This is a genomic window from Virgisporangium ochraceum (assembly GCF_016863655.1).
In the GTDB taxonomy this organism is placed as follows: Bacteria; Actinomycetota; Actinomycetes; order Mycobacteriales; family Micromonosporaceae; genus Virgisporangium; species Virgisporangium ochraceum.
This window is the reverse complement of the sequence record NZ_BOPH01000049.1, coordinates 1-56,317: the sequence shown is the minus strand read 5'-3', so window position 1 is coordinate 56,317 and position 56,317 is coordinate 1. Positions and strand designations below refer to the sequence as shown.

The following is a 56,317-nucleotide window of genomic DNA, read 5'->3' as shown; positions in this document are numbered from 1 at the left end:
GAAGACCGGAACGCCGGCCCGCACGAGGCGCCAGTTCTCCACGGAGAACTGCGCCGGGTCGATCACGCCCCGCGCCTGGGCCCAGTCGATCAACAGTTGGCGAATCTCCTGTTGCGCGTTGTAGATCTGGTTCTTCACGATGCCGGGGAAGTTGCCGCCGCCGCTGCGCCGGTAGTTGTTCACCGCCACCACGAACTGCGCGGCCGGGTCGACCGGCGCGCCGTTCAGGTCGAGGCGGGTGATCCGGTCGCCAATGGGACGACTGATGTCGATGTCGTAGTCGACACCGGACAGCGTGTCGTAGTTGTAGTCCGGCACGGCCGGGTCGCTGATCGTGGCGGGGTCGACCGGCGCGCCGGGCGCGTGCGTCACGAAGTACTTCGCCGAGAACTCCAGGTACGCCTTCACCTCCGCGCCCGTGAGAACCACGGCCTCGAGCGTGTTGTCGTAGATGTAGAGCCCGGCGACGTCCTTGATCTTCACCTGACCGGCGGGGAAGCGCGCCGTGCGGCTGAACGGCGCGGCGATCGACAGCACCGGCAGGCCGGCGTACGGGCCGCCGGCGAGTGCCGCGGCGACCGTGTCGGTCTGCACCTTGTTGATGTAGTCGAGGATCGGGGTGTCCCGGTACCGGCTCTCGACCGCCGACAGTTCCACCACCGACGTCGCGACGACCTGGTTGACGTAGGCGACCGTCTTCGCGTGCTGCGCCCGCACCGCGGCGACGACCGCCGGGTCCTCGGCCACGGTGTTGGTGTTGAGCATCGTCGCGCGCCTGCTGTCGACGTGCCACCGCCCGCGCCGGCGGCTCAGCGTGAAGTCCATCCGCGACAGTCGTTGACCCCACCGCGACGGCTCGGTGAGCAGCACCTGCTCGCCGGTCTCCCGGTTGGTGACGAACCGCTCGACCACCTCGCGGTGCGCGTGCCCGAACAGGATCGCGTCGATGTGCGGCACCTGCTCGGCGATGAGCGCGGTCGGGTTCTCGTTCGGAAGTTCGGGGCCGTAGCTCGACTCGCCGCTGTCGCCGCCGTGCGCCGAGACCAGCACGACGTCGGCGCCGAACAGCCGCATCACCGGCACCCACTTGCGGGCCGTCTTCACCATGTCCTCGAACCGCAGGATGCCCTCGACGTTGGCCCGGTCCCAGATCGCCGACCCGGGGTTGGTGAGGCCGAGGATGCCGACCCGCAGCGTCGGCGCGCCCCGGCCGAGATCGACCTTCTTCACCACGAACGGCAGGAACGCCGGTAGCCCGGTGCGCGCGTCGACGGCGTTCGCGGCGAGTGCCGGGAACCCGAGCTGGCGGATCCACAGGCGCAGCAACGGGATCCCGTAGTTGAACTCGTGGTTGCCGAGGGTCACCGCGTCGTAGTCGAGCACGTTCATGGCGTTGGCCATCGGGTGCGTCTCGCCGGTGCTCGTGATCGGCTCCTGCTTCGCGTAGTACGTCGCGAGCGGCGTGCCCTGGATCGTGTCGCCGGCGTCGAGCACGAGCGTCGCCTTCCCGCGCCGTTCGGCGCGGATCTGCGCGACCAGCGCCGCCAGCTTCGCCACACCGACGTCGTTGCGGGCGCTGTCGTCGTACTCCGCGTCGCGGTAGTAGTCCCAGTTGTAGACGTTGCCGTGGGTGTCGGAGGTGCCGAGCACGGTCAGGTCCCACGTCCGGTCGCTGTTCGCGCCGGCCGGGGCCGCGTTCACGAGGGGACCGGCGGCCGCCGCCGCTGTCGCACCGGCGATCACGCCGCGCCGCGAGAGTCGAGGTGTCACCCGTCGCACGCTAACCGCCCCGATGTGACCGCGACAGGGCTCGATCCCTCGCGGGTACCCTCGGACGGGTGGAACTCCTGGCCAGCGGCTCCGACGCCGACGTCTACGCCGTCAGCGACACGGAGGTAGTCCGCACCTACCGCGCGCAGGTCGACGCGCGTCCGGAGACGGTGGTGATGCGCCACGTGGCGCGGCACGGGTACCCGGTGCCGGCGGTCCACCGCGTCGACGGGCGCGACCTGTGGCTCGAACGCCTGCACGGGCCGATGATGCTCACCGCGGTGGTCGACGGCACCCTCGGCCCGGGGGAGGCCGGCGCGACGCTCGCCGACCTGCACCACCGGCTGCACGCCCTGCCGCCACCGCAGGGAACCCCGGCCGGCGAGCGCCTGCTGCACCTCGACCTGCACCCGGCGAACGTGATGATGACCGGACGCGGTCCGGTGGTCATCGACTGGCGCAACGCCCGCACCGGCCCGCCGGACCTAGACGTGGCGCTCTCGGCTCTGATTCTGGCCCAGGTCGCGCTCGACCCCGACCTGTCCGCCGACCTATCTGCCGCCGCCCGCGAGGCGCTCGCGTCGTTCCTGGCGGCGGTCGGTGGCGACCCACTGTCCGAACTGGACGGTGCGGTGGCCCGCCGCCGGGCCGACCGCAACCAGACCCCCGCCGAGACCGGACGGCTCGCTGCCGCCGCCGGCCTCGTCAGAGCGTCACTGCCGTAGCGGTGCACCCACCTCGTGCAGGTGGCGCAGCGCCTCGCCGTACGAGGCGACCAGCCCGGTCTCGCAGTAGGGCACCCCGAGCTCGGCGCAGAACCCGCGCACGATCGGCTGCGCCCGGCGCAGGTTCGGGGTCGGCATGCTCGGGAACAGGTGGTGCTCGATCTGGTAGTTCAGCCCACCGAGCGCGACGTCGACGAACGGCCCGCCGCTGACGTTGCGCGACGTGAGCACCTGCTTGCGGAGGAAGTCATCCGTGCCGTCCGGGGTCGGCATGCCCTTGTGGTTCGGCGCGAACGTGCACCCGAGGTAGACCCCGAACAGCGCCTGGTGCACGACGAGGAACGCGACCGCCTGCAGCGGGCTCAACACGAACACCAGCGCGGCGACATACCCCAGGATGTGCGTCCCGAGGAGGACGGACTCCAGGCCGCGCCGCCGGATGCCGCCCCGCGCGAGGGCCCTGACGCTGCTCCGCCGCAGGCTCAGGCCGAGCAGCGTCAACAGCGGGAAGAACAGGTACGCCTGGTAGGCGTTGACGAACCGGACCAGCCCGCGCCGCCCGACCGTCGCCTCCCGCGACCAGATGAGGATCTCGGGTGCCACGTCGGGGTCGAGGTCCTCGTGGTTGGGGTTGGCGTGGTGGCGGGTGTGCTTGTCCATCCACCAGCCGTAGCTCATGCCGATCGCCAGGTTGCCGGCGATCAGCCCGGCCACCTCGCTCGGTCGGCGGCGCCGGAACACCTGCCGGTGCGCCAGGTCGTGGGCCACCAGCGCCACCTGCGCGTAGACCACCGCCAGGAAGACGGCCACCGGCAGCTGCCACCAGGAGGCGCCGATGGCGAGGAACGCGGCCCAGCCGCCGACGAGCGCCAGCGCCACGGTCGACAGCCGGAACGCGTAGTAGCCGGGTCTGGGCCGGAGCAGGCCGGCCGCGGTGATCCGTCGGGACAGCGCCGCGAAGTCACTGCCGGCGCGCGGAGGAAGGGTCGTCGTCACGTATCGATCAAACGTGCGCGGGCGCCGGAAAACATTGGGGACATGTCCCCACGGTCCGGTAGGGCCAGCACTACCGTCACCGGCCGCCGACGCGGCGAGAATGGACGGCGTGGAGAGACTGTGGTGGTTCGAGCTTCCGGCACACGTGTTCCGGCGCGGGGAGCTGTGGCGGGCGCTGCGGGCCGCGCTGATCGCGCTGCCGGTCGCGGTGCTGAGCCTCGCCGGCAACCTCGTGCTGTTCGTGCTCACGGTCGTGTCGCTCGTGCTGATCCCGCTGCCGTTCATCGGGTTCACGCTGTTCCCGGTGGTCACCACGGTCACCAGGGGTGTGATGGGCGTGCACCGCCGGATGGCGTCGTGGGTGGGCGTCGACATTCCCCGCCCGTACCGGCCGGTGCCGCCGAACACGCCGTTCGGCACGCTGCGCCGGTTCCGGTTCGCGATGAAGGACCCGGCCGTGTGGCTGGACTTCGCGTGGCTGATCCCCGGCGCCATCAGCGGGTTCGTGCTCGGTCTGCTCGCGCTCGTGCCGACCGTGTACGGGCTCGAGGGCGTGCTCCACATCCCGCTCGTCGTCTACGGGCTCACCGGCAGCTGGGGCTACGGCGTCGTCTGGCCGTTCGACAACTGGTTCGAGGCGTGGACCTCCGTGCCGCAGGGCGCGCTGCTGCTGACGATCGGGCTCACCACCGCGCCGTTCCTGATGTGGGTCCACATGAAGTTCGCGAGCTTCTTCCTGTCTCCCACGGGGAACAGCGCGCTCAAGGAGCGCGTGCAGGTGCTCACCGACACGCGGGCCGAGACCGTCGACGCCCAGGCGGCCGAACTCCGTCGCATCGAGCGCGACCTGCACGACGGCGCGCAGGCCCAGCTGGTATCGCTCAGCATGAACATCGGCCTCGCCGAGGAGCTGATCAGAAGGGACCCGGAGGCGGCCATCAAGCTGCTCGAGGAGGCCCGCGAGTCCAGCGGCACGGCGCTGAACGAGCTGCGGCACCTGGTGCGCGGCATCCACCCGCCGGTGCTCGCCGAGCGCGGGCTCGAGGGCGCGGTCCGGGCGCTCGCGCTCGCGGTCCCGGCGACCGTGACGGTCGACGTCGAGCTGCGGGGACGGCTGGAGGCACCCGTCGAGTCGGCCGCCTACTTCGCGGTGGCGGAGGTGCTGGCGAACATCGCCAAGCACAGCAACGCGCGCACGGCGTGGGTCCACATGCGACACGACGACGGTCTGCTGACGATCGGCGTCGGTGACGACGGCGACGGCGGCGCCGACCCGACCGGTGGCACCGGTCTGCGGGGGATCGAGCGACGGCTCGCGGCGTTCGATGGAACGATGATGGTGTCGAGCCCGCCCGGCGGGCCCACCGTCGTCACCATGGAGCTTCCGTGCACGTTGTCATCGCCGAAGACCTCGCCCTCCTCCGAGACGGCCTGACCCGCCTCCTCCAGGCGTTCGACTTCCAGGTGGTGGCCGCTGTCGACAACGGACCGGCGCTGCTGCCGGCGCTCGTCGAGCACCGCCCCGACGTCGCGGTCGTCGACGTGCGGCTGCCACCCACGTTCACCGACGAGGGCCTGCAGGCCGCCGTCGCCGCCCGGTCGCGGATTCCAGGCCTGCCGATCCTGGTGCTCTCCCAGCACGTCGAGCAGCTGTACGCCCGGGAACTGCTCACCGACGGTACCGGCGGCGTCGGCTATCTGTTGAAGGACCGCGTGTCGAACGTGGCCCAGTTCATCGACGCCGTGAAACGTGTCGCTGCCGGCGGCACCGTGATGGATCCGGAGGTCGTCGCGCAGTTGCTGGCCCGCCGCCGCCGCGACGACCCGCTGGAGAACCTGACCGCGCGCGAGCGCGAGGTGCTCGGTCAGATGGCCGAGGGCCGCTCCAACGCGGCGATCGCGGGCAAGCTCTTCGTCACCGAGAAGGCGATCAGCAAGCACATCAACAGCATCTTCACCAAGCTCGGTCTGCCGCCCTCCGACGACGACAACCGACGGGTGCTGGCCGTGCTCGCCTACCTGAATTCGTGACCGGACGCCGCGTCTGATAGGAATTCATACGTGGCAGGCCCGATCGATACATCTGTCCCGCACCCGGCGCGACGGTACAACTACCTTCTGGGCGGAAAAGACAACTTCGCGGCCGACCGCGCGTCCGCCGACCAGCTCACCGCGCTGTTCCCCACGGTGCGCACGGCCGCCATCGAGAACCGCCGGTTCCTCAAGCGTTCGGTGCGGTTCCTCGCCGGCGAGCGCGGCATCCGCCAGTTCCTCGACATCGGCACCGGGCTGCCCACCGCCGACAACACCCACCAGGTCGCGCAGCGCGTCGCGCCCGAGTCGCGCGTGGTGTACGTCGACAACGACCCGATGGTGATGGTGCACGCCCGCGCGTTGCTCACGAGCACGCCCGAGGGCGCCACGAGCTACCTCGAAGACGACCTGCGCCACCCCGAACAGATCCTGCGCCGCACCGAGCTGCACAACACGATCGACATCGACCAGCCGGTCGCGCTGATGCTCGTCGCCGTCCTGCACTTCATCCACGACGAGGACGAGGCCGTCCGCATCGTCCGCCGGCTCACCGACGCGCTCGCGCCCGGCAGCTACGTGGTCTTCTCCGGATCCACCACCGACTTCAGCGCCCCCGAACTGGCCGAGCCCTACAAGGAGCTGGTGCGCGCGGGGAAGATAGACATCTGGCCGCGGTCGAAGGCCGAGTACGAGAACCTGTTCTCCGGCCTCGAAATCCTGGAACCAGGCGTCGTCGCGGTGTCCGAGTGGCGCCCCGACGGCGAGGCCGAGGTCCCACCGGCCGCCGACGTCCAGATCCTCGGCGGCGTCGCGCGCAAGGTCTGAGCGCCGGTCACCGTCCATCGTGCACGGTCCATAGTGGACGCATGTGCCGGCGGGCCGTGCGTCCACTATGGACTTCCGCCCGGGCCTACGCGTCCCGCCGGCGCATGACCCGGCCACCGACGAACAGCGCGGCCGCCGACCACGCCGCCGTGACCGCGGCACCGACCGCCGGCGGGTAGGGGTCGCCGTCGCCGCTCAGGAAGTGCGACGCGGCCGGGCCGGGGGACAGGTCGGCGACCCAGGTGAGCGCCGCGATGTCGGGCGCGGCGAGCAGCGGCGGCACCAGGATCAGCAGCAGGAACAGCACCACGAGGGTCAGCACGGCGCCGCGGAGCGCCGCACCCAGTCCCAACGCCAACAGCCCCAGGAGCGCCGACACCACCGCGATCGCGGCGAGGTCCGCCAGGTCGGGCGAGGGCGGGTCGGTGAGGATGGGCGCCGCCGCGGCCGCGCCACCGACCGCGAGCACGGCGCCGGCGGCGGCGGTGACGGCCGCGACCACGACGGCCTTGGCCAGGAGGACGCGGGTGCGCGCGGGTGTCCACTGTAGAGTCGCCCGCATCGTGCGGTGGGAGTACTCGTTCGTGACCGCGAGCATCGCGAGGGCCAGCACCGCGAGCTGCGCGACGGAGAACGCCTCGACCGCCACGTCGGTGGCGCTCGACCCGGTGAGCTCGTCGCCGTTGTCGACCCAGAACGCGACCTGCACGCTCGACAGGAGCATCACGGCGAGCGCTCCGACGAGGGCCCACCAGGTCGAGCGGACCGACCACAGCTTCGTCCACTCGCTCGCCACCGTCGCGCGGATCATCGGACCAGCTCCATGTACGCCTCCTCCAGGGATGCCCGTCCCGGGCTGAGCTCGTGCAGCCGCACCCCGAGCGTGTGGGCGAGGTCGCCGACCTCCGCGGCGGTGACGCCGGTGAGCACCAGGCCACTGCCGTTACCGGTGACACCGACCGTGGGGGCGAGGTGCCTGCGCAGCTCGCTGAGGTCCGGGCCGCGGACGGTGACCGTCGCCGTCCCGACGAGCTCCTCGACGCTGGCGTCGGCGATCAGCCGCCCTTTGTTGATGACAATCAACCGGTCGGCGGTCTGTTGCATCTCGCTCATCAGGTGGCTGGACACGAACACCGTGCGGCCCTCCCGTGCCAGCGACCGCATCAGCTCCCGGATCCAGCGGACGCCATCGGGGTCGAGGCCGTTGACCGGCTCGTCGAGCAGCAGCACGCCGGGGTCCCCGAGCAGCACGCCGGCGATGCCGAGGCGCTGCATCATGCCGAGGGAGTAGGTGCCGGCCCGCTTGCCGGCCTTGTCGCCGAGGCCGACGGTGGCGAGCACGGCGTCGACCCGCCCGGGCGCGATGCCGTTGCTCTTCGCCATGGCGACGAGGTGCGCGCGGCCGCTGCGTCCCGGGTGCACGCCGTTCGCTTCGAGGAGGCCGCCGACCTCGTGCAGCGGGAACTTCAGGTCCTTGTAGCGCTTGCCGTTGATCAGGGCGGTGCCCCGGTCGGGCCGGTCGAGGCCGAGGATCATCCGCATCGTGGTGCTCTTGCCGGCGCCGTTCGGTCCGAGGAACCCGGTGACGCGCCCGGGCGGCACGTCGAAGGTCAGGCCGTCGACGGCGGGTCTGCCGTCGTAGCGCTTGGTGAGCTCGCGTAGAGCGATCATGCCCCGGACGGTACGGGTCCGCCGGCCCGCCGCGCTGCCGCCGACAGTGACGTGGTCGACCTGACTTTCGTCAGGTTCCCCAGATCGACGCGGCCCACTCGGGGTGGTCGACGAACGGGTTGCGGTTGTGCTGCCAGGTCGCGAACACGACCTCGTTGCGCCGCCGCTCCTGCGCGTCCGGCGGGTCGGCGGCGTGCCACCGCAGCAGCACCGACAGGCGTCCGGTCCGTGGTGCCGAGCCGTTGTTCACCGCGTCGTTCAGTTCGAGGTCGGGGTACCCGTCGCCGCCCTCGTACCGGATCGCCATGTACATGAGCATCCGGGCGACGTCGCCCTTCACGGCGTCACGCGGCTCGAACGAGTCGGTGTCGGTGCGGCAGCCGGTGCACTCGGCCACGGTCGAGCCACCGGTGTCGAAGTCCTTGTTGCCGCGCGTCGAGTTGACGGTGACGTCCTCGGGGCGCAGGTGGTGCAGGTCCGTACCGGGTCCGGCCGCGGTGCCGAAGTCGCCGTGCGACTGGGGCCACACGTGCTCGCGGTTCCAGTCGTCGGCGTTGCCGCCGTTCGACGTCTTGCTCTGCGAGCGCCCGGAGTACAGGAGCACCACGTTCGCCGCGTTGGCCGGATCCTGGTCGGTCTGCTGCAACGCGGTCCAGACCTGGCTGTAGCTCAGCTTCGTGTGGTTGCCGATGATGCCGTGCAGCGCCGCGCGCAGCGCCGCACCGGACTTACCGGCGGCCGCGGCGTAGTAGTCCGACGTCGTGCCTCCGCTCGTGGCCATCGAGGTGGGCTCCTTCAACCCGCCGTGGCTGAAGTACGCCGTCAACTGGCCCGCGACGACGATCCGTCGGCCCATCAGCCCGGGGTTGGTCCGCAGCCCGAACGCCGCCCGGTACGCGCTGGTCACCTGCACGTAGAGCATCCGCGCGGTGCCGGTCTCCGACGCCGAGTCGGCGATGGCGATCGCCGTGTCTCCGGTGAACCCCGACCGCAGCACCGACCCGGCCGACACCGGCTGCCCGACGACGAACCCGGCGACCGGAGCCGCCCGGCCGTCCTGAGCCGCCAGGGCGGCGGCCACGGTGAGCTCCGCCTCGGCCGAGGCCGGCGCGACGACGACGCCCCCGGCGAGCAACCCCACCAGAGCCACGAGCCAGCCCCATGACCGCATGCGCCTCATGAACCACCCCACCAGGCTCCGAGCCAGTGCGATGATCGTAAATGTCTTCGCGGCTCCGGCCCAGCCAATCCGGCCAACCTGGCACGCCCGCTACCCGCCCACCGTCCGCTGGCCGTGCATCGACCTCCGCGCAACCGGGGAGACAAAACGCGTCCCGGACAGCACTTCCTCTCCCGGCACACACCGCCGCGACCCGGATGTGGCGAGAAGGGCGTCGGGTCAGGCGAACAGGTCGGCGATCTGCTGGAGCTGGCCCGGGTCGCCCTGGACCAGCAGCGAGGTGATGACCGTCTCGCGCCAGCGGGACAGCTCGTCCTTGATCTTCTCCGGCGAGCCGATCAGGGCCAGGTCCTCCACCAGGGCCGTCGGCACGGCGGCGATGGCCTCCTTCTTCCGGCCGGCCAGGTACAGGTCGGCGATCGTGTCGCACTCCCGCTCGTAGCCGAGGCGGGCGACCACGTCGCGGTGGAAGTTGGCCGTCCGGGCACCCATCCCGCCGACGTACAGGGCGATGAACGGACGGATGAAGTCGGCCGCCTCCTCGACGTTCGGGTGCACGATCACCGGTACCGCGGCGCAGACCTCGAAGGTGTCGGCCGTGTGGCGCGCTGTGTCGCGGGCGAAGCCCTCGGCCAGCGCCGCCGCGTAGAAGTCGTTGGCCTTCGGCGAGAACAGGAACGGCAGCCAGCCGTCGGCGATCTCGGCGGCCAGCGCCACGTTCTTCGGGCCCTCGGCACCCATGAAGATCGGGATCTCGGTGCGGCGCGGATGCAGCGTCGACTTCAGGGCCTTGCCCAGGCCGGTGCCGCCGCGCAGCGGAAGCTGGTAGAACTCGCCGTCGAACTCGACGGGCCCGCCGCGGGCGACGATCTGCCGCACGATCGCGATGTACTCGCGGGTGCGTGCCAGCGGACGCGGGTATGGCAGCCCGTACCAGCCCTCCACCACCTGCGGACCGGAGGCGCCCAGCCCGAGCACGAACCGGCCACCGGAGAGGTGGTCGATCGTCATCGCCGCCATGGCGGCCGCGGCCGGGGTGCGGGCCGACATCTGCATGATGTTCGTGCCCAGCCGCAGGGTCGACGTGGTCGAGCCCCACCAGGCCAGCGGGGTCAGACAGTCGGAGCCGTACGCCTCCGACGTCCAGGCCGAGTCGAAGCCCAGCCGTTCCGCCTCGGCGAGCACCCCCGGAACGTCGGCGGGCGGACCGGAGGACCAGTAGCCAATGCTGTACCCGAGCTTCACGAGCCTCAGCCTACGTGCGGACCGGCGTCAGTCCACGTCGACCTGGATCGAACCGCGCGAGACGTCGCATACCTGCCACGACCCGTCGGCGAGCCGGTTCAGGTCGAACGTGTACTTCAGCACCCCCGCGCCCGACGGCGTGAGGTCGAGGTTCGCGTTCCCCGACGTGTCGCCGCGGCTGGTGTACGTCACGAACTGCTTCCACGGACGCGGGTGCGGCTCGAACTCCGCACGCAGGTCAGCCTCCGGCTGGATCTCGGCGCAGCCGAGCGCCGCGGCGGCGGCGTACTCGCCCCGCTCCAGGGTGCCGACGAACGCCGTGAGCGCCTCGACCAGCCTGTCGTTGTCGGGGTCGGACGGAATGGAGACCGACGGTAGGGACAGGCCACCACCGCACCCGCTCAACAGGACGAGCGAGACGGCAGCGAGGACGAGACGACGCAGCACGCCTGCACGATAAATGCCCAGGTCAACGTGGACTCGCTCACCCGCGGAGACGGCCAGCCCGCCGCGCTGTACGTGCCGGTGAACCGCACCAGCGGGCCCCGGACCTCCCGCACCTCGTACGACACCCGGGCCCCGGCAATGCTCTCCGGTCATCACGACGAAGTCGAACCCGCGGTCCCGGCGCGCGACCGACAGGTAGCCGTGCACCCACTCCACGTCGGTGCGCCGGCGCTGCCGCAGCCGACGTCGAGCGCCGAGCCGGCCCGCAGGAGATACGGCAGGTAGAACCGGAAGTCGCGGCGGCCCTCCTGCGGGTGGAAGCGGTCGTACAGCCCGGCACGGGATGACGGAGCGTTTTGCCTGTTTGATGGCTGTTCTGCGACCCGGACGGGACCATCGGCCATCAACCGATGCCGATGGGTGGGAGGCTACGAACATCACAAACGCTTGTTGATGTTCATAGCCTCCCACCCGCTCACGATCATCGACGTATCGGTATGGCGGAGCTCCCGACATTCATCACGAAACAGGCGGACGGACGTCCGAGCCCTCGGAATAGATCATCTAGAGCTCAAAGCCAGGGGACCGGGAGCAGAGCACCGCCGTGGCGCGAGTCCCGCCCAGCGCGGCGGCCAGCGCACCGACCAGTCCCTCGACGTCGGCCCGGGCGCCGGCGTGCAGCGCCTCCGCGACGATCAGCACGTTCGACGTCGAGGCGCGCACCGCGGAGTAGCCGCTCTGGCGGTTGGTCCAGCGACGCGCGTGGGCCCGCCCGGCCGAGTCGACGAACGACACCTCGCCCGGCTCGGGGTGCTCGGTGTCACCGGCGAACGTCTCGTACACCTCGGTGCCCTCGGCGTAGCGGACCTCCAGGTCGCCGTCGACCCGGTCCAGGTCGAGCGCCGCCACCGGGACCGCGTAGGCCATCGAGACCGCGTTGCACAGGTCGACCAGCGGGTTGATCCGGGCCACCGCGCCCTCCTTCGACAGCCGCCGCAGCAACGCCTCCGACGCGCACCGGTACTGCGTGGGCTTGAGCCCCATCCGCGCGAACGCCCGACGCCACGCCTGGATCTCCGGGAACTCCGCGAGCGGCCCGCCGGCCAGGCGGGCGGACGCCGTCGCGGTGTGGGAGGCGACGGCGGCCGAGACGTCCGGCGTCACTCCGGAGAACGCGACCACCCCGGCCACCAGGTCGGGAAAGTCGTCGCGCAGGTCCTTGGCGTGCTGGAAACGGGTCACCCCGAAGACTCTGCCGACGCGCGCGGCCGGTGAACAGGACCACCGGCCAGCGAAGGAACAGGTCCACACTGGACGGATGGACGACCTGCTCACCGACGTCACCGCGGGCGTGTACCGGTACGGCGTACGCGACGACCGCGGCGTCGCGATGGACACGCTCAAGGTGATCGGGGACCCGGCCGGTGGCTACCTCGCCGTCTACCACTCGCGTCCACGGAGGGACGCTTTCACGGTCCACCTGGCCCGTTCCGACGACCTGATCACCTGGCGCCATCACGCGGACCTCGACCACGACGCCTCCCAACCGACGATCGCGGCGCTGGCCGGCCAAGGGTTCCTCGTGGCGGTGGAGGCCGGCGGCGCGGGCCGGCCGGCGTGGCTGCGGGTGCACCACTACCCGACGCGGCGCGCCCTGCTCGACGCCCGGCCCGCCCGGACCTTCGACGCGCCGCACACGCTCGTGCCGGCCGACCGCTACGCCGAGGGCACCCCGCACATCGCGTACGCGGCGCCCGACGCCTCCGTGGTCGACCTCGGCTTCCACTACTTCCGCGACGGCGTGGTCGACCGGCAGGGTGCCGGCCGGCTGACCGACCTCCGGCACTGGGAGAGCGCCGCCGACCCCGCCCTCGACGCGGCGGTCGAGGCGTGGGGGGCACGGGGCAACATCGGCGGGCGCGACACCGCGCGGGTCGGGAGTGAGTGGGTGACCCTGATCGAGGGTCAGCTGAGGCCGCGGGACTGGGGTTCGTGGCGCGTTTTCCGGTACGACCGGGGCTCGGGGAAGGCGTGGCCGCTGGCCTTCCGGACCCACGGCGGCAGCACCGCGTTCGCTAATCCCACGGTGACGTTTCTGCAGGCCCCGACGGGTATGGACGCGGTGGTGGTGACGCTGTTCGTGTTCAGCGAGGGCGCCGCACCGGGTGAGGCCGGACCGCTCCTCTTCTACAGAGAGCTGAAAATAGACTAGTGAGTGAGTGACTCACTCAGTACAGTTCTCGGCGTGGTCAGTGAACGTGCCCGGCCCTTACCGCCGGACGAACGCCGGGCGTCGCTCATCGCGGCGGCGATCCCGCTCATCTCCGAGCACGGACTCAAGGTGACGACGAAGCAGATCGCCCAGGCCGCCGGTGTGGCCGAGGGCACGATCTTCCGGGTCTTCACCGACAAGACCGAGCTCGTCCAGGCCGCCATCAACAGCGCGTTCGACCCGGAGCAGACCCTCTCCGAGCTGGGCGCCATCGACCTCGACCTGCCGCTGCACGAACGGTGCCTGGCGATCACCACGGTGCTGCAGGGCCGGCTGGTCGCCGTCTTCAAAATCATGATCGCGATGCGGATGGCACCCGGGCAACCGAAATACCGCCCGAAGTACGGCTCGGCGCCACCGGAGAAGCCCGGGCCGCCGGGGTACCCCGGGCCCCGGATCGACCCGAAGACCGAGGAGATCGCCGCCGAGATCCTGCGGCTCCTCGCACCCGACCGCGACCGGCTCACCCGCCCGATCGAAGAGGTGGCCCACCTCTTCCGGCTGCTCACGTTCTCGGGCTCACACCCGTTCATCTCCGACGGTCAGGTGCTGACCGCCGAACAGATCACCTCGACCATCCTCGACGGCGTGCGCCGTCGCGACGAAGAACCTGACCATGGGGGAAGCCGGTGCTGATCCGACTGCTTCGCACACATCTGCGCCCGTACAAACGCGAACTCACCTACGTCGTGGTGCTGCAGCTCGTCGGCACCATGGCCTCGCTCTACCTGCCGCGGCTGAACGCCGACATCATCGACCACGGCATCGCCGTCGGCGACACGGGCTACATCATGAAGACCGGCGGCTGGATGCTGCTGTTCACGGCCGTCCAGATGGCCTGTTCGATCGTCGCGGTGTACTTCGGCGCGCGGGCAGCGATGGGGTTCGGGCGCGATCTCCGCGCGGCGATCTTCGGCCGCGTGGGTGAGTTCAGCGGACGTGAGGTGGGCCGGTTCGGCGCACCGACGCTGATCACGCGCACCACCAACGACGTGCAGCAGGTGCAGATGCTGGTCGTGGTGACCTGCACGATCCTGGTGGCGGCCCCGATCATGTGCGTCGGCGGCATCATCATGGCGCTGCGCGAGGACGTCGGCCTGTCCTGGCTGATGCTCGTATGCGTGCCGGTGATGGTGATCGTCGTCGGGCTCATCATGATGCGGGCGATCCCGCAGTTCCGCCTGATGCAGGACCGCATCGACACGGTGAACCGGGTGCTGCGCGAGCAGATCACCGGCATCCGGGTGGTGCGCGCGTTCGTCCGGGAGCCGTTCGAGACGAAGCGGTTCGGCGCGGCCAACGGCGACCTCACCGACACCGCGCTGAAGGTCGGGCGGCTGCAGGCGATGATCTTCCCCACGATCATGTTCGTGTTCAACGGGTCGAGCGTCGCGGTGCTGTGGTTCGGCGCGTTCCGGGTCGACAGCGGCGCCATCGAGATCGGCGCGCTCACCGCGTTCCTCAGCTACCTGGTGCAGATCCTCATGGCCGTCATGATGTCGACGTTCATGTTCATGATGGTGCCGCGCGCCGCGGTCTGCGCCGAGCGCATCACCGAGGTGCTCGACACCGAGTCGACGGTGGCACCGCCGTCGGCGCCGGTCCTGGAGGTCACCGGACGCGGCCACGTGGAGCTGCGCGACGTGCGGTTCCAGTACCCGGGCGCGGAGTACCCGGTCCTCTGCGACGTGAGCATCACGGCCGAACCCGGCCGCACCACCGCGGTGATCGGCAGCACCGGTGCGGGCAAGACCACGCTGCTGTCGCTGATCCCGCGGCTGTTCGACGCCACCGGCGGCGCCGTACTCGTCGACGGCGTCGACGTGCGGGAGCTCGACTTCGGCGTGCTGTGGGACCGCATCGGGCTGGTGCCGCAGAAGCCGTTCCTGTTCTCGGGGACGATCGCCAGCAACCTCCGGTACGGCAGGCCCGACGCCACCGACGAGGAGCTGTGGGCCTGTCTGGAGGTCGCGCAGGCGCGCGACTTCGTCGAGGAGCTACCCGAAGGGCTGCTGGCGCCGGTGGCGCAGGGCGGCACCAACCTGTCCGGCGGGCAGCGGCAGCGCCTCGCGATAGCGCGGGCCCTCATCCGCAAGCCGGAGATCTACCTGTTCGACGACTCGTTCTCCGCGCTCGACCTCGGCACCGACGCCCGCCTGCGGGCCGCGTTGAAGCCGGTCACCGCCGACGCGGCGGTCATCATCGTGGCCCAGCGCGTGTCGACGATCGTCGACGCCGACCGGATCGTCGTGCTCGAGGACGGGCGCGTGGTCGGCACCGGGCGGCATCAGGAGCTCCTGGAGACCTGCCAGACCTACCGGGAAATCGTGGAATCGCAGCAGACGGTGGGGGCGTCTCAATGACACAGACGGAACCGAAGAAGACCGCGCCGGCCCGGATCGCGGGCGCGCCGCAGCGCCAGGCCGGTCCGCCGTGGATGGGCCAGGGCATGCCGGCCGAGAAGTCCATGACGTTCTGGCCGTCGGCGAAGCGCCTCCTCCGGCGGCTGAGCCCGCACCGGGTCCGGCTGATCGCCGTGGTGGCCCTGGGCGCCCTGAGCGTGCTGCTCTCCGTGGTGGTGCCGAAGATCCTGGGCTGGGCCACCGACGTGCTGTTCGCCGGTGTGATCGGCGAGCGGCTGCCGGCCGGCAGCACCAAGGAGCAGGCGGTCGAGGGCGCCCGCGCGGCGGGCAACGACAACATCGCCGACATGCTGGCGCGGATGGACGTCGTCCCCGGACAGGGCATCGACTTCGACCGGCTGGCGGAGATCATCGCGTGGGCGGTGGTGTTGTTCGTGGGGTCGAGCATCCTCATGTGGCTGCAGGGCTACCTGCTCAACGACATCGTGCAGGGCAGCATCCGCACGCTGCGCGACGAGGTCGAGGGCAAGCTGAACCGGCTCCCGCTGCCGTACTTCGACAACCAGCAGCGCGGTGAGATCCTCAGCCGGGTCACCAACGACATCGACAACATCGCCCAGACGCTGCAGCAGACGCTCAGCCAGCTGCTGACTAGCCTGCTCACCGTCGTCGGCGTGGTCGTGATGATGTTCGTGATCTCGCCGCTGCTGGCGCTGATCGCGCTCGTCGCGGTGCCGCTGTCGATGGTGGTGACCGGGCAGGTGGCGAAGCGGTCGCAGAAGCAGTTCATCGCCCAGTGGAAGTACACCGGCATGTTGAACGCGCACATCGAGGAGTCGTTCACCGGGCACGAGCTCGTGAAGGTCTTCGGCCGGCAGAAGGAGTCGGAGGCGACATTTGCCGACCGCAACGAGAAGCTGTTCACCGCCGCGTTCAAGGCGCAGTTCATCTCCGGCATCATCATGCCGTCGATGATGTTCATCGGGAACCTGAGCTACGTCGCGGTCGCGGTGGTCGGCGCGCTGCGGGTCGCTACGGGCGCGATGAGCCTGGGTGACGTGCAGGCGTTCATCCAGTACTCCCGGCAGTTCACCCAGCCGCTGACCCAGGTGGCGTCGATGGCGAACCTGCTGCAGAGCGGCGTGGCCTCGGCCGAGCGGGTGTTCGACCTCCTCGACGCCGACGAGCAGACGCCCGACCCCGCGAAACCGCGAACGGTCGAGCAGACCCGTGGCCGGGTGGCGTTCGAGCACGTGAGCTTCTCCTACGACCCCGCCAAGCCGCTGATCGACGACCTGTCGCTGGTGGCCGAGCCGGGTCAGACGGTGGCGATCGTCGGGCCGACCGGCGCCGGCAAGACCACGCTGGTGAACCTCATCATGCGGTTCTACGAGCTCGACGGCGGCCGCATCACGCTCGACGGCGTCGACGTCGCGTCGATGAGGCGCGCCGACCTGCGTGACCAGATCGGCATGGTGCTCCAGGACACCTGGCTCTTCGGCGGCACGATCCGCGACAACATCGCCTACGGCGACCCCGACGCCACCGAGGAGCAGATCCTCGCGGCGGCGCGGGCCGCGTACGTCGACCGGTTCGTGCACAGCCTGCCCGACGGCTACGACACGGTGATCGACGAGGAGGGAAGCAACGTCAGCGCCGGCGAGAAGCAGCTGATCACGATCGCGCGGGCGTTCCTCGCCGACCCGCAGCTGCTGATCCTCGACGAGGCGACCAGCTCCGTCGACACCCGCACCGAGGTGCTGGTGCAGCACGCGATGGCGGAGCTGCGGTCGGGCCGCACCAGCTTCGTGATCGCCCACCGCCTGTCGACCATCCGCGACGCCGACCTGATCCTCGTGATGGTCGGCGGCCGGATCGTGGAGCAGGGCACGCACGAGGAGCTGATGGCCGCGCGGGGCGCCTACCACCGCCTGCACAACGCCCAGTTCACCGCGCCGGCGGAGGTGCCCGCCTAGTCACTCGACGAGACCCGCCTGGAAGGCGACGACCGCTGCCTGCACCCGGTTCTTCACCCCGAGCCGGGTCAGGAGCGTGCTCACGTACGCCTTGACCGTGCCCTCCACGAGGAACAGCCGTCCCGCGATCTCCGCGTTCGACAGCCCCTGGCCGAGCAGGGTCAGCACCTGTGTCTCGCGGTCGGTCAGGCCGGCGATCCGGTCGCGGGCGGCGCGGTCGCGGTGGTGGCGGCCGTCGGCCCACCGGTTGATCACGCGTTTCGCCACGGCGGGGGACAGGTACGCGCCGCCGCCGGCGACCGCGTGCACGCCGGCGATCAGCTCACGCGGGTCACCGGCCTTGAGCAGGAACCCGCCGGCGCCGTCGCCGAGGGCGCGCTCGACGTACTCGTCCTCGCCGAACGTCGTCAGCATCACGACCGCGGTTGACGGCACGGTGCGGCGGATCTCGGCGGCGGCGGCCAGCCCGTCGAGCACCGGCATCCGGATGTCGACCAGCGCGACGTCGGGGCGGTGGGCCCGGACGCCCTCGACCGCCGCGCGGCCGTCGCCGGCCTCGGCGACCACCTCGATCGCCGGGTCGGTGGCCAGGATCGCCCGGACCCCGGCCCGGATCATCGCCTCGTCGTCGGCCAGCAGCACCTTGATCATGAAACCCGGTCCTTGCTGATCAGGCGGCCGTCGCGGAAGCAGAGCCGGAACGTGGCCGACGCCATCGGGAAGTTGCCGTCGCTGTAGTACTCGCACGTGGCACCGGGCGGGTCGGCCCCGTCGGGCGGCTGGAGCACCTGGCGCGGGGGCAGCGGCAGGTCGGCGCGCGGCTGGCCGATCCGCAGCGCCTCGAACGTCGCCGTCTCCATCACCGAGCCCGACGACGCGTACGGGTAGTAGGCCAGCGACATGAGCGTGGCGATGGCGACCGGCGTGGCGACCGCGACCACCAGGCTCCGGCGGACCCTGCGGCGCGCCGTCTGCAGCGGTGGTCGCTGTGGCACCGCCACGTGCGGCAGGTCGGCGTGGACCAGGAACGCGCCGTCGCCGGCACCGACCGTGATCGTGCCGCCGGCCATCCGGACCACCTCGCGGAGCCCCGCGAGCCCGAACCCCTCCACCACGCCGGTGCCCGGCGGAACCGGGTTGCCCACCGTGACGGTGGTGACGTCCGCCGCCGCGACCACCCCGACGGTGACCGGCGCACCGGGCGCGTGCCGGGCCGCGTTGGTGAGCGACTCCTGCACGATCCGGTACACGGCCCGCGCGACGGCGGGTGGGGCGGTGCCGGTCTCCGTGAGCTCCACGTCGAGACCCGAGCCGCGGGCCCGGGAGACCAGCGCGTCGACGGACTCGTCACGCGGGGCGAGCGGCGCCGGCGTCTCGTCGTCGTGGAGCACCCCGATGATCTCGCGGAGCCGCTCGGTGGCCGCCTGCACGCCGGCCCGCACCTCGGCGGCGGCCCGGCTCTCCGGCCCGGCGGCCAGTTCCAGGGCACCGGCCCGCAGCGCCAGCAGGCTCAGGTCGTGCCCCAGCGAGTCGTGCATCTCGCGGGCGATGCGGGCCCGCTCGCGCAGCCGGGCCTGCGCCGAGACCATGCCCTGCTCGCGCTCCAGGTCGTCGGCCCGCTGCCAGCCCATCGTCACCAGCTCGTCCTGCTGCCGGCGGTAGCGGCCGACCAGCCACGGGAACACCCCGACGAACAGCAGCGTGGCGGCGAGGTAGAACCAGGTGGCCGGCTTCGTGCCGAACACCCCGACGGTGAGGGCGCTGCCGCCGGCGGCCACGACCGCGAACACGGCGGCGGTGGGCCAGGCCGCGGCGACCCGCCGGCCGGTGAGGTAGGCGAGCACCGGTACGGAGAACGACAGGTTGCCGTCGAAGATGCTGCCGACGATCACCAGCGCCAGCCCGGCGACCGGCGCGTTCGGCCGGCCCGACCGCCGTCCCAGCCACAGCGCCGCGGTGAGCACGGCGAGGGCGGCGAGGAACCGGAGCGCCCACCCCACCTCGAGCGGCGGCCACACCTGCCCGGCCGCCACGGGCGCCGCCAGGACGGCCCACAGCAGCAGGTCGAGCAGCCGGGATCTCATCCGGAGAACGCTACAAGCGGCCGGTAGCAGCGGATACTGCCGAAAGTCAGTCCCGTCGAACGAGTTCGACACGGATCGATGTTGACATCGCCCGGAGCCCGCTCATAGGTTCGGGAGTCACTTAATCGGTTAAGTCTCCACCGCCAGGAGGCACCATGTCCCGACGCTTCGGTGTGGTCACGGCTCTGCTCGCGCTCATCGCGTCCGTCGGGGCGCAGGCCCCCGCGATGGCTGAGCCGGTTCAGAAGAAGAACCTCTTCGTGACCCGCGCGGGCAGCGACCTGCGCCTCGACGGCCACACCTTCAGGTTCGCCGGTACCAACAACTACTACCTGATGTACAAGTCGCCGCTCATGGTCGACGACGTGTTCGCCGACGCGCAGGCCGCCAGGTTCAACGTCCTGCGCACCTGGGGCTTCCTCGACATCGGCAACCAGGACGGCTCGAACTCGATCCGCGGCAAGGCCGACGGCGTCTACTTCCAGTACTGGGACGGCACGAAGCCGGCCTACAACGACGGCCCCGACGGGCTGCAGAAACTCGACTACGTGCTCGCCAGCGCGAGAAGACACAACATCCGCCTCGTCATCCCGCTGACCAACAACTGGAACGACTTCGGCGGTATGGACCAGTACGTGCGCTGGGCCGGCGGCAGCTACCACGACGACTTCTACACGAACCCCACCATCAAGGGCTGGTACAAGGACTGGATCAGCCACGTGCTCAACCGGGTCAACCCGCTCACCGGCGTCGCCTACAGGGACGACCCGACGGTGATGGCGTGGGAACTCGGCAACGAGCCGCGGTGCCTGTCGGCCGGCGCCTACCCGCGCTCGCCGAACTGCACCACCGCCACGATCAACGCGTGGGCCGACGAGATGAGCCGCCACATCAAGTCGGTCGACCGCAACCACCTCGTGGGCGCCGGAGACGAGGGCTTCTTCTGCGACGATCCGAACCACGAGGACTGGACCCGCAAGTGCAGCGAGGGCGTCGACACGATCGCGCTCGCCAGCCTGCCGGCGATCGACATGATGTCGTTCCACATCTACCCGACGGCGTGGGGCAAGGACCTCCCGTGGACGTTCGAGTGGATCAAGCGGCACGTGCGGGAGGCCAACCGCATCGGCAAGCCTGTGTTCTGGGGCGAGTTCGGCTGGCTCGACAAGTCCACCCGCAACGTCGTCTTCAAGCAGTGGACCGACCTGTTCGACGCCGAGGGCGGCGACGGCTGGCTCTACTGGATCCTGTCGGGCGTGCAGGACGACGGCACCTTGTATCCGGACTACGACGGGTACACCGTCTACTGCCCGAGCCCGGTCTGCACCACGCTCACCAACGCGCGTGACGAGCTGCTCGGGCCGCAGCGGTCGCGGCCACCGGTCGCCGACCACGACACCGCGGTCGCCGAGTTCGACCAGCCGGTCACGCTCACCCCGGCCGCGAACGACGTCGCGTACCGGACCAGCGTGCGGGCGTCCTCGATCGACCTCGACCCGGCGACGGCCGGGCAGCAGAAGACGAGGAACGGCTTCGCGCTGAACCCCGACGGCACGGTGACCTTCACGCCGACCCCGGGCCAGGTGGGCACCGTCACGGGCAGCTACACGATCCGCGACCAGGCGGGCCGACTGTCCAATGTGGCCACCCTGACGGTCACCGTGAAGCCCGACGCCGGCGCGGCCGTGGTGATTTCGACCTTCGAGTCCGGAACCGACGGGTGGGGACCGGGTAGCTGGCTGCCCGACGCGGGAACCGTGGCGCAGACGACGGAGTTCCACCCGCAGGGCGCCTACGGGCTGCGGCTGACCGTCACCGCCGACCACTGGTTCGGCCCGGCGCTCGCGGCGCCGCTCGACCTCACCGGCAAGCAGTTCTTCCGGGCCGAGCTGCGTACCGGCGCGACCGGCACGTCGGTGTCGCTCGCGGTGCAGACCGGGGCGGACTACACGTGGTGCCAGACCCCGTTCCCGTGGGTCAACGCGAACACCACCACGACGATCTCGTTCGATCTGCTGACCGAGCTGTCGTGCGCGGCGAACCTCGCCGACGTGAAGGCGCTGTACCTGTTCCTCAACGCGGGCACGCACGACCTCGACGACATCCGGGCCGAATAGGGGTCGTGGAGGTTGTCACAACGGTATGGGAGGCGGCGGAGGCGCGCTTAGTATCCGTGAATGAGCGAACTCCGCTTAGCCTCCGACTTCCCCACCGCCACCGCCGAGGCGTGGGAGAAGCTGGTGCTCGGCGTCCTGCGCAAGTCGGGCGCCGCCACCGACGACAGCACGCCCGCGGAGGCGGTGGAGCTGTTGACCACCACCGGGTACGACGGCGTGGCGCTCGCACCGCTGCACACCGCCGCCGGATCACCGCCACCGCCGTCCGTTCCGCTGGGGCGAACGGCCAACGGGTGGGACATCCGGCAGCGGCACGCCGACCCGGATGCCGCGGCCACCTCCGAGGCGGCCCGTGCCGATCTGGAGAACGGGGTCGCGTCGCTGTGGCTCGTGCTCGGCGCGGGCGGCGTCCCCGTCGACAGGCTGACGACCGCGCTCGACGGCGTGCTGCTCGACCTGGCCGGCGTGACGCTCGACGCCGGTGCCGCGACGGCCGACGCCGCCGAGGCGTTCCTCGCGGCGGGTGGCGGGTCGGGCAACCTCGGGTTCGACCCGTTCGCCGGCGCCGGTGACCTGCCGGGCGCGGCGGCCTTCGCGCGGCGCGTGGCCGACCGTCCCGGGTTGCGCGCCATGGTCGTCGACGCGCTGCGGTACCACGACGCCGGCGCCAGCGACGCCGAGGAGCTGGCCTGTTCACTGGCGACCGGCGTGGCGTACCTGCGTGGGCTCACCGATGCCGGGCTCAGCGTGGCGCAGGCGTTGGCACAGCTGGAGTTCCGCTACGCTGCCACCGCCGACCAGTTCGGCACGATCGCGAAGCTACGGGCGGCCCGGCGGCTGTGGGCGAGGGTCGCGCAGGCGTGCGGCGAGCCGTCGGCGACGCAGACCCAGCACGTGGTGACGTCGGCCGCGATGATGGCGGCGCGTGACCCGTGGGTGAACATGCTGCGCACCACGCTCGCGTGCTTCGCCGCCGGTGTGGGCGGCGCCGACGCCGTCACGGTGCTGCCGTTCGACCACCGGCTCGGGCTGCCCGACGGGTTCGCGCGGCGGATCGCCCGCAACACCCAGTCGCTGCTGATCGACGAGGCGAGCGTGAGCCGGGTCGCCGATCCGGCCGGCGGATCCTGGTACGTCGAGAGCCGCACCCTCGGCCTCGCGCGGGCCGCGTGGGCGTGGTTCACCGAGATCGAGGGCGCCGGCGGCATGGCCGCGGCGTTGTCGTCGGGGCTCGTCGCCGAGCGGATCGCGGCGACCTGGGACGCGCGTGCGGAGAACCTGGCGCACCGGCGCGACCCGCTCACCGGGGTGAGCGAGTTCCCGAACCCGCACGAGAAGCTGCCCTCGCGGCGAGAGGCTCCACAGAGGACGGTCGGCGACCTTCCCGTGCACCACTACGGCGAGGCGTTCGAGCGGTTGCGTGACCGGGCCGACGCCGCACCGGAGCGTCCGACGGTGTACCTCGCGACGCTCGGTCCGCCCGCCGCGCACAACGCCCGGGTCGGGTTCGCCACCAACCTGTTCGCCGCCGGCGGCGTCGCGGTCGTCGCCGGTCCCGTCGACGGGTTCGCCGCGAGCGGCGCCGCGGTGGCGTGCGTGTGCGGCAGCGACCGGTCGTACGCGGAGGAGGCGTCGGGCGCGGCGCTCGCCCTGGCCAGCGGCGGCGCGCGCCAGGTGTGGTTGGCGGGAAGGCCCGGTGAGTACGACGGCGTCACCGGGTACCTGTACAGCGGCTGCGACGCGGTGGCCGTCCTGGAAGAGGTTCTGTCATGATTCCCGACTTCTCCAAGCTCGAGTTCGACACCGTCGAACCCGCCGCGGCCGGGACCGACCGCGAGACGTGGCTGACGCCCGAGGGCATCGAGGTCAAGCCGTTCTACACGGCGGCCGACCTCGACGGCCTCGACTTCCTCGACACCTACCCGGGCATCGCGCCGTACCTGCGCGGGCCCTACCCGACGATGTACACCACCCAGCCGTGGACGATCCGGCAGTACGCCGGCTTCTCCACCGCGGAGGAGTCGAACGCGTTCTACCGCCGCAACCTCGCGGCCGGGCAGAAGGGCCTGTCGGTGGCGTTCGACCTGCCGACGCACCGCGGCTACGACTCCGACCACCCACGGGTGGCCGGCGACGTCGGCATGGCGGGCGTGGCGATCGACTCCATCTACGACATGCGCCAGCTGTTCGACGGCATCCCGCTCGACAGGATGAGCGTGTCGATGACGATGAACGGCGCCGTGCTTCCGGTGCTGGCGCTGTACATCGTGGCGGCGGAGGAGCAGGGGGTGAAACCGGAGCAGCTGGCCGGCACGATCCAGAACGACATCCTCAAGGAGTTCATGGTCCGCAACACCTACATCTACCCGCCGCAGCCGTCGATGCGGATCATCTCCGACATCTTCCGGTTCACCTCGGAGAAGATGCCGCGGTTCAACTCCATCTCGATCTCGGGCTACCACATCCAGGAGGCCGGTGCGACCGCCGACCTGGAGCTGGCCTACACGCTCGCCGACGGCGTCGAGTACCTGCGCGCCGGCCGCGACGCCGGCCTGGACATCGACGCGTTCGCGCCGCGGCTGTCGTTCTTCTGGGCCATCGGCATGAACTTCTTCATGGAGGTGGCGAAGCTGCGGGCCGCCCGCCTGCTCTGGGCCAAGCTCGTGAAGACGTTCGACCCGAAGAACCCGAAGTCGTTGAGCCTGCGGGCGCACTGCCAGACCTCCGGGTGGTCGCTCACCGCGCAGGACGTCTTCAACAACGTGGCGCGCACGTGCGTCGAGGCGATGGCGGCGACGCAGGGGCACACGCAGTCGCTGCACACCAACGCGTTGGACGAGGCGCTCGCGCTGCCGACCGACTTCTCCGCGCGCATCGCCCGCAACACCCAGCTGGTGATCCAGCACGAGTCGGGCACCACCAAGGTGATCGACCCGTGGGGCGGCAGCGCCTACGTGGAGCGGCTGACGTACGACCTCGCGGCCCGGGCCTGGGAGCACATCCAGGAGGTCGAGGCGGCCGGCGGCATGGCCCGCGCGATCGACGAGGGCATCCCGAAGCTGCGCATCGAGGAGGCGGCCGCCCGTACGCAGGCGCGCATCGACTCGGGTCGGCAGCCGGTGATCGGCGTCAACAAGTACCGGCCCGAGGCCGACGAGCCGATCGAGGTCCTGAAGGTCGACAACGCGAGCGTCCGCGCGCAGCAGTTGGCCAAGCTGCGGCGGCTGCGCGAGGAGCGCGACGACGCGGCCTGCTCGTCGGCCCTGGAGGCGCTGACGCGCGCCGCCGACTCCGGCGAGGGCAACCTGCTCGCGCTGGCCGTCGACGCGGCCCGCGCGAAGGCGACCGTCGGCGAGATCTCCGACGCGCTGGAGAAGGTGTACGGCCGGCACGCCGCCCAGATCCGTACCATCACGGGCGTGTACCGCGACGAGGCCGGCCCCGCGACGAACATCGAGAAGGTGCGCGCCGCCACCGACGCGTTCGCCGACGCCGAGGGACGCCGGCCGCGCATCCTGGTGGCCAAGGTCGGCCAGGACGGGCACGACCGCGGCCAGAAGGTGATCGCCACCGCGTTCGCCGACCTCGGCTTCGACGTCGACGTGGGCGCGCTGTTCCAGACGCCGGCCGAGGTGGCCCGCCAGGCGGTGGAGGCCGACGCGCACATCGTCGGCGTCTCCAGCCTCGCCGCCGGTCACCTCACGCTGGTGCCGTCGCTGCGCGACGAGCTGGCGGCGCTCGGCCGCGACGACATCATGATCATCGTGGGCGGGGTGATCCCGCCGGGCGACTTCGAGGAGCTGAAGGCGGCCGGCGCCGCCGCGATCTTCCCGCCCGGAACGGTGATCGCCGACGCGGCCCTGGACCTGTTGAAGGACCTCTCGGCGCGCCTGGGCCATGCGGCTTGACGACTACGTCTCCGGCGTCCGGTCCGGCAACCGGGCGTGGATGGCGCGGGCGATCACGCTGGTCGAGTCGACCCGGGCCGACCACCGGCGGCTGGCACAGCAGCTACTGGTCGAGCTGACGCCCGACTCGGGCCGGTCGCGGCGGGTCGGCATCACCGGCGTCCCCGGCGTGGGGAAGTCGACGTTCATCGACGCGCTGGGCACGCGCCTGACGTCGGCCGGGCACCGGGTGGCGGTGCTCGCCGTCGACCCGTCCTCGACGCGGACGCGGGGGAGCATCCTCGGCGACAAGACGCGCATGGCCCGGCTGGCCGTCGACGAGAAGGCGTTCGTGCGCCCGTCTCCGACCTCCGGCACGCTCGGCGGCGTGGCGACCGCGACGCGCGAGGCGATCGTGGTGGTCGAGGCGGCCGGGTACGACGTGGTGCTGGTCGAGACCGTCGGCGTCGGCCAGAGCGAGACCGCGGTGGCCGAGATGGTCGACACGTTCCTGCTGCTGACCCTGGCCCGCACCGGTGACCAGCTGCAGGGCATCAAGAAGGGCGTGCTGGAGCTGGCCGACGTGGTCGCGGTGAACAAGGCCGACGGCCCGCACCTGGTCGACGCTCGCCGGGCCGCGCGGGAGCTGGCCGGAGCGCTGCGGCTGATGGGCGAACCCGCTCCCGTGGTGACGTGCAGCGCCATCGAGGAGACCGGCCTCGACGACGTGTGGGCGCAGATCATCAAGCACCAGGACGCGCTGTCCGACAGCGGCGAGCTGGAGCCCCGGCGCCGGCAGCAACAGGTGGGCTGGATGTGGGCGACGGTCCGCGGTGCCGTCCTCGAACGGCTGCGCACCGATCCCGCGGTGACGGCGCTCGCGCCGCACGTCGAGAAGGAGGTTCTCGACGGGACACTCACGCCGTCACTCGCCGCAGCCCGTCTTCTGGAGGCTTTTACGACCTCAGAAGTCGTCGTCGAAGGACACGGTGCCGGTGACGCCGACCTGGTACGCGGAGACCCGCCGCTCGAAGAAGTTTGACAGCTCCTGCACGTCCTGCAGGTCCATGAACGGCAACGGGTTGGTCGAGCCGTACACGGGTGGCAGGTCGAGCTGGGCCAGGCGCCGGTCGGCGACGTGCTCCAGGTACGTGCGCATGTCCTTCGTGGACAGTCCCGGAACGCCCTGCCCCAGCAGGTCCTCGGCGAACTGCGCCTCGCAGTCGACCGCGTCCTTCAGCATCTCGGTGACGTTCGCGGCCAGCTCGTCGTCGAAGAGGTCGGGCTCCTCGCGCCGCACGGTGTCGACCACGTCGAACGCGAACGCCATGTGCATCGACTCGTCGCGGAACACCCAGTTGGTGCCGCTGGCGAGCCCGTGCAGCAGCCCCCGCGACCGGAGGAAGTAGACGTACGCGAAGGCGCCGTAGAAGAACAGCCCCTCGATGCACGCGGCGAAGCAGATCAGGTTGAGCAGGAACGCCTTGCGGTCCGCCTTCGTCTCCAGCCTCCGGAGCTCGAACACCGAGTCGATCCACCGGAAGCAGAAGTCGGCCTTGCGCTTGATCGACGGGATGTTCTCGATCGCGACGAACGCCTCGTACCGCTCCTGCTCGTCGGGCACGTAGGTGTCGAGCAGGTTCAGGTAGAACTGCACGTGCACCGCCTCCTCGAACAGCTGGCGGCTCAGGTACAGCCGGCCCTCCGGCGAGTTGACGTGCTGGTACAGGTTCAGCACGAGGTTGTTCGCCACGATCGTGTCGCCGGTGGCGAAGAACGCGACGAGCCGGCTCACCAGGTGCCGCTCCGCGGGGGAGAGGCGGTGCAGGTCGGCGAGGTCGGTGTGCAGGTCGACCTCCTCGACGGTCCAGGTGTTGCGGATCGCGTCCTTGAACCGGTCGAAGAACTCGGGGTACTTCATCGGCCTCAAGGTGAGATCGAGACCGGGATCGAGCAGGCTCATTGGCACGCCTCGCAGGCTTCGGGGTTCTCCAGGGAGCAGGCGACTGCCTCGTCCGAAGGACGATCGATATACACAGCTTCGGTCGGCCTCACGATCTCCACTGTGGACTGTTGGATCCGGGTCGCCGGGCGCGACCGGAGGTAGTACGTGGTCTTCAGGCCGGCCTTCCAGGCGTAGAGGTACATCGACGAGAGCTTGCCGATGGTGGGCGCCGCCATGAACAGGTTCAGCGACTGGCTCTGGTCGATGAACGGCCCGCGCGCGGCGGCCAGGTCGATCAGCGCCCGCTGCGGCAGCTCCCAGGCCGTGCGGAAGAGCTCCTTGACCTCGGTCGGCAGCTCGGCGATGCCCTGCACCGAGCCCTCGGCCCGCTTGATCTCGGCACGTACGGCCTCGGTCCACAGGCCGCGGGCCTTCAGCTCGGCGACGAGCGCGGTGTTGATCTGGAGGAACTCGCCGCTGAGCGTCTCGCGCTTGAAGAGGTTCGACACCTGCGGCTCGATGCACTCGTAGCAGCCGGCGATCGACGCGATCGTGGCCGTGGGCGCGATCGCGATCAGCAGCGAGTTGCGCAGCCCGTGCTCCTTCACCTTCGCGCGCAGCGCCGTCCAGCGCTCGCCGTCGGTCGGGACTCCCCACAGGTCGGGCTGCAGCTCGCCGTCGGCCACGCGGGTGTCCGCGTATGCCGGGTGCGGGCCGTGCTCCGTCGCCAGCTCGTTCGAGGTCTCCAGCGCGGTGAGGTAGATCTCCTCCGCGAGCCGGGTCGACAGCTCCTTCGCCGCGGGGGAGTCGAACGGGAGCCGGAGGGCGAAGAACACGTCCTGCAGACCCATCACGCCCAGCCCGACCGGGCGCCAGCGTGGGTTGCTCCGCGCGGCCTCCGCGCTCGGGTAGTAGTTGATGTCGATCACGCGGTCCAGGAAGACCACGGCGGTGCGCACGGTCGCGCGCAACGCGGTCCAATCGATGGTTCTGTCTTCTGTGACGTGGGCGGCGAGGTTCACCGAGCCGAGGTTGCACACGGCGGTCTCCTCGTCGCTCGTGACCTCGATGATCTCGGTGCACAGGTTGGAGAGGTGGACGGTGCCGCCGCCCTTCGTCTGGTTGCACAACGCGTTGGAGCGGTCCTTGAACGTCATCCAGCCGTTGCCGGTCTGCGCGAGCGTGCGCATCATGCGGCCGTAGAGGTCGCGGGCGTTCACCTGGCGCGTGAACCGGCCCTGCTCCTCGGCCTCCCGGTAGGCCCGGTCGAACGCCTCACCGTGCAGGTCGGTGAGGTCCGGCACCCGGTCGGGGTCGAACAGCGACCACATCCCGTCGGCCTCGACGCGGCGCATGAACTCGTCCGGGATCCAGTTGGCCAGGTTCAGGTTGTGCGTGCGGCGCGCCTCCTCGCCGGTGTTGTCGCGCAGCTCGAGGAACTCCTCGATGTCGGGGTGCCACGGTTCGAGGTAGACGCACGCCGCGCCCTTGCGGCGGCCGCCCTGGTTCACGGCGGCGACGCTGGAGTCGAGCGTGCGCAGCCACGGCACGATGCCGTTCGAGGTGCCGTTGGTCCCCCGGATCAGCGCTCCCCGCGAGCGGACCCGCGACCACGAGATGCCGATGCCGCCGGCGAACTTCGACAGCTTCGCCACCTGGGCGTAGCGGTCGTAGATGGAGTCGAGCTCGTCCCTGGGGGAGTCGACCAGGAAGCAGCTCGACATCTGCGTGTGCCGCGTACCCGAGTTGAACAGCGTGGGCGAGCTGGGCAGGTACCGCAGCCGCGACATGAGCCGGTAGAAGCCGATCGCCTCCTGCGGCGTGTGCGACAGTCCACATGCGACTCTCAGCAGCCAGTACCGCGGCGTCTCGAGCACGGTCCGCTTCTCCGGATGCCGCAGGAGGTAGCGGTCGTAGACGGTGCGCAGCCCGAAGTACTCGAAGTCGGTGGTTCCGGTCGCGTCGTCGAGCTTGCGGGCGTTCTTCCGGACGAACCGCGCCGTCTCGTCGCCGACCAGACCCACGGCGTGGGCGTGCGCGATCGACTGGCTGAAGCTCGCGATGCCCTGCCCCCGCACCTCCTTGTCGATGTAGTTGGCCAGCAGACGGGCGGCGAGGCGGGAGTACTGGGGCTCCTCGCCGATCATCGCGGCGGCGGTCTGGATGGAGAGCCGGTCGAGCTCGGCGGTGGTGGCGCCGTCGTACAACCCGCTGATCGTCTTGGTGGCGACGCGCAGCGGATCGACGTCGGTGAGGTCGCCCCCACACCGCTCGACCGCCCGCACGATCTTGTTGACGTCGACGGGTTCGGCGTCGCCGTTGCGCTTGCGGACGCGCATGCCCGTCTTCTGCTGCGGCACAGTGGGTGGTGCGGTCTGGGTGACCGTCATCTGATGTGATCTCCTCGCGGGTCGCCTCGGCCGGCCCGGAACGCGCGCAGGGAGACGCCGCGAGGCCCCGTTCGGGGCACATCGCTGTCGATGGCGTCAGCCGTCCCACGCGGCGTCGGGCCGCCACGCACAGGTGTGCGCGGCGCGCTGGCAGGTCTTCGGACTCGTGGGCATGACCTCGCGGTCGCCTACCGGCCGTCGCTTCCCAGTTGCCCAGTGCTTACGTGACGGCTGTCGTTCCCACTCACCGCTGCGGGGCAGTCCCGGACTCCCACCGGGTTCCCTCTTTCCTCCCCCGGACTGGCGGCCCGGGAGAACCAGCTGCGGCACACACCATATATGGACGCGCGAGAGTTCGCACCCACCACATATGGCGTGTCGGCCGCAGGCGTGGGTGTTACTGCGCGTGCCGGGAGACGACCCCGCTGTCCATCGTGAGCGTGGCATGGGCGCGACTTCGGACTCAGGTGCGCGGGATCCACGAATCGTCGTAGGTCTGCAGCGCGTCGATGAACGGCTCGGGCGGACGGTAGCCGTGCCCGGTCACGTAGTGCCAGATCAGCGTCGGGGCCGCGTACATCGTGGTGCCCTCGCCCGGAACCCGGAGTTCGGCGTGGCCCATCGACACGGTGCCGGACCCGTGCGGGACGGTCAGCATCGCGCGGTCGAAGTCGCCGCAGTGGGTGCACAGGTGGAAGCCCCGCATCACGTTGACCAGGGGGCCGTCGATCAGGTCGAGGAGCCTGGCCGGCAGCCACCCGGGGACGTCGCCGGTCGGGACCGGGTGCGGGGCGTCCATCCACCCGACGTTCAGGCGGCGGTGGCCCGAGCGGTACTCGACGTACCCGCCGTCGATCGAGATGACCTCGCGCTCACAGTACGTGTACTCGGTCAGGTCCTCGAAGTAGGTCACCGGGCCGCCTCCACCGCGATGCCGTTCAGGAGCAGGCGCAGCCCGTACCCGAACTGCTCGTCGGAACCCACCACCGGCATCACCTCGCCCGGCAGGCCGTCCATCGAGCGGCTGACCTCGTGCCAGCGCGCGTCCCGGGTCCCCGCCTCGACGGCCATCGCCAACGCGGCCGCGACATACGCGACCAGCGCCTGCGCGGCGAACACCACGCCCGCCGGCGGAAGGCCGGCGGCGGCCAGCGCGGCGTAGATGCCGGCACCCAGCCGTGCGCCGTTCGTGCCCAGCGGCGGACGCGCGGCGACGTGCGCGGCGATCCCCGGATGCCGCAGGGCCGCCGCCCGCACCCCGGTGAGGATCGTGGCGATCCGGGGGCTCCACCCTGAGTCCGGCCCAGGGTCGTCGACGTCGGCCAGCGCCAGGTCGGCGACCGCGTCGAGCAGGGCGTCGCGGTTGGGGAAGTGGCGGTAGATGGCCATGGGGTCGCAGCCGAGGTCGGCGGCTATGCGGCGCATCGACATCGCCTGCCGGCCGTCGCGGTCGCCGAGGGCCAGGGCCGCCGCGGCGATCGCGGCGGGGGTCAACCTGTGAACGGGCACAGCCGGAGTCTACGGCGTAGACGAAGGCCCGATCGCATGTCTACGCTGTAGACATGACCATTCTCGGGGTAGGTCGCGTGGCGGCCGTGGCGTTGAGCGTCAGCACGTTCGTCTTCCTGTTCCTGCACGACTCCTGGCGGTCGGACAACCCGTTCCTGGTGCCCGACCTCGTCCTGTGCGCCGGTCTGCTGGTCGCCGCCGCGCTGCCGGCCCGGCTCGCGACGGCCGGCCTGCCGGTGGTCCTCGGGTTCGCGGCCGGGGTGTTCGCGGTCTCCGTCGCGTCGTATGCCGTAAGGGACGAGCTGGGGCTGCCCTCGCTGCTCGGCTCCGTCGGCGCGGTGGTGATGGCGCTGCTCCTGGGCAGGCAGGGGCGGGTCTCCCCAGCGTAGGGAGCGATTACGGGCCGGAACCAGGGTCGTCCCCGAGGTCGTCATGGCCGCGGAGGTGCCACGCTTGTGATCGTCCAACTACAAGCGAAGGAGAACTCTGGTGGACAGCCTCTACGAGACGATGCGCCGGCACGGCCTGGTGCGACCGGTCGGGGACAGGGTCCTCGGCGGTGTGTGCGCCGGGCTGGCCCGCCGGATCGGGCTCGACCCCTGGGCCGCGCGGCTGCTGTTCGTGCTGATCCTCATGCTGCTCCCGGGCAGCCAGTTCCTGATCTACCCGATCCTGTGGATCGTGATGCCGACCGAGGCGCCGGTCGAGGCCGGGCCGTCGTTCGTCAAATAGCCGCTCAGCGGCGCGTCGCAGGCGCCGGAGCGAACAGTGCGACCAGGTCGTCCAGCCGGGTCACCAGCAGGGCGACGACGGCACCCGGCACCGCACCCAGTGCGGCCGCCTGCCAGGTGAGCGCCGGCCCGGCGAGCACCGCCACGAGCCCGGCCACGGCCACCGCCACCAGCACGAGGTTGCGGACGATGTGATGCGGCCGGAACGGCGCGGCACCCGACCCGCCGAAGCACCGGCACGAGGCCTGGACCCCGCGCCGCAGCACCACACCGATCGACCCGGCGAACGCGAGCAGCAGCACGATGGCCAGCGCGAACCCGGGCGCGGGAAGAAGCACCATCAGGAGCACGACGGCCGCCTCGAGTGCGACCACGACACCGGCCACGGGAACCACGGAACGCGCCGGGAGCAGCCGCATCGCGGCCAGCGAGTCGCTGAACTGCCGGAACTGCCCGGGCCGCTTGCTCCAGGCCGAGACGAGGAACACCACGCCGATCACGCAGCGGCTGAACACTTCGACGTACGCCACGACACCCCCATGTTCGTCAATCCGTAGCGTCCGTCGATAACGGCCGACCGTCAAGTGTGGCGTCGTCTTCCTTCGTCGCTGGGGTCGCTGCGCTCCTCAGTCCAGACGACGCCGGCCCGGAGCCGTCAGATAGGTCAGCACGGCGAGGACGCGGCGGTGGCCGCCGTCGGTGGTGGACAGGCCGAGTTTGCTGAAGATTCCGTTGATGTGCTTGTGGACGGCGTTCGCGGTGATGAACAGGCGGCCGGCGATGTCGGTGTTGTCGCGGCCCTCGGCCATGAGCGCGAGCACCTCCCGCTCGCGCGGGGTCAGCGCCGACACCGGGTCGCCAGCCGACCGGGTGAGGAGCTGGGCGATCACCTCGGGGTCGAACGCGGTGCCGCCGCCGGCGACCCGGCGCAGCGCCTCGACGAACTCGTCGATGCGGCTCACGCGGTCCTTCAGCAGGTAGCCGACGCCGCTCGGGGCGCCGGCGAGCAGCTGGGTGGCGTACTCCCGCTCGACGTACTGGGAGAACACCATCACCGGGAGGTCGGGGTGGCGGCGCCGGGCCTCGATCGCGGCCCGGATGCCCTCGTCGCGGAACGTCGGCGGCAGCCGCACGTCGACGACCGTCACGTCGGGGCGGTGCTCCTCGACCGCGGCGAGAAAGGACGAGGCGTCGGCGGTGATCGCCGCCACCGTGAACCCGTTCGTGGTGAGCATCAGCTCGAGGCCGCCGGCCAGGAACGCGTTGTCCTCGGCGATCACCACTGAGAGCACGGCACCTCCAGCGTGATCTCGGTCGGCCCGCCCGCCGGGCTGCGCACGGTGAGCGTCCCGTCGAGCGCGCCGGCCCGCCGTCGGATGCCGGCGAGGCCGGTTCCGCGCGCTTCGTCGGCACCGCCGGCGCCGTCGTCGGTCACCGTCACGGTCAGAAGATCATGGGACCGGGACGCGCGCACGCCGGCGCGCCCGGCGCGGCTGTGCCGGGTGACGTTGCTGAGCGCCTCGGTGACCGCGAAGTACGCCACCGACTCCACCGCCGCGGGCACGCGGCCGAGGTCACCGACGTCGACGGTCGTCGGCAGGCCGCTGCGGGCCGCGACCGCGACGAGCGCACCGGCGAGGCCGCGGTCGGCGAGGATCGGCGGGTACGTGTTGCGGATCACCGCGCGCAGCTCGACCATCGCCTCCTCGGTGCCCTCGTGCGCCTCGGCGACGAGCCGGTTCACCAGCTCCGGGTCGTCGGACCGCTGCTTCGCCACCGCGAGCCGCATCGCCACCGCGACCAGCCGGGCCTGTGCCCCGTCGTGCAGGTCGCGTTCGATGCGTCGCAGTTCGGCGCTGTGCGCGTCGAGCACGTCGGCCCGGGTGCGGGTGAGGTCGGCGACCCGCGTGGCCAGCCGTTCCGCCTCCGAGGGTGTCAGCGCCCAGCGGGTCAGCCGGGCGTGCGCGCCGGCGAGAACCGGGAACGCCCACACGGTGACGGCCGTGAGCAGCGCCAGCTGCACGGGCCCGAGCCCCAGCGCGACGGCCCAGCCGGTGACCGGCACCTCGACGAACACCGTGACCGGCTCGGCGGGCGGGAACGCCCACCAGAGCGTCATCGCGATCACGGCGGTGACCAGGTTGCCGACGACCAGCACCGCGAACAGCCCCAACGGCAGGCCGGTGCCGGCGTGGACGGCCAGCCACAGCAGGTGCCGGCGCAACCGCACCGGATGCCACCGCCGGTCGCCGGCCAGCCGGAGGTTCGCGCGGGCCCACGGCTCCCGGATCCCGGGCAGGCACAGCACCGGCAGGGCGAGCAGCGACACCGCCGCTGTGCCCAGGGTGGCCAGAAGGTAGGCCGTGGCCCGCCGACGCGTCATTGGCATATCTGTACCCGAGGCGGGGACCGACCCGCACTACAGCCAGCTGTAGCACCGGGTGCGGTAGCCGGCGGTATGGGTCGCGGCGCCCGCGGTTCCTAGCGTTTCCGGCATGAGAACGATACGCATCGCAGTGCTGGTGGCCGCGCTGGTCGCCGGGTCCGGTGTCACCGTCGAGGCCCACGCGGGTGGCCCGACCGACGGCAACCGGTTGAGACGCGACGTCGCCGCGGTCCACGCGCTGGGCCTGCCCGGCGTGCAGGCGCGGCTGGTCGGGCCGGACGGTCGCGACGTCGTCGCCACCGCGGGCGTGGCCGACCTGCGCACCGGGCGCCCGGTGCCGCCGAACGGACGGGCCCGCATCGCCAGCACCGGCAAGGCGTTCATCGCGACAGTCGTCCTGCAACTGGTCGGCGAGGGGCGGATGGGCCTCGACGACCCGGTGGAGAAGTGGCTGCCGGGCCTGATCCGCGGCAACGGCAACGACGGCCGCGCCATCACCGTGCGGCACCTGCTTCAGCACACCAGCGGCCTGCACGACGACGTGCCCGACTTCGCCACCGCCGCCGACTACTACGCGCACCGGTACGACACCTATACGCCGGCCGATCTCCTGGGCCGGACCCTGCGGCACCCGCCGGACTTCGCGCCGGGCACGCGGTGGCGGTACTCGAACATCGGCTACATCGTGGCCGAGATGGTCATCGACCGGGTCACCGGACGCCCGTGGCACGAGGAGGTACGGCGGCGCGTTCTGACGAAGGCCGGCATGCGCGACACGACGTGGCCCGGCAACGACCCGACCCTGCCGAACCCGCACGCCCGCGGCTACCACGAGTTCGACGACGCCCCGGGGATGACCGACGTCACCGAACAGGTCATCGTCGACGGCGGCGCCGCGTTCGTCTCGACCACCGCCGACGTCAACCGCTTCTTCCGGGCGCTGCTCGGCGGCCGGCTGGTGAAACCGGCGCAGCTCGCCGAGATGACCCGCACGGTGCCGCTCGGCCCCGAGTTCGAGGAGCTGCTCCCCGGAGCGAGGTACGGCCTGGGACTGTTCGAGCGGCCGCTTCCCTGCGGCGGCACCTACTGGAGCCACCCGGGCGGCGGCAGCGGCTACACCAGCGACAACGGGGTCACCCGCGACGGTCGGCGCAGCGTCGCGGTGTCGGTGTCGGGCACCCGGCCGGCGCTGTTCCTGCAGCACCAGCACACCGTCGACAGGGTCGTCGAGAACGGGCTGTGCGGGTCGGGATCAGGCGGGAATTGAGAACGGGTCGCCGTAGACCTTCCAGGACAGCGGCGTGTTCAGGTCCAGGTTGCCGCTGGTGAGGAAGACGCGCTGGGCGGTGTCGACCCGGCTGGTGTCGCTGTGGGCCTCCTCGGTACGCATCGCCGCGGTGCGGGCGTCGAGGAACGCGTGCAGGTACGCCGCCTCGTCACCGCCCTGCGCCGGCGGCTTCGCCCGGGCGATCGCGGTCGCCCGGATGCCGCCGAAGCTCACCGGGTCGGTGCCCGGTCCGTGCATCACGATCGCGTCGTAGTAGACGAACTGGCCGAGGGCCCGCAGCCCGTCGGCCTTCGCCTGCGCGACCGACGGTCCGAAGTAGACGCGGTCGCGTTCGGACTCCTGCGCCCGCTGGAACGCCGGGTCGGCGGCCGCGGCCTTCCACGCGGTGACGAACGGAGCGCCCAGCCCGGCGTGCGAGTCGGTACCGTTCACCGCCCGCAGCGCCGGAAGGAACCGGGCCAGCCCGTTGCCCGGCGCGGCGGCGGTGTAGGCCTCGACCAGCTCCAGCATGTCGCCGGTGCCGGAGCAGAACCCGATGATCCCGGCCGTGTAGCCCCGGCCGTCGCCGATGTCCTCGATGTAGCCGAACTGCGACCGCCAGTCGAGCGTGGAGTTCTCGGCGCTCGACACCAGCCGCATCGCCACCTCCTTGCGGGCCGGCTCGGCGAGGTCCGACGTGATGACCGGCACGCCCGGCGGCTTCACCGGGCCGAGCTTGCGGCGGAACACCTTCACCGGGGTCGAGGGGTCGCCGGACTGTTGGGCACTGGCTCTGTCGCTGGTGACAGCGGGGGTGTCGGCGGAGAGCATCGGAACCGCGAGCACGGCGAGGGTGGTGCCCACCGCGGCGGCCGAGCCCATCTTGTGCAGTACGGCCATGTTCGGCCATCGGCCGGCCGCCGGCAGACCTTAGACGTAGTAACCGTCCAGGGGGATCGCGGCCTCCTCGAACAGCAGCGGCCCGTCCACCGGCACCGGTACCGCGGTCGGCGGCGCGGTGGGTGCCTTGAGCGTGCCGAGCTGCGCGCCCGACATCGCGTACACCACGCGCCCCAGGAACGCCCGCTCGATGGCGCCGGTGCACATGCCGCACGGCTCGCAGCTGGTGTACATGGTGGTGCCCCGCGCCGTCTCGCGGTCGAGCTCGCGGGCGGCCCACCGGGCCAGCTTCAGCTCCGGGTGGGCGGTGATGTCGTTCTCGGTGAGCGAGGTGTTGCGCTCCTCGGCCAGCACACTGCCGTCGGGACCGACGAGCAGCGACCCGAACGGCGGGTTGCCGCCGGCGCGGGCCTCGGCGGCGAGCGCGACCGCCTGCCGGAGGAAAGCGATGTCGGATTCAGATGTCACCCGGCGATCCTGACACGCACTACCGGTCGGCGGCGTATCCCAGCGCCTCGTGGATCAGCTCCGGCAGCGGACGGTCGGGGTGGTCGAGCCAGTGCTGGGTGCTCACCCGGATGGTGGTGAGGAACGTGGCGGCCATGATGCGCGAGCGCAGCGGCGTGTCGGCGGCGTCCGGCATGCGCTGGGCGAGCTCGGCGGCGAGGTCGCGCTCGATCGTGGCGTAGACGGCCACCTGGTGCGAGATCAGGCTCGGGTGGTTGCGCAGCAGCCGCCGCGACGTGATCCGGTCGACGTCGAGCGCGTCGGGGAGCATCCCGTCGGCGGCGCGGCTCAGCGCGGTCCAGGGTGGTTCGCCGGCCGGGCGGGCGTGCACGAGCGCGACCAGCCGCTCGATGAACACCCGGTCGGCGTGGAAGAGCGCCTCCTCCTTGCTGGAGAAGTAGTTCGAGAACGTGCGGCGTGACACGGTCGCCGCGTCGGCGATCGCCTCCACGGTGACGTTGTCGATGCCGTGCTCGGTGGCCAGCCGCAGCGCCGCCTCGTGCAGCGCCTGCCGGGTCGCCGCCTTCTTGCGTTCACGCAGTCCTTCCATCGCGGCGAAGCCTACGTGTCCCGCATTACATTCGCACTGAGCAAACTTGCACACTGGGCAAGATTGGCGGAAGCTTGCATGCAGCAAGCACCCGGAAGGACGGACATGACGACCGCCGAGCTCACCCTGCGCCTGCGCGACCTCATGAAGGTCGTCCGGCAGCTCAAGCAGCAGCGTGACGGCCTGAGCACCCCCACCGGCATGGTCGGCATCCTCATGACGATCGACCAGCTGACCGGCCGGGACGAGACCTGCCACGCCAAGGAGCTGGCGCACGTCGCCGGCCTCGACCAGTCGACGGTCAGCCGGGCCGTGACCGCCCTCGTCACCCTGGGCCTGGTCGAGAGGCTGCCCGACCCGACCGACCGGCGGGCCAGCATCCTCGCCGTCACCCCCGCCGGCCGGGACGCCCTCAGGGAGGCGTCGGACCGGTTCGACCGGGTGCTCGCCCGCGCGCTCCGGGCGTGGCGGGACGACGAGATCGACGTGCTCACCGCGTCCCTCGGCCGTTTCGTGGCCGACCTCGACGGCGCGGTACGAACCGATAGGCAGAACCTGGAGACCACCCGATGACAGCGACCCTGGAGAAGACCGGCGACGAACCGATGACGCACCGGCAGACGCTGGAGGCCCTCAGCGGCCTGCTGCTGGTGCTGTTCGTCGCGATGCTCAGCGCGACCGTCGTGTCGACCGCGCTGCCGCAGATCATCGGCGCGCTCGACGGTTCACAGACGCAGTACACGTGGGTCGTCACGGCGACGCTGCTCGCCGCGACCGCCACCACCCCGGTCTGGGGCAAGCTCGCCGACCTGTTCGACAAGAAGCTGCTGGTGCAGGTGGCGATCGTCATCTTCATCCTCGGCTCGATCGTGGCCGGGTTCGCGCAGACCGCCGGCCAGCTCATCGCGGCCCGCGCGTTCCAGGGCATCGGCGTCGGCGGCCTGCAGGCGCTGGTGCAGGTGGCGATCGCCGCGATGATCCCGCCGCGCGAGCGCGGCCGGTACAACGGCTACCTGGGCGGCGTGATGGCGCTCGCGACCGTCGGCGGACCGCTGCTCGGCGGCGTGATCGTCGATACCGACTGGCTCGGCTGGCGCTGGTGCTTCTTCGTGGGCGTCCCGGTCGCGCTGGTCGCGCTGGCGGTGCTGCAGTTCACGCTGCACCTGCCGACGATCAGGCGGCGGAACGTGCGGATCGACTACCTGGGCGCGGCGCTGATCGCCGCCGGCGTGAGCCTGCTGCTCATCTGGATCTCGTTCGTCGACGACACGTTCGGCTGGCTGTCGTGGCAGACGTTCGCGATGGTCGGCGGCTCGGTGGTCGTCCTGGCGGCGGCGGTGTACGTGGAGACGAGGGCCACGGAGCCGGTGGTTCCGCTGGGCATCGTCCGCGAACGGACGACGGCGCTCGCGATCGTCGGCAGCCTCGCCGTGGGCATGGCCATGTTCGGCGGCGCGGTGTTCCTCGGCCAGTACTTCCAGATCGGACGCGGGTACACCCCCACCGAGGCCGGGCTGCTCACGATCCCGATGATGGCCGGTGTGCTGGTCGCCTCGATCGTGGCCGGCCGGATGATCACCCGCAGCGGGCGGATCAAGCCGTACATCGTCGCCGGCTCCATCACCCTGGTCGTCGGCTTCGCGCTGCTCGGAACGATCGACCACGAGACGCACATGTGGTTCGTCGCGCTGGCGATGCTGCTCGTCGGTACCGGCGTCGGCATGACCATGCAGAACCTCGTGCTCGCCGTGCAGAACACGGTGTCGCTGCGCGACATCGGCGCGGCCAGCGCCACCGTCGCGTTCTTCCGGTCGCTCGGCGGTGCCGTCGGCGTGTCGGTGCTCGGCGCGGTGCTGGCGCGGCACGTGAAGGACGGGATCAGCACGGGCCTCGCCGACGCGGGCATCCCGGTGAGCGGGAGCGCCGGCGACAGCCTGAACCTGAACGCGCTGCCGGCGGCCGTCGAGACGATCGTGCGGGCGGCGTACGGCGACGCGACCGGTCACATCTTCCTGATCTCGGCCGCCATCGCGGTGGTGAGCGTGGTCGCGGCGCTGCTCCTGCGCCCGGTGACGCTGCGCACGAGCCTCGACCTGCCGTCGAACATGCCGGCGCCGACGGGTACGGAGGAGCGCGTCGGCTGAACCGGTCCCCGCGGGTTCGGCGTACTACGATGCGTCGGACCCACGGGGGGAACCATGAGCATGGATCCGTTCGATCCACAGTTGTACGTGCGTCAGCGGCCACCGCGGCCGCCGTCGCGGTTCCGGCGGCGGATCGGCGACGTCGCGATCCGGATCGCCGCCGCAGTGGCGGTGCTGGCCTGCTGCGGCGGCCTCAACGCCCTGTTCAACGACGACGACGACGAGAAGGAGCGCCGCACCAGCGCCGGCGCCTCGACGCCCAGCCCTACGCGGCCGTCGCCGCCACCGACCTCGTACTCGCCGCCACCGACGCCGACCCGGTCGGTGGCGCCGCCGCCGAGCCCGAGCACCAACCCGCTCGACGCGGTCGACAAGGGCGACTGCCTGAAGAACACCGGCACCGACTACGACCCGGACATGGTGCCGGTGGCCTGCGGTCCGGGCACGTACCAGGTGCTCCGGCGCATCTACGGCACGATCGACGCCAACCAGTGCCAGTCGGTGTCGGGCGCGACGACCACGTACACGGTGACGTACTACCGGAACAACATTCCGCAGTACGGCCAGTCCTACGTCTTCTGCCTGAAGAAGCGCTGATGCTGCTCCGTGACGACCACGCCCGGCCGTTCCACTACCGGTTCGCGCACCGCCTGCTGAGCACGCTGCTGCTCAACCCGAGGTACCGCCTGCGCGACATGGGCGCCGACGGCTTCGCCACCGAGTTCCTGCACTTCGTCTGGAGCGACTACGAGCAGCACTTCCCGGAGGAGGAGCGGCTGGCGTCCGACGGCCTCGCCGGCACGCTCGAACGGGCCGGCACCGTGGAGGTCCTGCTGGTCACGATGCCGCCGGCGGAGCACAGGGCCGAGGCGCACTTCGTCGCGGTCGTGCCGTGCGAGCCGCCGGAGGAGCGCAGGTTCCTGACCCTGGAGCACTCCTGGACCATGGAGGACGAGCCGGCCACGATGCTCGGCGCGTGGGACCGGGGATCGCACCTCAACCTGGGCCCCGGCCCGGAGCCGACCGCCGCCGCGTACCTCGCCTGGATAGGTGAACGTTTCGGCACCTGATCCCGCCCGTGTGGCACCATCGACCGGTGCGACTGGACGACGTCTGGCTACGCTACGGCCGCGGCCCGTGGGTTCTCCGCGGGATCACGGCGACGCTCGACCCCGGTGAGGTGGCCACGGTCGTCGGCCGCAACGGCGCCGGCAAGTCGACGCTGCTGCAGGTCGTCGCCGGGCTGCTGCGCCCGAACCGGGGCACGGTCGCCGACCGGCCCGCCCGGGTCGGCTACGTGCCCGAGCGCTTCCCGGCCGACCAGCCGTTCACCGCGCGGCACTACCTGGAGTCGCTGGCCCGGGTGCGCGGCGTCCGCGCCGACGGCTTCGTGGAGTGGGCGGAGCGGCTGCACTTCACCGGCCTGCTCGACCGCCCGATCTCGCAGCTGTCGAAGGGCTCGGCGCAGAAGGTGGGCCTGCTGCAGGCGATGCTGGCCGAGCCCGACCTGCTCATCCTCGACGAGCCGTGGGAGGGCCTCGACGGTCCCACCCGCGAGCAGGTCCCGGTGATCGTCGAGGAGGTCCTGGCCGCCGGCGGGTGCGTGCTGATCAGCGACCACCAGGGCCAGACCGCCGACCTCCCGGGCGTGCGCCGCTGGGACCTGACCGCCGGCGAGTTGCGGGAAGCCGAGGCCGTCACAGACGGCCTGGTCGTGGTCGAGGTCGCCGTGGAGGCGTCCGCCGTGGACGAGGCCGTCGCCACGTTCGAGGCCGCCGGGCACCAGGTCATGGGCATTAGGGGACGCACGTGAGGGCGCGACTGGCGACCGGGGGCGGGATCGGTGCCCTGGCCCGGATGCGGGTCGAAGGGTACGTGCGCTCCGGCCGCGTCCTGGCCGCCGCCATGGCGGCGCTCATCGTGCTCGGCGTGGCCTACGGTGGCGGCGCCGCACAGGCCGGCGAGGCGTACGGGTACTCGGCCGCGGTGCTGTTCCCGGTGCTCGCCGCGCAGGCGCAGATGCTGCTCAACACCGAGCCCGACGTGCAGCGGCGGTTGTCGATGGTCGCCGTCGGCGGGCTGCGCCGGGAGATCCTGGCCGGTGCGCTGGCGGCCGTGGTGGCCTCGCTCGCGGTGGTCGCCGTCGCGATCGTCGCGCCGTGGCCGATCGGTGGAATCACCGGTCCGCGGTCGGCCGACGACCCGGGTCTGCTGGTCGGGTTCACGGCGGGAATCTGGGCCAACCTGCTGCTCGTGCTGCCGGCGGTGGCGCTCGGCGCGCTGGCGAGCCGGGCGGCGGTGGGCAGCACCGGACTCGGGCTGGCGGTGCTGGCGTCGGGCTGCGTGATGGGCTACGTGGTCGGCGTGCGCGACTCGATGGTGTGGTGGCTCGGCCCGCCGCTGCTGCCGACCGCCCGCGCGACCGTCGACGGGCTCGACGTGCCGGCCATGCTCGGCTACACGGCCCAGTCTCTACTGTGGACCGCGGCGGCAGCCGCCGTATACGTATGGCTCCGCCGTCGTCACTGACCCGCCCTCACGCGCGTCACATGAAGCTCTTCACCATCGACGGACCTCAGCCCATCATGCGGTCCCAGCGGATGACCTCGTCGAGGACCTCGGGGAACTTCTTCTCCGCGTAGCGGACGTAGGCGTGGATGTGGTCGCGCATGCGGTCCTCCGCGCGGGCGGGGTCGCGGTCGCGCAGGGCCTGGTGGATCTCGTCGTGGGCCTTGAGGATCGCGACGCGGCGGGGACGCGGGTAGTCGATGCCGATGACGGTGCCGTCCATGATGCCGAGCAGCGAGTCGACGATGTACCCGAAGAGCGGGTTGCCCGACGACCAGGCGATGATGTCGTGGAAGCGCTTGTTCGCCTCGAGGAACAGGTCCTGCCGGTCGAGGTGGTCGCGCATCCGGCCGATGGTGGCGCCGAGGTCGGCGAGCGACTCGTCGCTCATGCGTTCCGCCGCCAGCCGGCTGATCATCGGCTCCAGCGCCGTGCGGACCTCGACGATGCTGCGGAACGGCGCCTTCTGGAACTGCATCAGCAGCACCAGGGTGCTGGCGAGGTGCGTCGAGTCGGGGTCGCGCAGCACCGGGCCGCCGCGCGGGCCGGGCTTGAGCGCGATGACGCCCTGGAACTCCAGCAGCCGCAGCGCCTCGCGGAGCGTGCCGCGTCCGGTCTGGTACTTCTCCAGCATGGTGCGCTCGGGCAGCAGGAGGTCACCGGGTTCCATCCGGTCGGTGATGACGTCGCGCATGATGCGCTGGGCCACCAGCATGGCCGCTTTCTGGGGCCGGGCCGTCCGGGCGGTGACGCTCATGAATCAGCACTTTATCCATATGCACCATTAGCACTGATATTCGGGCTCAGTGGCGTGTAAACGCTCCGGGGGGTGCCGCGCGTTTGTCTCTTGCCAGCCACCGACCGAGGGGACCCTTCGTGCGCACCAGCGTCGACACAGCGTTCGAGGCCTACGTCGAGGCCCGCGGCGCCGCGCTGGTCCGCTTCGCGGTGGTGCTCACCGGAGACGACCACCGGGCCGAGGACATCGTGCAGGACGTGCTCGCCAAGGCCTACCTCAAGTGGGACCGGATCGTGCGGGCCGAGCTTCCCGACGTCTACATCAGACGGATGGTCGTCAACGCGTCCCGGTCGTGGTGGCGCCGGCCGACCAACCGGGAGACGCCGGTCGACCGGTCCCTCGACCGCGCCTCCGGCGGCGACCTGAGCACGGGCATCGCCGAACGCGACTCGGTCTGGCGGCTGATCACCGCGCTGTCCCCGCGCCAGCGTGCCGTGCTGGCGCTGCGCTACTACGAGGACCTCGACGACGAGACCATCGCGCGCATCCTGCACTGCTCACCCGCCACCGTGCGGGTGCACGCCATGCGCGCCCTCACCGCTCTCCGCGAGTGGTTCGACACCTCATCAGGAGAAGAACAGTGACCGACATGGAGACACGGGTCGCCGCCGCGATGCGGGCCCGCGCCGACGCGTCCGCCCCCCACGGAGAACTGGGTCGCCGCGTGCGCGACCGCGCGGTCCGCCTCCGCCGGCGCCGCCGGGTCGCCGGCGCGCTCGCCGGCGCCGCCGCGGTGGTCGCGGTGTCGGCCGGGCTCACGGCCGTCCCCTCGCGGATGTTCACAGTGGACGGACGGGGGGCGGCGCCGGCCGTGCCGGTCGTACCGGACCGGTCCAGTGGGCCGACGTCGCTGCCCGGGCTGCCCGGCCTCCCCGGTGCCGCACAGGATCCGGCGGCCGTGGGCACCGACCCGCGCGTGCTGCACTTCGACATCTACCTCGACCCGATCGGAGCCACCGCGTCGGACTGGACGTCCGCCGCCGGCTACGAGCGGTTCGTTACCCCGTACGACGGGTCGGGGCGGGCGATCGAGGTGCTGATCGGTCGCGACCCGGCGGTGCTGGAGGAGCGGCGCGCACGTCCGGGCTGGAACGTGCGCACCGACGACGGGGGGCGCGGCACCACCGAGACGCCGGCCGGCACGGTGTCCGTCGGCGACCGTCCGGCGACGCTGCACCGCGAGGTCGGCCCCGGTGAGCTCGCGGGGAACCAGGTGGTGGTCGGAGCCGTGAAGGACACCGGGGTCGGGTGGATCCTGCGCTGGCAGCCGGTCGACGGGCTGTACGCCGTCGCGCAGGTCGTCGGCGCGACCGACGCCGACCGCGAGACCGTGCGCACGGTCGCCGGTGCGCTGCGCCTGGACCAGGCGCAGCGGTGCGCGACCCCGCTGCGGCTGGCGGCGTCGCCGGACACCTTGACGTCCTGCCGTACGTCGGTGACGCGCGTGCCCGCGGCGTCGGCCGGAGTGTGGCGCCTGTCGGCGCTGGACTACGCGCGCGCCGACGGCACGACCACCACGGTGTGGACGGAGGCGAAGCCGCAGCGCGCCGCGCACGACCTGGCGCAGTTCCAGCCGAACCACACGATCAACGGCGTGGCGGCGCAGTGGCGCGCGGCGGATCCGCGCGGCCTGTGGCTGCTGGACTACGGTCCGGCGGAGGTGTTCGTCAGCGGCACGTCGGAGGACGAGGCGGTCGCGCTGGTGCGGGGGATGACGTTCGCGCCCGATCTCGCCGACGCGGGTACGTGGGTGGGCTGACCTTCCTACCGTTGTTCCGGGGCCGGTCCTCTGTGGCCGGCCCCGGTCGTGTTCCGGGGCCGGCCCCGCTCGCGGGTCAGGAGGTGGACGGCGAAGGTGAGGCTCACGCAGCCGCTCGCCGACAGCGCCGCCGTCGGACCGACGAAGTGCCATCCGACGCCGAGGAGCAGCCCGCCGACCGGCAGCAGGCCACCCCAGCAGAGGCCGTAGAGGCTCATCACCCGGCCCCGGTGCGTGTTCGCGATCACCTGCTGGATCACCGCGTTGCAGTGGGTCATGACCCCGAACTGCAGCGCGGTCGCCGTGCCGATCAGCAGCATCGACAGCCACAGCACCCGGCTGGCGCCGAGGCCCATCACCGTGCCGCTGAGCAGCACCAGCAGGACGGCCGCCGGCCTCACGCTGGGCGCCGCGGGCCTGCGCAGCGCCACCGTGAGCACCCCGATGAGCGCACCGACCCCGCCGGACGAGGTCAACGCCGGGAACGCGCGCGGGTCGTCCGACACGAGGTTGGCGAGCACCGGCGTCTGCGCGAGGTAGGACGCCGCGAACACGGACGTCACCGCGACCGTCGCGAGCGCGGTCGCCGCGGGCGGACGGCTGGCGGCATGGCGCCAGCCCGCTCTGACCCGTCCCTTCTCGCTCTGCCGCGCCTTCTCCCGTTCCTTGGCGACCGGCCGACGCAGCACCAGGAGTGACACGACGCCGAGCGCGCCGTAGACCAGCAGCGACCCGGCGCCGCTCCACGCGACGATGAGCACGCCCGCGAGCGCCGGTCCGAGGATGCGGGCGAGGTTCATGCCGATGGTCTGCAGCAGCACCGCGCCGCGCAGGTCGCCGGCCGGTACCGTGTCGGCGACCAGCGCCTGGCTCGCCGGCATCGACACCGCGTGCGCGGAGCCGATCGCGAACCCGCCGGCCATCAGCGCCCACACGGGTGCCCGGTCGAGGAACACCAGGACCGCCATCGTCGTACTGATGACGACGACGGCGAGCTGGGTGGAGAGGAGCACGTGCCGCCGGTCACGCACGTCGGCGAGCACTCCGGCCGGCAGCGACAGCAGCAGGAGCGGCAGGAGCATGACGAAGTAGAGGAGGCTGAGGGTGAGCGCGTCGTGGTCGGTGGCGACGGCGGTGAGCCACTGGAGCGCGATGCTGGAGAACCAGTAACCGAACTGCTGCACGGTGGCGGCCGACCAGACCCGCCGGAACGTTCCCCACCGCAGTGCGTGCAGCCACGCGGCCCGGGACCCGGCCGAGGCGACGGTGGCCATGAGGCGTGCCTCCTCGACATCGGTGCTCCGCATATAACCATTAGCAGAAATGTCGATCAAGGCGCTGTGGCCGGGGTCGCAGCGGGCCGCTGTGGCCGGGTCGCAGTGGGCCGCTCGCGCGCACGCCGACCGCCGCCGCGGGATGTCGATGCTGGTCGATGCCTGTGTCGTGGTGCGACGGCGGCCTCCGTCGTGCCGCGACGCGCGTGCGGTCGTGGCGCGACGGCGGCCGCGGTCGTGCGGCGGTGTCGGGGATCGCGGTGCCGACGCTGTTGCGACCAGGTTTCGCACTTGACGTTCGCGAACCTTCGAACGGGTGGCGCGATTAGGGCACGAGTGCCGGAATTGCTTTGGTGGCCGGGTTTTCGGGCTATGGTGGGGCGCGAGGAGCCCTCCGCGCGGTTCGGTCTACTGTGGAATCCGTGGCCAGTTTTTGCCGGAATCGGTGGCGCTTGTGGGCTTTGCGGTGCACAGTGTTGTCATGAGCAGCAGCGGTGCTGGCCAGTTTTACTGGTGCCTGAAGCACAGCCGCGTGGAATCCGACGCGAATATCTGCCCCGCCGTCGAGCGCCTCGGGCCATATGGCACCGAGGCTGAAGCCATGCGTGCGCTCGACCGCGTGGCCGAGCGCAACGCCGACTGGGACGCTGAAGACGAGCGCTGGCACGGTGAACCGCAACCCTGAAGCTCACCCCGCGCCCAGTGGAGCCGGGCGCATCCGCGAAATCCCCACAGTCTTAGGTTCCGCGACAGGAGGAAATCCCATGGCCGAATCCTCGGCTACCAAACGTACGGCCGCTCAGCGTGCGGCTACCGGCACCGCGAAGCCGGCAGCCACGCGGTCGTCCGCCGCCAACTCCGCCAGCACCCGCTCGGCGGCGTCATCGGCGTCATCGGTGGCGAAGCCCGCCGCCACCCGGTCGAAGTCCGCCGCGACGAAGTCCGTCGCCACCGGCCCGGCCGCGACGAACACCCGCTCGTCGGCGGCGCGCAAGTCCCCGGCCGCGGCTGGCAGCACGGCGTCGTCCACGCGGAAGACCACCGCGGCGGCGAGCAGCACGTCGTCGGCCCGCAAGGCCACGACGTCGTCCGCAACCCGCGGCACGACGTCCGCAACCCGCACGGCAACGCCGGCGACCCGCACCGCGACGGCGGCGAAGAAGACGGCGACGGCCGCGAAGAAGACCGCGACCGCGGCGGCGAAGAAGACCACCGCGGCCGCCGGCCGCGCCGCGACGGCGGTGCGCAAGACCGCCACCACCGCCGCCCGCAAGACGGCCGCGGCAGCCACCGGTACGAAGTCCACCGGTACGAAGGCGCGCACGACCGCCACGGCCACGGCCGCACGCAAGCCGGCGACCCGCACGGCGTCGAGCACCCGCCCGGCCACCCGCACGTCCGCTGCCGCGGCAAAGCCGGCGACGCGCACGTCGGCCGCTGCGGCCAAGCCCGCGTCACGGACCTCGACGGCGACGAAGCCCGCGTCGCGGACCTCGGCCGCGTCGGCCAAGCCGGCCACGCGCTCGGCCGCGAAGTCGACGACCCGCTCGGCCACCACGGCCAAGCCCGCCACGCGTTCGACCTCGTCGTCCCGCACCGCATCCGCGACGAAGGCGACCACGGCGAGCCGCTCGGCATCCGCGCGTCCGGCGAAGTCGGCGGCATCGACCCGGTCCGCCACGACCCGGCCGACGGCACGGTCCACGGCGTCCACCCGGTCGGCGGCGTCTGCCGCGTCCACCCGGTCGGCGGCGTCCGGCCGGTCGGCGGCGGCGAAGCCCGCCAGCCGTTCCTCGGCGGCCGCGAAGCCGGCGTCGCGCTCGGCCGCGTCCGCGCGTTCGACCTCCACGGTGGCGGCCAAGCCGTCCACCCGGTCGACGACGGCCGTGGCGAAGCCGGCCTCACGTTCATCGTCGGCGGCGAAGCCGGTGACCCGCTCGTCGGCTGCCAAGTCCACGGCGGCACGCCCCGCGGCGAAGTCCGCCAGCGCTCCGGCGAAGCCGGCGTCGGCCCGCACGGCATCGGCGAAGCCGGCCGTCCGTAAGTCGGCCGCCGCGTCGAAGCCGGCCACCACGCGCTCGTCCGCGACCACCCGCTCGTCCGCGACCGCGAAGCCGGCCACGACCCGGTCCTCCGCCAGCGCGAAGCCGGCGAGCCGCCGCTCCGTGTCGGCGGCGTCGAAGTCGGCACCGGCGTCGAAGTCGACGTCGGCGGTGGCGAAGTCGTCGGCGGCGAAGCCGGTATCCTCGCGTGCCCGTGCGGCCACGTCGGCGTCTCCGGCCAGCCGGGGCGTGTCGGCGAGCACGTCGGCGCCGTCCGCCGCCACCCCGGGCACGTCTGCGTCCTCGAAGGCCTCCTCGTCGGCGGCCGGCAAGTCGAGCCGCAAGTCGGTGTCCTCGGCGGTGAGCCGCCGCGTCGTCACCATGTCGGTCGACTCGCCCCGCACCTCTTCCTCGCGCAAGCCCACCGTGGCGGCCGCCAAGCCGTCCACCGGCAAGGCCGCCACCATCCGGGCGACGGTGAGCCGCCCGGCGGCCGGAGCGAAGTCAGCGGCCGGGGCGAAGCCGGCGGCCGGGGCGAAGCCGGCGGCCGGGGCGAAGTCGGCGGCCGGGGCGAAGCCGGCGGGCGCTGCCAAGCCCGCGGCCGCCGCCAAGTCGGCGACGGCGGTTCCGGCCCGCGCCGCAGGCAAGGCGACCACCACCAAGGCGGTCCCGGCACGCAAGACCACCGCGGCGGCGGCGGCGGCGAAGTCGACCACCGCCAAGGCAACCACGGCACGCGCGACCAAGACGGCGGCCAAGGCGACCAAGACGGCGGCGAAGGCAACGAAGACGGCGGCCAAGTCGGTCGCCAAGGCGGCGACCAAGGCCGTCTCGAAGGCCGCCGGCCGGTCGACCAGCAAGGCCACCACCGCGAAGGCCACCACCGCGAAGGCCACCACCGCCAAGGCGGCACCGTCCAAGCGGGCGACGGCCACCAAGGCGCCCGCCAAGGCAGCCACGAAGGCGGCGACAAAGGCGGCGACGAAGGCGGCGGCGAGCAAGGCCACCGCGAGCAGGGCCACCGCGACCAAGGCCACCACGAGGGCGACCACGAAGGCCACCGCGACGAAGGCCACCGCCGCCAAGTCGGCTGGCCGCGCCGCGGCCAAGGCCACGCCGGCGAAGGCGTCCACCACGAGGGCGACGAAGGCGTCGGCGGCCAAGGCGACGTCGGCCCGGTCAGCGGCCAGGTCGGCGGCCCGTCCGGCGACGAAGACGGCGGCCAAGGCGGCGACGAAGACGGCGGCCAAGGCGGCACCGCGCACGGCGGCCAAGGCCACGGCGAAGTCGACCGCGGCCAAGGCCACCGGCCGGACCACGGCCAGGCCGACGGCGAAGGCCACCGGCGTCCGCGCCACGGCGGCGAAGTCCACGGCGGCGAAGTCGACGGCGGCGAGGTCGACCGGCGTCAAGGCGACCGGGGCGAAGGCCGCGGGCACCAAGGCGACGCGGGCCAAGGCCACCCCGGCCAGGACCGCCGCCAAGGCCACCACCGGCCGGGCCACCAAGGCGACTGCCTCCAGGGCGGCAGCCACCAAGGCGACGGCGACCAAGGCGCCGGCCACCAGGGCGACGAAGTCGACGGCGAGGTCCGCGGCGACGGCGGCCAAGGCCACCCGCGCCAAGGCGACCGGCACCAAGGCGACCGGCACCAAGGCGACCCGGGCGACCACGAAGGCGACCGCCAGTCGGGCCGCGGGCGTCAAGGCGGCACCGGCGAAGTCCGCCGGACGGTCGGCGGCGAAGGCGACCAAGGCTGCAGCGACCAAGGCCACCGCCACGAAGGCGGCCGCCAAGGTGACGAAGGCGGCCAAGTCGACGGCGGCCAAGTCGACGGCGGCAAAGTCGACGGCAGCCAAGTCGGCCAAGGCCACTCCGGCGAAGGCCGGCTCGACGGCCCGGGTCGCGAAGCGTGCCACGGCGAAGACGGCGCCGCCGGCGAAGGCGACCACGCGGTCGACCACCGTGCGGAAGGCGGCCGGCACGAAGTCCACCGGCTCGAAGGCGACGGGCGCCAAGGCGACGGGGGGAACCCGGGCGTCGGGCGCCAGAGCCGCGGGCGGTGCCCGGGGTCCGGCCAAGTCGGCCACGGGTGGCGCGGCCAAACGTACGGCAGCGACGGCGCCAGCCAAGAAGACAGCCACCAAGACCGCCTCCAAGGCCGCCACCGGAACCCGGTCGGCGGCCAAGTCGGCGGTGAAGGCGGCTACGCCGGTCGCGAAGACGGCGGGTGCCACCGCGAGCAAGGCGACGGAGGCGGCCAAGGCCACGCCGTCGAAGGCCACCGCGTCGAAGACCGCGCCGTCGAAGGCGGCACCGGCGAAGTCGGCTGCGGCCACCCCGGCACCGGCCGAGACCACGCCGGCGGCGGTCGCACCGGCCGCGTCGGAGGCTCCGGCCAAGGCCGCGGCCAAGGCTCCGGCCAAGACCGCGGCGAAGGCTCCCGCCAAGACCGCGGCCAGGACAGCACCAGCCAAGGCCGAGCCCACCAAGGCGGAACCGGCCAAGGCGGCCAAGGCCGAGCCCTCCAAGGCGGAACCGGCCAAGGCGGCCAAGGCCGAGCCCTCCAAGGCAGAGCCCGCCAAGGCGGCCAAGGCCGAGCCCTCTAAGGCGGAGCCCGCCAAGGCCGCGCCGGCCAAGTCCGATGGTCCGGAGGTCGACACGGCCGCCGCGGCCAAGGCGGCCCAGGCGAAGCTCGAGGAGGCCAAGGTCGAAGAGGCCAAGGCACCGGCCAAGCCGGAGGCGCCCCGGAGCGGGTCGGAGCCGGCGAAGGCGGGAGCGCCACCGGCGCAGTTCGAGTCCAGCAAGCCGACCGCACCGGTCGAGCCGGTCTGGGTCGCGCCGGCGCCGTCGGCAGATGCCGACCGGGACCCGGTTCCGCCGGTCGGCGTGCCCACGGCCGGAAAGGCACCGGAGAAGTCCACCGAGAAGTCCACTGTGGACAGCTTTGGCAGCCCGCTCACGGTGCCGTCGGCCGGGATGTCGGGGGAGGCGCTGCCCGAGGGCAACGGCTCCTCGAACGGCAACGACACCGGTGCCGGGCGCGAGGTGCTCGTCGGCGAGATCGTTGCCGGCGACGCGGTCACCAGCCGTCCGACCAACGGTAACGGCAGCACGGACGAGGAGACCCGTCCCTAGGTAGTCATCCCCCCGTCCAGCTGGACTGATAAGACTGTCGGGTGACCACCCGACATCTGCACGCTCCCCGGATCGATTTCACCGCGCTGCGCCGCGAGCTGGAACTCCCCACGGAGTTCCCGGCCGCGGCGCAGTCTGCTGCTGAGGCCGCGGCGCAGCGCGAGTGGAACGACCGACCCGACCGCACCGACATCCCGTTCGTCACCGTCGACCCGGCGACCTCCCGCGACCTCGACCAGGCACTGCACCTCGAGAAGACCGACGACGGCTACCGCGTCCGGTACGCGATCGCCGACGTCGGGGCGTTCATCACCCCGGGCGACCCGCTCGACGTCGAGGCCAACCGGCGCGGCCAGACCATCTACCTCCCCGACGGCAAGGTGCCCCTGCACCCGCCCGTGCTCAGCGAGGGCGCCGCCAGCCTGCTACCCGACCAGACCCGTCCCGCCGTGGTCTGGACCATCGACGTCACCAACACAGGCGAAGCCGGGCTCCACAGCCTCGAACGCGCCCTGGTACGCAGCCGGGCCAAGCTCAGCTACCCCCAGGTCCAGCAGAACCAGGACCTCGTCCCGCTACTGCCCGAGATCGGAAAGCTGCTCATCGAGCAGGCCCTCGAACGCGGCGCGATCGACCTGCCCATCCCCGACCAGGAGATCGAACCCGATGGGACCACGTGGCGGCTGACCCTCCAGGCACCGCTGCCCGTGGAGGAGTGGAACGCCCAGATCTCCCTGCTCACCGGCCGGATCGCCGCCCGGCTCATGCTCGACAAGGGAACCGGGCTGCTGCGTACGATGCCGCCCGCGCCGAAGCAGGCCGTCGACACCCTCCGAAAGGCTGCGAGAGCCCTTCGGATCGACTGGCCCCGTGACGAGTCCGTCGGACGCCTCCTGGCCCGGCTACGGCCGGCTGAGCCCCGCGACGCGGCCTTCGTGCAGCAGGCCGCCGACCTGCTCCGCGGTGCCGCCTACACCGCGTTCCACCAAACGGAGCCGGAGCACAAGATCCACGCCGGCGTCGCCGCGCCGTACGCGCACGTCACGGCGCCGCTGCGGAGGCTCGCCGACCGCTACGCCACCGAGATCTGCCTGGCGCTGTACAACGGAGAAACGCCACGGACAGAGAACCTGGACGAGCTGCCGAAGACCATGGCCCGCACCGACCGCACCGCCAACGCCGCCGACCGGGCCGCGGTCGACCTCGTCGAGGCCGTGCTCCTGGAGCACCGGGTCGGCGAGACGTTCGACGCCGCGGTGCTCGACGTCGACGGCAAGCGGGCCACTGTCGCCCTCGACGAGCCACCCGTCCGGGCACGCTGCGACGGCCAGCTCACCCTGGGCGAGCGCACGCGGGTCCAATTGATCGAAGCCACACCAGCGACGCGCACCGTACGGTTCGCACCCGGCCTGGTGTAAGACTGCGGCTATGACCTTCGACGAAAGCGCCCTTCCCGACGTCAGCGACCTGACGATCGGCATCCTGGGCGGCACCGGCCCGCAGGGACGCGGCCTGGCGTACCGGTTCGCCCGCGGCGGCCTGACCGTGCGCATCGGTTCCCGCGACGCCGCGCGGGGAGAGCAGTCGGCGGCCGAACTGCCGGGCGTCGACAACGTCACCGGCGGCGGCAACGAGTACGCCGCCGACGCCGACGTCGTGGTCGTCGCCGTTCCGTGGGAGGCGCACGAGCCCACGTTGCTGTCGCTGAAGGACCGCCTCGCGGGAAAGATCGTCGTGGACTGCGTGAACCCGCTCGGGTTCGACGGCCGTGGCCCGTTCGCGCTTCCCGTGGCGGAGGGCAGCGCCGCACAGCAGGCGGAGGCGCTGCTGCCGGAGTCGCGCGTGTGCGCCGCGTTCCACCACGTGTCCGCCGTGCTCCTGGTCGATCCGGAGGTCGCGCGCATCGACCTCGACGTGCTCGTTCTGGGTGACGACCGCGAGGCCGCCGCCGTGGTCCAGGCGATCGCGGGACGCGTGGACGGCATGCGCGGCATCTGGGCCGGAAGGCTTCGCAACGCCGCCCAGGTGGAGGCGCTCACCGCCAACCTGATCGCGATCAACAAGCGCTACAAGGTGCACGCCGGTGTCCGCGTCACCGACGTTTGATCCGTGGAACCCGGCGTTCGTCGCGTACCCGTACGACGCCTACGCCGCGCTCCGCGACGAGCCGGTGGTCTGGTTCGAGCCGACCCGGCAGTGGCTGATCCCGCGTCACGCCGACGTGAACGCGCTGCTGCGTGACCGGCGTCTCGGCCGCACGTACCTCCATGTCGCGTCGCACGAGGAGATGGGACGCCCACCGGACCCGGACCACCTCGCGCCGTTCTGGCACGTGGTCCGCAACGGCATGCTCGACCTCGAGCCGCCCGACCACACGAGGCTGCGGCGCCTCGTGTCCTCGGCGTTCACCCCGCGTCGTGTTCTCGCCCTGAAGCCCACCGTGGAGCGCCTGGCCACCGACCTGGCCGAGGCGTTCGTGGCGAAGGGCGGGGGAGACCTGATCGCCGAGGTGGCCGAGCCGCTGCCGGTCACGGTGATCGCGGAGCTGCTGGGCGTCCCGGTCGAGGACCGGCCGTTGCTGCGGCCCTGGTCGGCCGACATCTGCGGGATGTACGAGCTCAACCCGTCCCGTGAAGCCGCCGACGCGGCCGTGCGCGCGTGCGTCGAGTTCAGCGACTACCTGCGCGGCCTGGCGCGGACGCGGAAGGCCCAGCCCCGCGACGACCTCATCACCGCGCTCGGGCAGGTGGAGGGCCTCACCGAGGACGAGCTGATCGGCACGTGTGTACTGCTGCTCAACGCCGGCCACGAGGCCACCGTCAACGTGACCGGCAACGGCTGGTGGTCGCTGTTCCGCAACCCCGACCAGCTGGCTCTCCTGCGTGCGGATCCGACGCTCCTTGACACGGCGGTCGAGGAGCTGATGCGCTACGACACCCCGCTGCAGATGTTCGAGCGCTGGGTGCTGGAGGACATCACGGTGCACGGCGTCGACATCCCCCGGGGCTCCGAGGTCGCGCTGCTGTTCGGCTCGGCCAACCACGACCCGTCGGTGTTCACCGACCCCGGACGCCTCGACCTGGCCCGCCGCGACAACCCGCACATCTCGTTCGGTGCGGGGATCCACTACTGCCTGGGGGCGCCGCTGGCGCGCATCGAGCTGGTGGCGTCGTTCGGCGCGCTCCTGACGGCCGCCCCGAACCTGCGCCCCGTCCGCGAACCGGAGTGGAAGCCCGGCTACATCATCCGCGGCCTCCGGGACCTGACCGTCGAAGCCTGACAATTCCAGGACAACCTGACTCGTCCATGGACGTCTGGCATGGTTCCATGCCTACCGAAGCCCGCGGGTGAGCTCATGGCCATCGCCAACTACGAGTACCAGAGCGACTTCGCGCGCGGCTACTTCAACGAGGGTCTCGAACAGGGCCTGGAGAAAGGGCTGGCACGGGGCGAGGCAGAGGCCCTGCTGACCATCCTCAGCGCGCGGAACATCGACGTGTCGGACGGCGTACGGGCACGGATCACCGGGTGCGGCGACTCCGAGCGGCTCAGCGCCTGGATCCGCCGCGCGCTCACCATCGACAAGGTCGACGAGCTCTTCGACTGATCGGCGATCGTGGACCCCGAAGCGGGGTCCACAATCATGTCAGCCTCAGAACGAGTGGTCGCCGGTCGGGAAGGCGCCGGAGCGGACCTCCTCGGCGAAGGCCTTCGTCGCGTCGGTCAGGGCGCCGGCGAGGTCGGCGTAGCGCTTGACGAACCGCGGCATGTGACCGGTACGCAGGCCGGCCATGTCCTGCCACACGAGCACCTGGGCATCCGTGTCGGGGCCGGCCCCGATGCCGATCGTCGGCACGGCGATCTCGGTGGTGACCTTCTTGGCGACGTCGCTCGGCACCATCTCCAGGACGACCGCGATCGCACCGGCCTCCGCCACCGCCACGGCGTCGGCCAGGACCTCGTCGCCCTGGTCGCCGCGGCCCTGCACCCGGTAACCGCCCAGGGTGTGCTCACGCTGGGGGGTGAAGCCCACGTGGGCCATCACCGGGATACCGGCGTTCGTCAGCGCCTCGATCTGCGGGGCGACAGTGCGTCCACCCTCCAACTTGACGGCGTGGGCGCCGCCCTCCTTCATGAACCGCACCGCGGTACGCAGAGCCTGGGTCGGGCCCTCCTCATACGAGCCGAACGGCATGTCGGCCACCACGAGGGCACGCTTCGTCGCGCGTACCACCGCGCGTACCAGAGGCATCAACTCGTCGACGGTGACCGGCAGCGTCGTCTCGTGACCGTAGACGTTGTTCGCGGCCGAGTCGCCGACCAGCAGCACGGGGATGCCGGCCTGATCGAACAGGGCGGCGGTGTACTGGTCGTAGCTGGTGAGCATCGGCCACTTCTCGCCGCGCTCCTTGGCCAGGGTCAGCTCGCGGGCACGGACCCGGCGGGTCGCCGGACCGCCGTACAGGGATGGGATTTCCGACATTGGACCTCTCCCTTCACCTCGAGGCCGCGCTCGCGGTCCCCGGGTCTCAGGGGTCGATGGTCGCACCGAAAGGTCGTCAGCCCGAAACCTCAATGCAATATTTCACAGCAGGTTTAGGCCTCGTAGACGACGACCGGCGTCGCGGCAACGCCTGCGGTACAACACCGGTAGCGGGACAGAGCCGCGCCCGGCCGGCGGCTTGTGCGGGCGCAGGGGCGAAGCCGCGCGGGCCGGGCAGGACAAGGCCCGACGGTGCTCTGTCGGGTTCCCGGGATGCCGTGTGGCGCAACGCATTCAGCGACACATCGCCGCCCACGACACCCCCTCTCCGCC

Annotated in this window: 53 protein-coding genes and 1 riboswitch (1 of these 54 cut by a window edge); of the genes, 29 read left to right on the top strand and 24 right to left on the bottom strand. The window is 71.7% G+C overall.

Features of this window, described 5'->3' with window-relative positions:
• On the bottom strand, positions 1 to 1,770 hold the 5' portion of the coding sequence (locus Voc01_RS18785; protein ID WP_239160305.1) for a bifunctional metallophosphatase/5'-nucleotidase. It extends 3 nt beyond the left edge of the window; only the first 1,770 of its 1,773 coding nucleotides appear in the window; the start codon lies at positions 1,768 to 1,770; the stop codon falls past the left edge of the window.
• A gap of 68 nt (positions 1,771 to 1,838) precedes the next feature.
• On the opposite strand from Voc01_RS18785, the gene Voc01_RS18780 reads away from it, so the two are divergent.
• Positions 1,839 to 2,495 (top strand): phosphotransferase, encoded by a 657-nt coding sequence (locus Voc01_RS18780; RefSeq protein WP_203928758.1) that lies wholly within the window; start codon positions 1,839 to 1,841, stop codon positions 2,493 to 2,495.
• Here the strand turns inward: Voc01_RS18780 and Voc01_RS18775 are convergent.
• Positions 2,484 to 3,491: a fatty acid desaturase family protein gene (locus Voc01_RS18775; protein WP_203928757.1), complete on the bottom strand. Its 1,008-nt coding sequence runs from the start codon at positions 3,489 to 3,491 to the stop codon at positions 2,484 to 2,486. The two genes, Voc01_RS18780 and Voc01_RS18775, sit on opposite strands and share 12 nt — an antisense overlap.
• 109 nt (positions 3,492 to 3,600) lie before the next feature.
• Between Voc01_RS18775 and Voc01_RS18770 the strand changes: the two genes are divergently transcribed.
• Genes Voc01_RS18770 through Voc01_RS18760 form a run of 3 tightly spaced genes read left to right on the top strand, consistent with a single transcriptional unit; the run spans position 3,601 to position 6,350 of the window.
• On the top strand, positions 3,601 to 4,926 hold the full coding sequence (locus tag Voc01_RS18770) for a sensor histidine kinase (RefSeq protein WP_239160304.1): 1,326 nt from the start codon (positions 3,601 to 3,603) through the stop codon (positions 4,924 to 4,926).
• Positions 4,878 to 5,522 carry a response regulator transcription factor gene (locus tag Voc01_RS18765; RefSeq protein WP_203928755.1) on the top strand — a complete coding sequence of 215 codons (645 nt, stop codon included), beginning with the start codon at positions 4,878 to 4,880 and terminating at the stop codon, positions 5,520 to 5,522. Before Voc01_RS18770 ends, Voc01_RS18765 begins: the two co-directional genes overlap by 49 nt.
• A 30-nt stretch (positions 5,523 to 5,552) precedes the next feature.
• Positions 5,553 to 6,350: an SAM-dependent methyltransferase gene (locus Voc01_RS18760; protein WP_203928754.1), complete on the top strand. Its 798-nt coding sequence runs from the start codon at positions 5,553 to 5,555 to the stop codon at positions 6,348 to 6,350.
• Positions 6,351 to 6,435: 85 nt separating this feature from the next.
• Here Voc01_RS18760 and Voc01_RS18755 read toward each other — a convergent pair whose 3' ends face one another.
• The 6 genes from Voc01_RS18755 to Voc01_RS18730 form a co-directional block, all read right to left on the bottom strand.
• Positions 6,436 to 7,161 carry an ABC transporter permease gene (locus Voc01_RS18755; protein WP_203928753.1) on the bottom strand — a complete coding sequence of 242 codons (726 nt, stop codon included), beginning with the start codon at positions 7,159 to 7,161 and terminating at the stop codon, positions 6,436 to 6,438.
• Positions 7,158 to 8,021, bottom strand: a complete 864-nt coding sequence (locus tag Voc01_RS18750; RefSeq protein WP_203928752.1) for an ABC transporter ATP-binding protein — start codon at positions 8,019 to 8,021, stop codon at positions 7,158 to 7,160. Before Voc01_RS18750 ends, Voc01_RS18755 begins: the two co-directional genes overlap by 4 nt.
• Before the next feature lie 70 nt (positions 8,022 to 8,091).
• Positions 8,092 to 9,201 carry an endonuclease gene (locus Voc01_RS18745; protein WP_203928751.1) on the bottom strand — a complete coding sequence of 370 codons (1,110 nt, stop codon included), beginning with the start codon at positions 9,199 to 9,201 and terminating at the stop codon, positions 8,092 to 8,094.
• Between the two features lie 219 nt (positions 9,202 to 9,420).
• Complete coding sequence (locus tag Voc01_RS18740; protein WP_203928750.1) at positions 9,421 to 10,446, bottom strand: LLM class F420-dependent oxidoreductase; 1,026 nt, start codon at positions 10,444 to 10,446, stop codon at positions 9,421 to 9,423.
• A gap of 27 nt (positions 10,447 to 10,473) precedes the next feature.
• The gene (locus tag Voc01_RS18735; RefSeq protein WP_203928749.1) at positions 10,474 to 10,893 is read right to left on the bottom strand and encodes a hypothetical protein; all 420 of its coding nucleotides are present in this window, start codon (positions 10,891 to 10,893) and stop codon (positions 10,474 to 10,476) included.
• Between the two features lie 564 nt (positions 10,894 to 11,457).
• A complete protein-coding gene (locus tag Voc01_RS18730) occupies positions 11,458 to 12,135 on the bottom strand; it encodes a B3/B4 domain-containing protein (RefSeq protein ID WP_203928748.1) in 678 nt (225 codons plus the stop codon).
• A 76-nt stretch (positions 12,136 to 12,211) separates the two neighbouring features.
• Here Voc01_RS18730 and Voc01_RS18725 point away from each other — a divergent pair, with 76 nt between their 5' ends.
• From Voc01_RS18725 to Voc01_RS18710, 4 genes are read left to right on the top strand one after another with little or no spacing between them, the layout of a single operon-like run.
• Entirely contained in the window at positions 12,212 to 13,105 is an 894-nt protein-coding gene (locus Voc01_RS18725; RefSeq protein WP_203928747.1) for a hypothetical protein, read from the top strand.
• 33 nt (positions 13,106 to 13,138) lie between these two features.
• On the top strand, positions 13,139 to 13,801 hold the full coding sequence (locus Voc01_RS18720) for a TetR/AcrR family transcriptional regulator (protein ID WP_203928746.1): 663 nt from the start codon (positions 13,139 to 13,141) through the stop codon (positions 13,799 to 13,801).
• Positions 13,795 to 15,528 (top strand): ABC transporter ATP-binding protein, encoded by a 1,734-nt coding sequence (locus tag Voc01_RS18715; RefSeq protein ID WP_203928745.1) that lies wholly within the window; start codon positions 13,795 to 13,797, stop codon positions 15,526 to 15,528. The genes Voc01_RS18720 and Voc01_RS18715 overlap by 7 nt, the downstream gene beginning before the upstream one ends.
• A complete protein-coding gene (locus Voc01_RS18710; protein ID WP_203928744.1) occupies positions 15,525 to 17,504 on the top strand; it encodes an ABC transporter ATP-binding protein in 1,980 nt (659 codons plus the stop codon). The genes Voc01_RS18715 and Voc01_RS18710 overlap by 4 nt, the downstream gene beginning before the upstream one ends.
• Here the strand turns inward: Voc01_RS18710 and Voc01_RS18705 are convergent, their stop codons facing one another.
• On the bottom strand, positions 17,505 to 18,155 hold the full coding sequence (locus Voc01_RS18705; protein ID WP_203928743.1) for a response regulator: 651 nt from the start codon (positions 18,153 to 18,155) through the stop codon (positions 17,505 to 17,507).
• A complete protein-coding gene (locus tag Voc01_RS18700) occupies positions 18,152 to 19,588 on the bottom strand; it encodes a sensor histidine kinase (protein WP_203928742.1) in 1,437 nt (478 codons plus the stop codon). Before Voc01_RS18700 ends, Voc01_RS18705 begins: the two co-directional genes overlap by 4 nt.
• 155 nt (positions 19,589 to 19,743) lie before the next feature.
• Here Voc01_RS18700 and Voc01_RS18695 point away from each other — a divergent pair, with 155 nt between their 5' ends.
• From Voc01_RS18695 to meaB, 4 genes are read left to right on the top strand one after another with little or no spacing between them, the layout of a single operon-like run.
• A complete protein-coding gene (locus Voc01_RS18695) occupies positions 19,744 to 21,705 on the top strand; it encodes a cellulase family glycosylhydrolase (RefSeq protein WP_203928741.1) in 1,962 nt (653 codons plus the stop codon).
• Positions 21,706 to 21,765: 60 nt separating this feature from the next.
• A complete protein-coding gene (locus Voc01_RS18690; RefSeq protein WP_203928740.1) occupies positions 21,766 to 23,478 on the top strand; it encodes a methylmalonyl-CoA mutase subunit beta in 1,713 nt (570 codons plus the stop codon).
• Positions 23,475 to 25,613, top strand: coding sequence for a methylmalonyl-CoA mutase (gene scpA / locus Voc01_RS18685; protein WP_203928739.1), 2,139 nt, complete (start codon positions 23,475 to 23,477; stop codon positions 25,611 to 25,613). Before Voc01_RS18690 ends, scpA begins: the two co-directional genes overlap by 4 nt.
• Complete coding sequence (meaB, locus tag Voc01_RS18680) at positions 25,603 to 26,634, top strand: methylmalonyl Co-A mutase-associated GTPase MeaB (protein ID WP_203928738.1); 1,032 nt, start codon at positions 25,603 to 25,605, stop codon at positions 26,632 to 26,634. Before scpA ends, meaB begins: the two co-directional genes overlap by 11 nt.
• Here the strand turns inward: meaB and Voc01_RS18675 are convergent.
• From Voc01_RS18675 to Voc01_RS18660, 4 genes are all read right to left on the bottom strand, one after another.
• On the bottom strand, positions 26,557 to 27,555 hold the full coding sequence (locus Voc01_RS18675) for a ribonucleotide-diphosphate reductase subunit beta (protein ID WP_203928765.1): 999 nt from the start codon (positions 27,553 to 27,555) through the stop codon (positions 26,557 to 26,559). The genes meaB and Voc01_RS18675 overlap by 78 nt on opposite strands.
• Entirely contained in the window at positions 27,552 to 29,927 is a 2,376-nt protein-coding gene (locus tag Voc01_RS18670) for a ribonucleoside-diphosphate reductase subunit alpha (RefSeq protein WP_203928737.1), read from the bottom strand. The genes Voc01_RS18675 and Voc01_RS18670 overlap by 4 nt, the downstream gene beginning before the upstream one ends.
• A gap of 131 nt (positions 29,928 to 30,058) precedes the next feature.
• Positions 30,059 to 30,264, bottom strand: a riboswitch (cobalamin riboswitch).
• A 126-nt stretch (positions 30,265 to 30,390) separates the two neighbouring features.
• Positions 30,391 to 30,840, bottom strand: a complete 450-nt coding sequence (locus Voc01_RS18665; RefSeq protein WP_203928736.1) for a DUF7919 family protein — start codon at positions 30,838 to 30,840, stop codon at positions 30,391 to 30,393.
• Complete coding sequence (locus tag Voc01_RS18660; RefSeq protein ID WP_203928735.1) at positions 30,837 to 31,436, bottom strand: TetR/AcrR family transcriptional regulator; 600 nt, start codon at positions 31,434 to 31,436, stop codon at positions 30,837 to 30,839. Before Voc01_RS18660 ends, Voc01_RS18665 begins: the two co-directional genes overlap by 4 nt.
• Positions 31,437 to 31,489: 53 nt before the next feature.
• Here Voc01_RS18660 and Voc01_RS18655 point away from each other — a divergent pair, with 53 nt between their 5' ends.
• On the top strand, positions 31,490 to 31,825 hold the full coding sequence (locus tag Voc01_RS18655; protein ID WP_203928734.1) for a hypothetical protein: 336 nt from the start codon (positions 31,490 to 31,492) through the stop codon (positions 31,823 to 31,825).
• Positions 31,826 to 31,925: 100 nt separating this feature from the next.
• Positions 31,926 to 32,168: a PspC domain-containing protein gene (locus tag Voc01_RS18650; protein WP_307781577.1), complete on the top strand. Its 243-nt coding sequence runs from the start codon at positions 31,926 to 31,928 to the stop codon at positions 32,166 to 32,168.
• Positions 32,169 to 32,172: 4 nt separating this feature from the next.
• Here Voc01_RS18650 and Voc01_RS18645 read toward each other — a convergent pair whose 3' ends face one another.
• From Voc01_RS18645 to Voc01_RS18635, 3 genes are all read right to left on the bottom strand, one after another.
• Positions 32,173 to 32,697 carry a MauE/DoxX family redox-associated membrane protein gene (locus Voc01_RS18645; protein WP_203928733.1) on the bottom strand — a complete coding sequence of 175 codons (525 nt, stop codon included), beginning with the start codon at positions 32,695 to 32,697 and terminating at the stop codon, positions 32,173 to 32,175.
• Between the two features lie 96 nt (positions 32,698 to 32,793).
• Entirely contained in the window at positions 32,794 to 33,402 is a 609-nt protein-coding gene (locus Voc01_RS18640) for a response regulator transcription factor (RefSeq protein WP_239160306.1), read from the bottom strand.
• A 41-nt stretch (positions 33,403 to 33,443) separates the two neighbouring features.
• The gene (locus tag Voc01_RS18635; protein WP_239160303.1) at positions 33,444 to 34,550 is read right to left on the bottom strand and encodes a sensor histidine kinase; all 1,107 of its coding nucleotides are present in this window, start codon (positions 34,548 to 34,550) and stop codon (positions 33,444 to 33,446) included.
• A 112-nt stretch (positions 34,551 to 34,662) separates the two neighbouring features.
• On the opposite strand from Voc01_RS18635, the gene Voc01_RS18630 reads away from it, so the two are divergent.
• Complete coding sequence (locus Voc01_RS18630) at positions 34,663 to 35,820, top strand: serine hydrolase domain-containing protein (RefSeq protein WP_203928731.1); 1,158 nt, start codon at positions 34,663 to 34,665, stop codon at positions 35,818 to 35,820.
• Here Voc01_RS18630 and Voc01_RS18625 read toward each other — a convergent pair.
• The 3 genes from Voc01_RS18625 to Voc01_RS18615 are packed head-to-tail and all read right to left on the bottom strand — an operon-like array spanning position 35,806 to position 37,777.
• Entirely contained in the window at positions 35,806 to 36,720 is a 915-nt protein-coding gene (locus tag Voc01_RS18625) for a chitosanase (protein WP_275423733.1), read from the bottom strand. The two genes, Voc01_RS18630 and Voc01_RS18625, sit on opposite strands and share 15 nt — an antisense overlap.
• 30 nt (positions 36,721 to 36,750) lie before the next feature.
• A complete protein-coding gene (locus tag Voc01_RS18620) occupies positions 36,751 to 37,188 on the bottom strand; it encodes a nucleoside deaminase (protein ID WP_203928730.1) in 438 nt (145 codons plus the stop codon).
• Between the two features lie 19 nt (positions 37,189 to 37,207).
• Positions 37,208 to 37,777, bottom strand: coding sequence for a TetR/AcrR family transcriptional regulator (locus Voc01_RS18615; protein ID WP_203928729.1), 570 nt, complete (start codon positions 37,775 to 37,777; stop codon positions 37,208 to 37,210).
• A 105-nt stretch (positions 37,778 to 37,882) separates the two neighbouring features.
• Between Voc01_RS18615 and Voc01_RS18610 the strand changes: the two genes are divergently transcribed.
• From Voc01_RS18610 to Voc01_RS18585, 6 genes are read left to right on the top strand one after another with little or no spacing between them, the layout of a single operon-like run.
• Entirely contained in the window at positions 37,883 to 38,350 is a 468-nt protein-coding gene (locus Voc01_RS18610) for a MarR family winged helix-turn-helix transcriptional regulator (RefSeq protein WP_203928728.1), read from the top strand.
• Positions 38,347 to 39,921, top strand: a complete 1,575-nt coding sequence (locus Voc01_RS18605; protein WP_239160302.1) for an MDR family MFS transporter — start codon at positions 38,347 to 38,349, stop codon at positions 39,919 to 39,921. Before Voc01_RS18610 ends, Voc01_RS18605 begins: the two co-directional genes overlap by 4 nt.
• Before the next feature lie 54 nt (positions 39,922 to 39,975).
• Positions 39,976 to 40,518, top strand: coding sequence for an LppU/SCO3897 family protein (locus tag Voc01_RS18600; RefSeq protein WP_203928727.1), 543 nt, complete (start codon positions 39,976 to 39,978; stop codon positions 40,516 to 40,518).
• Positions 40,518 to 40,991, top strand: a complete 474-nt coding sequence (locus Voc01_RS18595) for a hypothetical protein (RefSeq protein WP_203928726.1) — start codon at positions 40,518 to 40,520, stop codon at positions 40,989 to 40,991. Before Voc01_RS18600 ends, Voc01_RS18595 begins: the two co-directional genes overlap by 1 nt.
• Positions 40,992 to 41,017: 26 nt before the next feature.
• Complete coding sequence (locus tag Voc01_RS18590; RefSeq protein WP_203928725.1) at positions 41,018 to 41,734, top strand: ABC transporter ATP-binding protein; 717 nt, start codon at positions 41,018 to 41,020, stop codon at positions 41,732 to 41,734.
• Positions 41,731 to 42,450, top strand: coding sequence for a hypothetical protein (locus Voc01_RS18585; RefSeq protein ID WP_239160301.1), 720 nt, complete (start codon positions 41,731 to 41,733; stop codon positions 42,448 to 42,450). Before Voc01_RS18590 ends, Voc01_RS18585 begins: the two co-directional genes overlap by 4 nt.
• A gap of 46 nt (positions 42,451 to 42,496) precedes the next feature.
• Here the strand turns inward: Voc01_RS18585 and Voc01_RS18580 are convergent, their stop codons facing one another.
• Positions 42,497 to 43,246 (bottom strand): FadR/GntR family transcriptional regulator, encoded by a 750-nt coding sequence (locus Voc01_RS18580; RefSeq protein ID WP_203928724.1) that lies wholly within the window; start codon positions 43,244 to 43,246, stop codon positions 42,497 to 42,499.
• 119 nt (positions 43,247 to 43,365) lie between these two features.
• Between Voc01_RS18580 and Voc01_RS18575 the strand changes: the two genes are divergently transcribed.
• Entirely contained in the window at positions 43,366 to 43,872 is a 507-nt protein-coding gene (locus Voc01_RS18575; protein ID WP_203928723.1) for a SigE family RNA polymerase sigma factor, read from the top strand.
• Between the two features lie 5 nt (positions 43,873 to 43,877).
• Positions 43,878 to 45,047: a hypothetical protein gene (locus tag Voc01_RS18570; protein WP_203928722.1), complete on the top strand. Its 1,170-nt coding sequence runs from the start codon at positions 43,878 to 43,880 to the stop codon at positions 45,045 to 45,047.
• Between the two features lie 5 nt (positions 45,048 to 45,052).
• Here Voc01_RS18570 and Voc01_RS18565 read toward each other — a convergent pair whose 3' ends face one another.
• On the bottom strand, positions 45,053 to 46,354 hold the full coding sequence (locus tag Voc01_RS18565; RefSeq protein WP_203928721.1) for an MFS transporter: 1,302 nt from the start codon (positions 46,352 to 46,354) through the stop codon (positions 45,053 to 45,055).
• 448 nt (positions 46,355 to 46,802) lie between these two features.
• Here Voc01_RS18565 and Voc01_RS18560 point away from each other — a divergent pair, with 448 nt between their 5' ends.
• Positions 46,803 to 47,006: a hypothetical protein gene (locus Voc01_RS18560; RefSeq protein ID WP_203928720.1), complete on the top strand. Its 204-nt coding sequence runs from the start codon at positions 46,803 to 46,805 to the stop codon at positions 47,004 to 47,006.
• 114 nt (positions 47,007 to 47,120) lie between these two features.
• On the opposite strand, the gene Voc01_RS18555 is transcribed toward Voc01_RS18560, so the two are convergent.
• The gene (locus Voc01_RS18555) at positions 47,121 to 50,357 is read right to left on the bottom strand and encodes a hypothetical protein (protein ID WP_203928719.1); all 3,237 of its coding nucleotides are present in this window, start codon (positions 50,355 to 50,357) and stop codon (positions 47,121 to 47,123) included.
• Here Voc01_RS18555 and Voc01_RS18550 point away from each other — a divergent pair.
• The 5 genes from Voc01_RS18550 to Voc01_RS18530 all read left to right on the top strand — a co-directional run bounded on the left by Voc01_RS18550 (position 50,329) and on the right by Voc01_RS18530 (position 55,108).
• On the top strand, positions 50,329 to 51,501 hold the full coding sequence (locus Voc01_RS18550; RefSeq protein ID WP_203928718.1) for a hypothetical protein: 1,173 nt from the start codon (positions 50,329 to 50,331) through the stop codon (positions 51,499 to 51,501). The two genes, Voc01_RS18555 and Voc01_RS18550, sit on opposite strands and share 29 nt — an antisense overlap.
• 41 nt (positions 51,502 to 51,542) lie before the next feature.
• The gene (locus Voc01_RS18545; RefSeq protein ID WP_203928717.1) at positions 51,543 to 52,919 is read left to right on the top strand and encodes an RNB domain-containing ribonuclease; all 1,377 of its coding nucleotides are present in this window, start codon (positions 51,543 to 51,545) and stop codon (positions 52,917 to 52,919) included.
• A 10-nt stretch (positions 52,920 to 52,929) separates the two neighbouring features.
• Complete coding sequence (npdG, locus tag Voc01_RS18540; protein WP_203928716.1) at positions 52,930 to 53,607, top strand: NADPH-dependent F420 reductase; 678 nt, start codon at positions 52,930 to 52,932, stop codon at positions 53,605 to 53,607.
• Entirely contained in the window at positions 53,585 to 54,781 is a 1,197-nt protein-coding gene (locus Voc01_RS18535) for a cytochrome P450 (RefSeq protein ID WP_203928715.1), read from the top strand. The genes npdG and Voc01_RS18535 overlap by 23 nt, the downstream gene beginning before the upstream one ends.
• Positions 54,782 to 54,856: 75 nt before the next feature.
• Entirely contained in the window at positions 54,857 to 55,108 is a 252-nt protein-coding gene (locus tag Voc01_RS18530) for an RpnC/YadD family protein (RefSeq protein WP_203928714.1), read from the top strand.
• A 45-nt stretch (positions 55,109 to 55,153) separates the two neighbouring features.
• On the opposite strand, the gene panB is transcribed toward Voc01_RS18530, so the two are convergent.
• Positions 55,154 to 55,984: a 3-methyl-2-oxobutanoate hydroxymethyltransferase gene (gene panB, locus Voc01_RS18525; RefSeq protein ID WP_203928713.1), complete on the bottom strand. Its 831-nt coding sequence runs from the start codon at positions 55,982 to 55,984 to the stop codon at positions 55,154 to 55,156.
• Positions 55,985 to 56,317: the final 333 nt, after the last annotated feature.

What these genes read in the sequence shown, in the direction of transcription:
- Voc01_RS18755 (WP_203928753.1), bottom strand. Translation starts at nt 7,161, where the DNA reads ATGATCCGCGCGACGGTGGCGAGCGAGTGGACGAAGCTGTGGTCGGTC.
- Voc01_RS18750 (WP_203928752.1), bottom strand. Translation starts at nt 8,021, where the DNA reads ATGATCGCTCTACGCGAGCTCACCAAGCGCTACGACGGCAGACCCGCC.
- Voc01_RS18745 (WP_203928751.1), bottom strand. Translation starts at nt 9,201, where the DNA reads ATGAGGCGCATGCGGTCATGGGGCTGGCTCGTGGCTCTGGTGGGGTTG.
- Voc01_RS18725 (WP_203928747.1), top strand. Translation starts at nt 12,212, where the DNA reads ATGGACGACCTGCTCACCGACGTCACCGCGGGCGTGTACCGGTACGGC.
- Voc01_RS18710 (WP_203928744.1), top strand. Translation starts at nt 15,525, where the DNA reads ATGACACAGACGGAACCGAAGAAGACCGCGCCGGCCCGGATCGCGGGC.
- Voc01_RS18705 (WP_203928743.1), bottom strand. Translation starts at nt 18,155, where the DNA reads ATGATCAAGGTGCTGCTGGCCGACGACGAGGCGATGATCCGGGCCGGG.
- Voc01_RS18700 (WP_203928742.1), bottom strand. Translation starts at nt 19,588, where the DNA reads ATGAGATCCCGGCTGCTCGACCTGCTGCTGTGGGCCGTCCTGGCGGCG.
- Voc01_RS18695 (WP_203928741.1), top strand. Translation starts at nt 19,744, where the DNA reads ATGTCCCGACGCTTCGGTGTGGTCACGGCTCTGCTCGCGCTCATCGCG.
- Voc01_RS18690 (WP_203928740.1), top strand. Translation starts at nt 21,766, where the DNA reads ATGAGCGAACTCCGCTTAGCCTCCGACTTCCCCACCGCCACCGCCGAG.
- scpA (WP_203928739.1), top strand. Translation starts at nt 23,475, where the DNA reads ATGATTCCCGACTTCTCCAAGCTCGAGTTCGACACCGTCGAACCCGCC.
- meaB (WP_203928738.1), top strand. Translation starts at nt 25,603, where the DNA reads ATGCGGCTTGACGACTACGTCTCCGGCGTCCGGTCCGGCAACCGGGCG.
- Voc01_RS18675 (WP_203928765.1), bottom strand. Translation starts at nt 27,555, where the DNA reads ATGAGCCTGCTCGATCCCGGTCTCGATCTCACCTTGAGGCCGATGAAG.
- Voc01_RS18670 (WP_203928737.1), bottom strand. Translation starts at nt 29,927, where the DNA reads ATGACGGTCACCCAGACCGCACCACCCACTGTGCCGCAGCAGAAGACG.
- Voc01_RS18655 (WP_203928734.1), top strand. Translation starts at nt 31,490, where the DNA reads ATGACCATTCTCGGGGTAGGTCGCGTGGCGGCCGTGGCGTTGAGCGTC.
- Voc01_RS18640 (WP_239160306.1), bottom strand. Translation starts at nt 33,402, where the DNA reads ATGCTCACCACGAACGGGTTCACGGTGGCGGCGATCACCGCCGACGCC.
- Voc01_RS18635 (WP_239160303.1), bottom strand. Translation starts at nt 34,550, where the DNA reads ATGACGCGTCGGCGGGCCACGGCCTACCTTCTGGCCACCCTGGGCACA.
- Voc01_RS18630 (WP_203928731.1), top strand. Translation starts at nt 34,663, where the DNA reads ATGAGAACGATACGCATCGCAGTGCTGGTGGCCGCGCTGGTCGCCGGG.
- Voc01_RS18625 (WP_275423733.1), bottom strand. Translation starts at nt 36,720, where the DNA reads ATGGCCGTACTGCACAAGATGGGCTCGGCCGCCGCGGTGGGCACCACC.
- Voc01_RS18615 (WP_203928729.1), bottom strand. Translation starts at nt 37,777, where the DNA reads ATGGAAGGACTGCGTGAACGCAAGAAGGCGGCGACCCGGCAGGCGCTG.
- Voc01_RS18610 (WP_203928728.1), top strand. Translation starts at nt 37,883, where the DNA reads ATGACGACCGCCGAGCTCACCCTGCGCCTGCGCGACCTCATGAAGGTC.
- Voc01_RS18605 (WP_239160302.1), top strand. Translation starts at nt 38,347, where the DNA reads ATGACAGCGACCCTGGAGAAGACCGGCGACGAACCGATGACGCACCGG.
- Voc01_RS18600 (WP_203928727.1), top strand. Translation starts at nt 39,976, where the DNA reads ATGAGCATGGATCCGTTCGATCCACAGTTGTACGTGCGTCAGCGGCCA.
- Voc01_RS18595 (WP_203928726.1), top strand. Translation starts at nt 40,518, where the DNA reads ATGCTGCTCCGTGACGACCACGCCCGGCCGTTCCACTACCGGTTCGCG.
- Voc01_RS18580 (WP_203928724.1), bottom strand. Translation starts at nt 43,246, where the DNA reads ATGAGCGTCACCGCCCGGACGGCCCGGCCCCAGAAAGCGGCCATGCTG.
- Voc01_RS18570 (WP_203928722.1), top strand. Translation starts at nt 43,878, where the DNA reads ATGGAGACACGGGTCGCCGCCGCGATGCGGGCCCGCGCCGACGCGTCC.
- Voc01_RS18565 (WP_203928721.1), bottom strand. Translation starts at nt 46,354, where the DNA reads ATGCGGAGCACCGATGTCGAGGAGGCACGCCTCATGGCCACCGTCGCC.
- Voc01_RS18560 (WP_203928720.1), top strand. Translation starts at nt 46,803, where the DNA reads ATGAGCAGCAGCGGTGCTGGCCAGTTTTACTGGTGCCTGAAGCACAGC.
- npdG (WP_203928716.1), top strand. Translation starts at nt 52,930, where the DNA reads ATGACCTTCGACGAAAGCGCCCTTCCCGACGTCAGCGACCTGACGATC.
- Voc01_RS18530 (WP_203928714.1), top strand. Translation starts at nt 54,857, where the DNA reads ATGGCCATCGCCAACTACGAGTACCAGAGCGACTTCGCGCGCGGCTAC.
- panB (WP_203928713.1), bottom strand. Translation starts at nt 55,984, where the DNA reads ATGTCGGAAATCCCATCCCTGTACGGCGGTCCGGCGACCCGCCGGGTC.